Origin of the sequence: Salmonella enterica subsp. diarizonae (assembly GCF_008692785.1) — a bacterium.
GTDB lineage: Bacteria > Pseudomonadota > Gammaproteobacteria > Enterobacterales > Enterobacteriaceae > Salmonella > Salmonella diarizonae.
The window spans coordinates 1-50729 of record NZ_VXJV01000018.1; the positions used below are offsets into that span (position 1 = coordinate 1).

Genomic DNA, 50729 nt, shown 5'->3' on the forward strand with positions numbered 1-50729 from the left:
AGGGCCAATTTGCACACGGTTTATGCACCGCTCAGGCTATTTTCGAGAAGTTTAGCTACCTCATATGTCAATAGCCGGTGAATAACTAAGCCTTTGCATCAGCTTCACCTTGTTTCTCATCAGCAGCCCTTACGCAAAAAATTGCATCCCCCTGAACCCAGGAGGAACTGACAAGACCACTCTCAGCCAGTTCTGCACACGCATCTTTGGCCTGTTGTTTCCATTTCCAGCCCTGTTCCGTATCGGAGCCGCACATCATTTTGAAGGTTTCGAGTTTGAGCGGAAACGGCTCTTTATGTGAAGCCATATAATCGAATAAACGGCGGGTTATTGGGGACAGCTTCCGGTATTTTATCCAGATGAATTTTGTATAGTGATCACCTGCAAACAGATAAACCATTTGTGGTGAAAGTTCTACTTCACAAACGGCTTTCTTGGTGCCTCGCTCCACAACGTCAAACTCTTTGATTAAAGACAGCGATTTCAATCGGCCTAATCGTTCGGATGTAACAGCCATCGATGTCGCCTGCAGCCTGGAAAGGCATTCCTCAGCTTTCTTGTAATAGCGACCATTAACAGCCCAGCCTAAGTCCTTACACAACTGGTAAAACGAAAAGTAAATTTTCTCACCTAAAGGATAGTTTTTGGCGTACTCAAGTATTTGTTGCCATACCAGCTCATCATCTTCTGCGCGTAACTCAATACCGGTGTAGTTGATACTGACGTCTTTATTAACGTGATAAATAGCTTTGTTATCACAGGCTTCACGTTTTTTTCTCTTATTCCTTACAGTGAACAAAGCAGACCGCGCGTAATCATTCGGCATAGCCCGCATGTCATCATCCCAGGGAGCGAGATCAAAGAGCGAAAGCTGTGCCTGGCGTAATTCTTCATCTGATTTGTGTATAAGATCATCGCGATGAGTTTTCATCAGCGCTTCTTTAACAGAATCGATGGCGCTTTTGGCGGTGCGCTTCATAGCATCTCCCTTGGATGATTGTCGCCGTAAATTATGCCTGTAATCAAAAGGCCCATAGCGGGCCTTTCATTCTATCCCATGTTGCATCAGCAATCAGTTCTCATTACCTGCAGCAGCCGCAGCGTTTGCCGGGGGTTTGGTATTCAAATACTGAATGTTCTCTGCGATATAATCGATACCATAAACTTTCTGACCGTTTGATTCATATTGAGTATTACGCATTGTACCTTCAACAAAAACCTGTGATCCTTTCCCAAGGAACTTAGCAGCGTTTTCTGCAGCTTTGGCCCATACTTTGATACGGAAATAGTCGGTATATTCCTTGATTTCACCGCTCTCTTGTTCTTTATAGCTTCCATTTACGGCTATATCGAAAATCGCGATCGGTATGCTTTTTGCTGTATACCGTAACTCTGTGTCTTTTGTTAAATTTCCTATAAACTGAAAGCGATTTAAATTTTTCATATTAAAATCTCTATCTCTGTAGCCAAGAAGTTTTTAGTTTAGCTATACAATTTATTCTGGTCAACATTTTAGCCGCTAAAATTTGCATTGAGGCGAAAGCGTATCGTGTACAACCTAATTTTTTTTACTAATATCCTCAGATTGCTTGAAGAGCGAGACATGACAAAGCAGGAGCTTTCCCATAAAGCCGGAGTTTCCATCTCTTTTCTGTCTGACCTCACCAATGGCAAAGCCAACCCTTCTTTAAGAGTCATGGAGTCCATTGCCAACGCTCTTGATGTAGCCCTTCCTGTACTTCTTGAAACCACCGACCTTGACGAACATAGCCTGATGCTGATGGCTGACGGTAAGCCTGTAAAAAGCTTACCTCCTGGTTATGTAAGAGTGTCGGTAATCCTTTCTGAACAGCAAGCTTTTCAGGTACGCCAGTGGAGTGAGAAAACCCGCCAGAAGCTGGGACAGGAAGCCAAAACTATGCTGGATATGATGCAAGAAAAGAAAAAAAGTTAACGCCAGAAAAAGGAAATTCTGCAGGGACGCAGATTTTAGCAGCTAAAATCCCCTTATCCCCCTCCCATTATTCCTGTATCTGTGACCCTGATAATAATTTCGCTTTAATGTTGTATTAGCTCTTGCTTGCGATTTTATTTCGGTATATCGTTTGCCTTAATTCCTATTGTGACAACAGTGTAAAGAAAAGAGGATTTGATGGACGCTGTAGCTGTAGATTCCGTCGATTTAAGGGCGATAGAAAAACTCAGGAGAGATATGGGGTCGAGTCTGATGGAAGCGCTGGAAGATCCTGAGACGCTGGAAATCATGCTAAACCCGGATGGTAAGCTGTGGCGTGAAAAATTCGGAAAACCTATGTTTTGCATGGGTAAAGTCCCTGTACAACGTTCAAAAACAATCATTCAAACTATCGCTGGCTTTCACAAAAAGATTATCGATCACAATTCACCATATCTTGAATGTGAACTCCCCATAGATGGTTCCCGTTTTGCAGGGCAATTGCCACCGCTGGTTGCTGGACCCACCTTCGATATTCGTAAAAAAGCTTCTCGCATATTCCTTCTTGATGAATATGTAGACAAAGGCGTGATGACCATAGCACAAGCAGAATTTATTTGTCGCGCGATTGCCGCGCATAAAAATATTCTTGTCATTGGTGGTACTGGCTCAGGGAAAACAACGCTGCTAAACGCCATCATTGCAGAGATTGTTCGTCAGTTTCCAAACGAGCGGATCTGCATTATCGAAGATACAGGCGAACTGCAATGTGCCGCACAAAATTTTATTCAGTACCACACCACAGTTAACGTCACGATGACTGACATTCTTCGTCTGAGCCTGCGTATGCGCCCCGACCGTATTTTCGTCGGTGAAACACGCGGCCCGGAAGCTCTCGATATGCTTGACGCCTGGAATACCGGGCATGAGGGAGGTGCTGCGTCACTACATGCAAATAACACTCTTTCTGCTCTCACGCGACTGCGTTCACTTATTTCACGTAATCCTTTTGCCCCACGAGAAATTGAGCCGGTCATTGGCGAAGCGGTCGACGTGATAGTCCAGATTTCTAAAACTTCTGAGGGTCGCCGGATTAAAGAAATCCGCGAGATTCAGCTCTATGAGAACAGGGAATACGTTTCCCAACTCATTGACGCTTAACCATGGAGGACATCTCTACCACACACAGCAACGATATTCAGATCGTCGAGTTGGCTATAAAGCTCAACCTTATTCAAATCGTTCCAGTACAACCTTAGTAAGGGGTTATTTAATGAAAACAGGTCTTTCTCAATTCAACCTCAGCAAACACGCCTTTATTGTTTTTTTGGGTGCCATGCTGTTTTTCATCGCAGCTGAACCTGCTCTGGCGTCAAACACGACCGGCGGTGGCCTGCCGTTCGATGACTGGATGACTAACATTCGTACTTCTATTACAGGACCATTTGCATATACCGCTTCCATTGTCGGTCTGGTCGGCGCGGGCGCGATGCTGATTTTCGGCGGTGATATGAACGGGTTCCTTCGCACCCTGATTTTCATCGTTCTTGTTCTCAGCTTTCTGGTTGCCGCTCAAAACACATTGTCAGCAATAACAGGGCAGGGGGCGGAGCTGACGGCAATGCTGACCAGCGCTAAAACGGGGGGAGTGGCATAACCATGACATTACGCACGATCCCCATTCGTAGGGCGGCCTCAAGAACGAACCTATTCATGGGCGGGGACCGTGAATTGGTTATGTTTTCAATCCTGCTGGCAGCGGTTCTGATCTTTACGTCACAAGACTGGATCGCTGCCGGTGTAGGCATCGTGATTTGGGGAGGTGCTCTTCACCTGTTAAGAAAAATGGCTAAATCAGATCCGTTATTACGTCAAGTCTATCTGCGTAGCCTCAAATACAACCAGCCGTATTATGCGCCCCGCGCTACGCCGTTTCGCAAAAATACAGGAACCCAAGGCAAACGATATGAAAGGGTAAAAAAATGAATACCGTAATTCCTGTCTTAGTTGCGCTGATAGGGCTGATCCTGCTTGGCATGATGCTGGCATACTATCAGCGTATGGTGAAAGATTATCACCTTAAAAAACACCGCGCTAAAGACGAATCCTTAGCTGACCTTCTTAACTATGCCGCTGTTGTTGATGATGGCGTAATCGTATGTAAGAACGGTTCTTTCATGGCGTCATTTTTTTTTAAAGGCGCGGACAACGCGAGTGCGACAGATCAGGAAAGAGAGCTTGTCTCATTTCGAATAAATAAAGCGATTGGCAGACTCGGCAACGGATGGATGATGCACATTGATGTGATGCGTCATCCGGCTCCGTCATACAGTGACCGTAACGCTTCACACTTTCCTGATCGTATTTCCGCTGCCGTGGATGAAGAACGCCGTCGCCTGTTTGAAAAGCTGGGTCAGCTGTACGAAGGATGCTTTATCGTTACATTCACCTGGTTCCCGCCTTCGCTGGCCGAAAGCAAATTTACGGAACTGATGTTTGATGATGAACGTGAAGCCTCTACAGACAAAGCCACTACGCTGAGTCTGATCGAAAAATTTAAGTATGAAGTCAACATTATTCAGGCAAACCTTTCCCAGGCGGTTTCGATTGAGCGACTGAACGGCGTTAAAGTCGAGCAGGAAGATGGCTCAGTTGCAACGATGGATCAGCAACTGGAGTACCTGCAGTATTGCATTACCGGGCTTCAACATCCTTTACGTCTGCCAAACAACCCGATTTACCTGGACAGCCTTATTGGTGGTCAGGAGTTTATTCCTGGCATTACTCCACGTATTGGGAAAAACTTTATACAGGTTGTGGCTATCGAAGGCTACCCTACAGAATGTTATCCGGGCATTCTTACTAAACTGGCCGAACAACCGTGTGAATACCGCTGGTCAACGCGTTTTATTTTCCTCGATTCACACGAAGCAGTTTCCAGACTTACAGCATATCGCAGGAAGTGGAAGCAGAAAGTACGCGGCTTTATGTCTCAGTTGTTCAATACCAACAACGGATACGTTGATGAAGACGCATTATCCATGGTCCAGGACGCTTCTTCTGCTATTGCTGAAACGAACTCCGGCCTGATCAGCCAGGGTTATATAACCAGCGTCATTGTCCTGATGAATGAGGACCGCCAGAAGGTCGAAGATGCTGCAGAGTTTATGCGCATGGCTGTTAACAATGCAGGCTTCGTCGCGCGAATTGAAACCGTGAACACGGTGGATGCCTACTTTGGTTCCCTTCCGGGGCATGGTGTTGAAAACGTGCGGCGTCCGCTGGTTAACACCCTCAACCTTGCCGATCTGATGCCAACCAGCACTATCTGGCCTGGAGAAAATAAAGCCCCAAGCCCGATGTTCGAAGCAGGAGCCCCGCCCCTGACTCACTGTGTCACTGCCGGCAACACTCCATTCAGACTTAATCTACATGTCAGGGATCTCGGCCACGCTTTCATATTCGGGCCAACCCGTGCCGGTAAATCTACCCATCTGGCGTTAACCGCTATGCAGTGGCGTCGTTACGCTAATTCGCGGATTTTCACTTTCGACAAAGGCCTGTCGATGTTTGCAACCTGCAAGGCCGTAGGCGGGAAGCATTTCACTATTGCCGGTGATGATAACCAGTTGGCGTTTGCACCTCTATCACGACTGGATACTCCTACACGCCGTACCTGGGCGATGGAATGGATTGAAGCTATTCTGGTACTGAACGGCATTAAGGTTGATGCTCCTATACGAAACGCCATCGCTGACGCCATAAAGAGTATGGCTGAAACTCATTCCAAAACCCTGTCTGAATTTACAGTCACGATTCAAAATAATGTAGTTCGCGATGCGCTCAAACAATACACCATTGACGGCAACATGGGTCATCTGCTCGATGCCGAAGAAGATGGTCTTGATATTTCTGACTTCATGACGTTCGAGATTGAACACCTCATGAACATGGATCAGAAATACGTGCTGCCGGTACTGCTCTATCTCTTCCGGCGAATTGAAGAATCTCTGGATGGTAGTCCTACACTTATCATCCTCGATGAGGCCTGGCTCATGCTGGGGCATCCAGAATTCAGGGGCAAAATCCGCGACTGGCTAAAATCCATGGCTAAGAAAAACTGCTCTGTTCTTATGGCAACTCAGCAGATTAGTGATGCGGTCAATTCTGGCATTCTCGATGTCATTATTGAGTCAACTGCCTGCCGAATCTTCCTGCCAAACAGCAGCGCCCTGCAGGAAGAAGCCATGCCTCTGTATATCAATATGGGGCTTAATCGCCGTCAGATTGAAATCATCGCGTCTGCAGTACCAAAACGCGATTACTACTACGTATCGGAAGAAGGCCGCCGCCTGTATCAGCTCGCGCTGGGACCGCTCGCCCTGGCATTTGCGGGAGCTACTGATCCCGATTCAATCGCTGCTGTTAAACAACTGTCCGAAACATACGGTGATGGCTGGGTAGATGAATGGCTACGCACTAAGGGTCTGGACTTACATGATTATGAGTATGAGGTCGCTGCATGAAACTTTTTAACAGTAAAAAAACCCCTCAGCCTGACAGCCCTAATCCTTATCTCAATGCGCGTCGTTCGTGGAATATCCACATGGGTCATGTGCAACAGTTCGGGACGCTGGGGATATTCTTTGGTGTAGCAGGCTTATTAATTGGTCTTGCCGCTGTAGGCGGTATTACTTACATCGGAAGTCAGCCTAAATTTATACCGATGGTATATCAACAGGATAAAGCTGGTAACACCATCAGCCTGACACGAGCCGACAAACTCCCACCTGCAAAAATCGATGATTTCCGTACAGCGGCATGGAACTTCATTTCAAACATCAGAACTGTAACACCTGACAGTGAACTGCAGCGTAAAGCAGTGCTGCAGACATATGCTTATCTGTCCCCGGATGATCCGGCCACAATTAAAACGAATGAATACCTGAACGGTAATAAAGCGCGTAATCCGTTTAACCGAGCAAAAACTGAAATGGTCAGCACCGAACTCCTTTCGGCAATCCAGCAATCCCCTGATACATGGCAGATTGACTGGACGGAAACCACACGAAACCGTGATGGGACAATGAAAAATAACCCTGTGAAAATGCGTGCGCTGGTCACCGTTTATCAGAACACTGATCTAAACGCAAAAATAAAGGGAAACAACGATGTAATGAACCCACATCGTATTTTCATTAAAGATTATAACTGGTCAAAACAACTGTAAATCCGGGGCCGAAACATGAAGAAATCAATTATCTCAGCGTTAATTTTAAGTTTAAGTTTACCGCTTCTGGCTAATGCGACCCCAGGTAGTGATCCGCTGGCCGATCAGTATTTCTCCAAGAATGAACCTACACTCACACCGCAGGAGCGTGCCGCCATCAGCATCGGTCAGAAATGGCAGACCGGCAGTGATACCAGCAAGCCTTTCGCTGGCCCTGATGGTGCGATTAATTACGTCTATACCACCGGACAAACACAGATTGTCTGTGCTGTTCTGCAGGTCTGTGACATTGCACTGCAGCCTGGTGAGCTTGTTAATAATATCAACCAGGGCGATCCCCGCTTTACGGTCGAACCGTCAATCACTGGTTCCGGCGCTACACAACGTCTGCATTTAATTATCAAGCCGCTTGATGTGGGGCTGGATACTTCGCTGGTCGTAACCACAGATCGCCGTACATATCACTTCCGACTGAAATCAAGCCGGACACGTTTTATGCCTTATGTGTCGTTTACCTACCCGGAAGATGCCCAGGCGAAATGGGATTTTATTCGAACGCGTGAAGCCAAGCAGTTGCGCGACAACACGATTCCTCAGACAGGGGAATATCTTGGAAATCTGGACTTTAACTACAAAATCAGCGGTTCTGCCAGCTGGAAACCTGTTCGCGTATATAACGATGGAGTCAAAACCATCATCCAGTTCCCTAAAACGATTTCTTCTGGCGAGACACCGATTCTACTCGTTGTTCGTAAAGATGGCGGTCTGTTCTCTAAAGATGAAACACAGCAAGTCAACATGCGCACACAGGGAGACAGGACGATTGTCGATGGCCTCTTTGATAAAGCCTATCTGATCATCGGCGTTGGTTCGGGCCAGGAAAAAGTAACTATCACGCGGGGTTAATCATGCGAGTTTCTCAATTATCTGCAGCTTTCATGTTAACGGTCAGTCTGGTTTTAACAGGGTGTACTTCAACGAGTTATGGCAATTTCTCGAACGCATCAATGTTCGCAAGTACCAGCATGGCCGACAGCACAGTAACGCATCTGGCTTCACTCTATCCGGCAGGCAGCACAACATTTTCCATAAAACAACCGGCTACTGATCCATTTGGATCTGCTCTCGTCCAGCGTTTACGCTCACGTGGATTTGCGGTTAAGGAATACACAAAAAACCAGAAACCACAAAGTGTTATCACATCGGAACCAGGGATCTCTTTAGGGTATGTCGTTAACACCGTCGTTCCTAATCTGTTTCAGGTCACAACTTACGTTGGTAACGTGACTTTGAGTCGTGGTTTTGTCGTAGCTACAGACGGTAAAGCATATCCAGCTGGCCCATGGACTCGCGAGGAATAAAAAGGATGACAGACCAAGATAAGATGTCTCCCGACGCCTCTCCAGGCGTCGCCAGTAAAACAGGTGTACGCCGCGTAAATAAAAGACCTATGTATATTGCAATAAGCCTCGTGGCTGTATTCTGTCTGTTAGTGGCATACATTGCTAATAAACGAGCCAACCAGGGTACATCTGATACAGCCGAGGCTGCGGCACACCACGGAAGTAACCGGGACACCTCAGCGATGGCTATGGATGTATTAGGCAGCAGTAGTAATGGCCTGATCGATGCTCCTGCAACGGCAACGGCAACACCACCATCCCCTTCGCCACATAATGATAAAACCAAGCCATCTACAGACTATGCTTCTGTTCCCGTCGCGCCAGTAGTTGATCCAGATCAGCCACCTGTTCCGCAACGTCAGGAAACGTCACAAAAAAATGATCCAGAAGCCGATCAAATCCGTCGCAATAAAATGCGCGATTTTGTTGAGGCTGTTAAAGCCAGAACAGAAGTTAGCCTACCGAATCAGTTGGGGCGTTCAACCAGCACAACGGGGAATAGTACACCGCAAACCCGCGATGAAATGCTGCAGGAAATCGCTAACGTTCGTCGCCAGATAGATCAGAACAACACTGGCGATGCCACCACAAATTATGAAGCGCAGGTTCAAAGAATCCGGGCTTCCATGAACGGGGGCGATGATAGCGGGAGCGATACTGGTATGCAACTGGCGTCAGTGGGCGGTGTAGCAGTTTCACGTAATGACATAAATCAGTTCGGCAAGAAAGGACAGGGCGACAGGTGGTTACTGAATGAAAAAGTGTCAGCTCCACATAGCCCATATGAACTCCGCGCTGGTTGGGTCATTCCGGGCGTCATGATTAGCGGCATTAACTCTGACCTTCCGGGACAGATTGTTGGTCAGGTATCTCAGGATGTCTATGACACGGCAACGGGAAAATATCTTCTTATCCCTCACGGTACTCGCTTGATTGGTACTTATTCAAGTGATGTCGCTTATGGTCAGGAAGGTGTGATGATCGCCTGGCAACGTCTGGTATTCCCGGACGGGAAAGCTCTTGATTTAGGCTCAATGCCGGGCGCGGATATGGCTGGTTATTCTGGTTTCCGCGATCAGGTTAACAACCATTACTTCCGTATCTTTGGTAATGCACTGTTGTTATCTGGTATCACCGCGACAATTGCCTACTCTCAGGATCGCGACCAAAACAATAACAACTCAAATCAGGCTCCAAATATGAGCAGCGAAATGTCTGCCGCGTTGGGTCAGGTATTCGGTCAGGCAATCGCCCAGATAGTTCAGAAAAACCTGAATATCGCGCCTACGCTCGAAATTCGCCCTGGTTATCGATTCAATATTATGGTTACTAAAGATCTGGCATTCACTAAGCCTTATCAGTCATTTGATTACTAAGAGGACAAAACGATGAACACCCGTTTCGTTTTAGCCACTAAAAAAGCATTACTGGCTTCATTCATGGCGTCAATCATGATATTACCGGCGAAAGCCGGTATCCCTGTTATTGATGGAACTAACGTAATACAGACCACAATCAGTGCGCTGAACAATGTTCAGGCCGTTGCTAAACAAATCCAGCAATACCAGACACAACTCCAGCAATATGAAAACATGCTGCGGAATACCGTTGCGCCTGCTGCGTATATCTGGGACAAGGCTAATTCAACTATCAACAAATTGCTGCAAGCACAGGACACGCTGAATTACTACAAAAATCAGGCCGGGAGTCTGGATTCATATCTTAAACGTTATCAGGATATCAACTATTACCGTTCGTCTCCGTGCTTCAACAGCAACATTGAATGTACAACTGCGGAACTAAAAGCGCTGCACAACGCGGAAAAAGACAATTCAGAAGCGCGTAAAAAAGCTAATGATGCTGTTTTTAAAGCTATCGACCAACAACAGGAAACCCTGCAAACCGACGCCGATAATCTCAGGGATTTGCAAAGTCAGGCATCCGGTGCGAAAGGTCAGATGGAAGCCATTCAAGCCGCTAACCAATTTGCAAGCGCACAGGCAAACCAGCTATTGCAAATCCGCTCTCTCCTGGTAGCCCAGCAAAACGCTGCAACAACACTGGCGCAGGCTCAAGCCGATAAGGAAGCACAACAAGCGGCAGCATCAGAAGCTTTTCGAGCTGGTTCATACTCCCACGGCACAAATAAATCTTGGTAAGGAAATATAAATGAAAAATTTGAAAATTATTTCATCTATCGCTTTAATAATTATCTCTTTAATCCTTACTGGATGCGATCAAAAGCCTACAGCACAGCAAATTAACTGCAGTAAAGATGTAAAAGACATGTCCAAAGCTGAAGTAGAAAAATGCGGCAAGGGTGGTCATTTTTCTTCTGGTGAAAATAAAAAGTGGTGATGTGATGAAATTGAGCAAAGGATTCATTACACTAGTTTTACTCTTATTTATAGCCAGTTTCGCTGCAAATGCAGCAACTGGAACTAGTTTAGATGGTCACGGTTTATTAGATGATATATTAGGTCGATATAGTGCAGTGGCCTCAACGTGGAAGACTGTAATCACTCAGTATGCATCTTATCTCTTTTGGAGTTTAGTATTAATAAGTATGGTTTGGATGTTTGCTCAAATGGCCTTACAAGGAGATGGTAGTATATCCTCTGTACTTGCTGAAATGGTGCGCTTCTTTGTTACGGTTGGTTTTTTTTACTGGTTGCTTATAAATGGTCCTGCCATATCTATAGCAATTCAAGATAGCTTGAGACAACTTGCAGCTAACGCATCTGGGTTTGATAAAGGACTCTCTCCCTCAGATGTGGTAGACATTGGTTTTTACATAGCTGAAAGGATTGCTGATCAATCATCAGTATGGACTCCAGCAGATTCAACAGTTGGCTTAATCATGGCTTCAGTTATTTTGTGTGTATTAGCCTTAGTTGGCGTAAATATGCTTTTACTGTTAATTACTAGCTGGATACTAAGCTATGCAGGGATCATCATGCTTGGATTAGGTGGGGCAAGATGGACTTCTGATATGGCAATCAATTATTTTAAGACCGTATTAAATGTTGCACTTCAACTTTTTACAATGGTTTTGATAGTAGGAATTGGTAAGTCTTTTATTGATTCATATTATGAAGCAATGGGTAATGACGCTATTCAAATAAAAGATTTGTTCGTAATGTTAGTTAGTTCGATCATTCTTTTAGTATTAGTCAATAAAGTTCCTCAGATAATAGGCAATATTGCAGGTGGCGCATCAACTGGCGGTATCGGTGGTTTCGGTGCAGGTGCATTGATCGGTGCAGCTGCAGCAGCAGGTGCAGCAGCAGCAACAGCTGGCGCAGCTGCTGCTGCAGGAATGGCGAATGCTGCAGGTGGCGCATCGGCATTGAAAGCGGCGTTTGAATCAGCCCAAGCGGCCATGGCCGAAGAATCCGGTTCTCGTGGTAGCGGTAGTTCTGGCGGCGGATTTGGTGGCGGTGAAGATACCGGTTCTGTAGATACTTCTGGAGGACAGCCATCAGGCGGTTCCGGCGGCTCATCCGCAGGGGTCAGTTCCGGTAGTTCCAGCGGAGGAAGTCAGGGATTTGCAGCCTCTTTCTCACGGGCCGGACGTATGGCATCGCACATGACAAGCAGCCTGGCTGAGGGCATGGCGGCACGTAATGCTGCCAAACACGACTCAAAAATCAGTGCAGCTAAAGATATCATCGCACAGACCAGAGGTGGTCAGTTAGCCTCTCAAATCCGACAACAAACAGCTTCACGCCAGTCTGGTTCGTTAGTCTCAGATGAGACAACCATGCAGGGTGCTTTCGCCAGCAACAACAATGTTGATACTGGTACTACTGGTACTCAATTTGACGGTGACAGCCTCGGTGGAGGAAATCAAACCGAAAGTCAAAATAAAACTGATACCGGCTCAGTAGAGCAGGGGACACCGCAAGAAAATTCTAAGAGCGGTGATGAATTTGAGCAATTCAAAAACAAAACTAGTTTCTGAGGAGATCTAAAATGAAAAAATACGTTTCACTTTTATTAGTAATATTTTCCACCCTCTTCTTTACAACTACGGTAAAAGCGGCTGATCCATGCAAATCCGTATTATGCCTGTACGGAAAAGCCGTAGGACAAGGTGGAGGAGGTGAATGTAGTGGTGCGGAAAGAGATTTTTTCAATATTTTAAAAAAGAAAAAGGGTTCAATTAAATGGAATAAAACTTTTAATGCCAGAAAAAATTTTCTGAATCAATGTCCTGCCGCCGATCCTGCTACCATTTCTAAAATAATGAGTAAATTCGGGAGAATAAGAGGGTAGAGAGTACGGGAGCCAGACTATGCCTTATTCAGATATGCCACCAGTCCATGTTGAACGAGTGGTTTGCTCAATCACAGCAGCAATAAAATATCAGGTTCCGGCTAACATTATGTTAGCCATTGCTGAAAAAGAGGGAGGGAGCACAGGACTGGAGAATAAAAATCGTAACTCAAATGGCTCATATGATGTGGGCCGTATGCAGTTCAATACGCTCTATTTAAAGGACCTTAAAAAATACGGTATCACCGCTGAGGATGTGGCACAACCAGGCTGTTATTCATATGATTTAGCTGCGTGGCGTATACGTGGTCATATCAAAAATGATCGCGGAGACATATGGACCAAAGCGGCAAATTATCACTCCCGGACACCGTACTATAACGAGATATACCGACGTGATTTAATACGTAAAGCAGCAAAATGGCAAACCTGGATCGAAGCACGATTCAATACATTTGATGTAACCAAAATAACTAACACACCTCAACAGCCGCAATTAGCGGCTGCAAGGGTTACGCCAGAAGAAAAAGCAAAAAGCATTACGCAGGTTGCCAATCTTGCTCAGACCAGAGCAGACGCAACAAAACCGCCAAAAAATGACGGAGCAGCGGCAACCCCCTCTACACCGGATCAGCTTGTCGGATTTGCAGCTTCCGTCAAACGAATACCGGTTAAAAATGTGGCTAAGACTGACTACCAACAGTCCGCCCAGCAATTACCGCTTCACTATAACAAAGCCGCAGCTGACGCACTGGCGGCTGTTTACGGTAACATTAAACTGCGTTGATTTTAGCGGCTAAAATTATGGCTTTTAAAAATGTAGAACTTATTAAATGGCTCGCTCTTATCTTAATGACTGGCGACCATATTAATAAGTATTTGTTAAATGACACCATGCCAGTTCTTTATGATTCTGGACGTGTGGCAATGCCTCTTTTTTGCTTTGTTCTGGCGTACAACCTGGCAAGGCCAGATTCATTCATTAATGGGGTATACACAAAAGTTTCTCAGCGCCTGATGATATTTGGCCTTATAGCGACGCCAGCGTATATATTATTAGGCGGCGTAATTGATGGTTGGTGGCCTCTCAACATTCTTTTTACACTGCAGGCTGTAACAATTATTTGTTATTATATTGAATCAGGCGAACGCAAACATCAGTTTTTTTCGTTGATGATTTTTTTCGGTTATGGCGCTGTCGTCGAATTCTGGTGGCCTGCTGTCGCTATGGGGATTTGTATCTGGCTCTATTATAAGAAGGGAAGGGGAGAGTTTTTTCTCCTGGCGTTAACCAACTGCGCATTACTCACATTTATCAACCATAATTTTTATGCTCTGCTGGCAGTGCCGGTAATTGTTCTCGCCGGGAATATCCGTATGAAACTCCCCCGGTTAAAATGGTTTTTTTATGCCTTCTATCCCGCACACCTTTATCTGTTCCTGGCCTTACAGCGTTACCTGACTACAAAGGGCTATCTGTTTTTCACCTGAGAACGCCCGGACAGCTGGAGATTAACAAATCCCCCCCTGGAAACACCGGCATTAGTGATGCTGATAGCAGATACAAAAAAGCCCGACAGGAGATCGGGCTTTTTGTTTTGGCACTCTGGCCTAAATGGAGCATCCTACATTAGACGTTAAAATCTTACGTCTAATGAGCCACAAATGGAAATCGACGTTCAAGAGTATATAATACGTCCGTTTATTAATTTTGTACCTGAATCAACGCTTCAAGAATACGCTGTTTAACAATGTCGGGGCTATTTCCATGAGTTGTTATAATCACTTTCCTTCCCTGAATAAATGCTGATAAAGCAACCTTTAGTTCACCTGTGTTACGAACTTCATCATGGTAATATAAATCCGCTATAAAATTAGTTTCCTCAAGCATATGTTTGAGAGACTCCGCAAATGTACTTTTTCCAGAACATGTTTGCCCCCACACACAAGCCATTACCCCACCGGGAACCTTGAAATCATGCAGATAATCATCGGCATCAGGAGAAAGGTATTCACGCAGACCAAAATTTTGCGCTAAATGCAGCACCCTGTATGTAGGATTGAAAGTTGCCAACGCATCAAGTAAATCAGGCGGTAATGTTCTGAGACCATGTTTGAGCGCAAGGCGCAATATATCAGCCTCCTTCACTGGTTTGTTTGCTCTGCGCGTTACCTCTACGGCCATTTCTTCGATAATGGCCCATGAGTCATCATCAATGTGTTTTGTTGGCATAAATCACCTTTTTCTAAGAAATTAGATTTGGTTTTCTAACTTATTAGATTTTGTGTGTTTAATCAACAAATTTTAAAACTTCGGTAGAATCGCCAGTTTATTTGACAGAATGTGTCTCATTGAGCGCAATCCTGCTCTGATTAACACTCTTCATGGTATTCACGTTTAATTCTCTCCGGGTCTAGCAAGCGATTTTACTCCCCTTCGGCAAAACGCCCAGTTTGCCGAATCTGTCCCAGTGAGACGGTTGTCTTGCCTGCCTGTTTTATTAATGCTAATGTATGCATACATTAGCATTAAGTCAGGATTTCGAATGCAGCAGGATATAGCCGATTCGCTCCGGGAATCACTTGCGTATTTTCACCAGTATTGCCGCTATCCCGTCGAACGGCTGATTGCGGATTACCAGAAAGAAATCATAAACTACCGGGATGATACGTGGGAAGCACCACAACGCGCCGCCCGGTTAAGTGCTGCGGTTAAGAATTTCAAAACCTCGCAGATGATTGAGTTTATTTTCAGTCTGGCGAACGATACCGGTATCGACTTAACGCCACTGGTTGTTAAACGCCTGTGCGCCAGCCTTTTCCAGCGAAAAGGAAGCCAGGCAATCATTGTTGATATATTCGGTAAAAAACAGCGTGTTCATCGTAGTGCTGACAGCAATACAGACAGAATTAATGATATTGCCAGACGGTATCGCCTTTCGGCTACAAATTACTGGTCTAAAACATTATCAGATATCGCAAAAGCAAAAATTGGCTATCAGAAAGAAATCCGTGCGTTGAAAAAGAAAAAAAAGAAAGCAATACAGAACAATTAATGCTATTCCGATAAAGAATAACGTCATTTATACCCTGTCGTGACTGATATCAATATTTTGTCAGTCTCCTGTTGAGATGTCATGTCGAACAGGCTATTCTGAATATGACCACAAAGAGCCGCATAACCTTATACTTGAGCGGATCGGTTTTCTCCGGTTATGGGTGTATACCCGGAGAGGGCTTAAAACGGAATGGTAGGCGTGGAGCCTTGTCACTGGACGTAAACACTCACCCCGTCAAACTAAACCCCCCGAATGCCCCGGCTTTTGCCGGGGTTTTTCGTATCTGCCCCTTTCTGATCAGCTCGGATTCGGGTTTACCGTCGTTCTGCCGAACCGCCGTACTTATCGGCCCCGTTTCTGTGGATAACGCTGTATGTTGTACCGATCGCATCTGACGGACATACTATATGTTGTGCCGGGCGGGACGGCGTTCCGTTCAATCACAGGGGTGTGTTTGTGTCTGCCCCGTTCCGGCCATTCGGTAAAACTCCGTTAAGGGGGGGGTTAATCGTCCGCGATTTACGTCCAGCGGGGTTTTTACCCGCGCCCGGTTTTCCGGTTTACCTCTTCTTTTTTGTGTTTAGCCCATACCGTTTTTACCAGGCTGATGCTACATTCACACAGCTTCGCTGTTTCTGCGATACTCGTCTTTCCTGAACGATACTCAATGATGCGTTTATGGAGCCGTAGATCTGCAGTTCGCCCCTGATACCGGCCTTGACGTTTAGCCAACTCAATGCCCTCTTTCTGGCGTTTGCGACGGTTTTCATAATCATCCCTTGCCAGCTGCAGGGCAACTTTGAGTAACATATCCTGAACAGATTCCAGAACGACCTTAGCAACACCGGATTGAGCGTTAGCCAGTTCGGTAAGATCCACGATACCGGGAATGGCGAGTTTCGCGCCCCGCTCTTTTATCGAGTTTATTAACGCCAGCGCACTATCCAACGGTAGACGACTAATACGATCTATATGTTCTGCAATGACTACTTCGTCTGGTTGCAGGTCATTAATCATTCGTTGCAGTTCCGGGCGGTCAGCTCGTGCACCAGACGCCTTTTCTTTATAAACCCCGGCTACATAGAAGCCATTTTTCCTAGCACCTTTAATTATCTCATTTTGCCGGGTTAAATCCTGTTCGTCGGTACTAACTCTCAAGTACACGCGTGCTATTTTCATTTTTAACCTTTGTACAAAATGTTGTCATTACACGTTTTCTCTCATATTCAACCTCTATGTATATGTAATTATTATTTTTCCTCATTAAAGAGATCATCATACCTCTTATCTTTATTAAACTCAGTTAAAACCTCTGTTAGCCTTACTAAGGCGTCATACGCTTCTATATTAATTCCTAGCTGTCGTGATTCTTCTTCCTTCACATTTGCGATAAGGGTCGCCATTGTCGCTCCCGGAGGCAAAGCAGAAATTACATTTTTAAGCATTTCCCTTTTGGTGAAATCAACAGGACCATCGATCATGTTTATAAGTATATTCACAAGATAATCAATGCCATCTGGTTGATAACGAACATCTAAAGGATTTAAGGTATTGCTCTTGTCAGAATTAATTTTCATTTAGGTTTCCCCCTATTAATAAACAACCCCGCCGCGAGCAGCGGGGTATTTTAAAGCAAAGTGATTTGATGGTTTGAGTGCAAAGTTTTGTACTCTTTTCCTTGATTTTTTACATACCTGCCAATCATATTTTCATCACCATGCTTACCTACAGTGCTTGCGAAGTATCCATCAGTCCAGAATTCACCTCCCCACAATATCTTTTTCACTTCTGGACACCTTTTGAAGATTTCACGCGCCGTGATACTTTTTATCAGTGTAACTATTTTCGTGACGCTGTATGTAGGGACTTACTGAATAAGAAAATGGACATGATTACGATCGGTGCCAATTTCTAAAAATCTTATCTGGTAATTTCTTTCAAGTCCGGTACATACATCCTTTAAAACTGCTTCGACTTTTGAGTCAAAAACAGACCGCCGATATTTAGCTGGTAAAACAATATGATAAAGTAAAACTGTAACGTTGTGACTTTTATGAAGATATATACTTTTCACAATAACTAAACGTCTTCAAACAAGTATGAATACCTTCTTGAAATCTGCACTCTGGATATACCAGTTATTCTTGCCACCTCTGCTTTACTTACTTTTTTACCTATTCGCTTCAATGTGGCGATGGTTTCAGTAATCTTATTTTCACTCTCCGATGTGCGTAATTCGTGAACTCTGTAAGCAGCTGCCTGCCGCTTTGTCAGATTTTCATCTGTCGCTATTCGAATAACCGGTTCACAGGTGGGTAATGGTGAAATCCAGAGACATTCTGTACGCTTCGTTCTCGTTTTACTTGAACGGGCTGAAACCTCAATTTCCACCCGTTTCCATCCGGCCTGTTCAAGCGGACTGTAAACGTTATGCGCATAACCTGAAAGCACACACATCCCCTTGAGTTGTAGCATAACGTCAACCATCCGGGCATGATCGGCCAGAGTCATTTCATGTTCATAACCTCCGCTGACCCTTGTTTCTGGTACGTAAGGCGGATCGAGATAGAAGAGCGTCCCTGTACGATCATAACGGGACAGCACATCTTCCCAGGGTAAATTTTCAATCTGAGTTCGCCTGATGCGGTGAGTAACATCAATGAGCCTGTCCACTCCTGCGTGAAATTTACGGACGCTGGCGCTGTATCCAGCTGCCGGAGCATCTATGCAGTATGACCATTGTTTCCCGAAACCTCCGTGAGACTGTCTCTGAATAACTATCATGAGTCTGGCCAGTTCGATTTCATCTCGTTCTTCCTCAACAGAGGAACGTGCCAGCTGAAATTCTTCGCGACTGTAGGGCGTTAACTGTAACCGTCGCACAAGTTCTCGGGTCTTATCCTTGTCGGAAAGAACGCGAAATAACGATGCCATTTTTTTGTTCAGATCGTTATAGACTTCAACTTTTGACGGCCGCTTACCGAGTAATACAGCTCCAGAACCTCCAAAAACATCTACAAATGTCTGATGTTTAGGGAAATGAGCCACAATTTTTTTTACCAGTTGCGATTTGGAACCAAACCACGTTACTGGAGGCGAAACTACATCATGCTGCTGTAAGTTAGACATAATCTTGAACACAACCATATGATACACATTTACTGAAAATGTAGCATATGGTTGTTAGAGCAGGCAAACTTTATCGCCGCAAGCGGCGGGGAATTAGACCCAAAGTGATTAAGGCTTCACGGCCACCATTATCCTCTGGCATCGAATAGACTAGTACCACCAGGCTGCAAAGCGCAGATTGCCCTCGTACAGAACAGGTCCATGAGGAATACCAACAATGTATCTGGCTTTAGGTTTTCTATTTTCCACAAATCTTCTCCCCTTGCCGCGCAACTAGTTAACTAAGGTATACCCTAAAAACCCACTCGTTAAGTGTGTTGCTTTTTTACTGCAAACACAGTTTAAACTAGCTAGGACAATCTAATCAACTTAAAAAAGCCATTGATGTGATAAAAATAAAATGACAGCACTTTCAAATGTGATAGCATCATTCATTATTGAATCATTCAATGGGAGTGAAATGATGGAGTTAACACAGATTTCATTGAGAACGTCGCGAGAACAAGTCGAACGCATCAAAACCTATGCAAAAGCAAGTAACCTATCAGTTAACACTTTTCTGGTTAACCTGATAGAAAACTCACTAAACAATATTGCTAATGACGGATCACTGAGTGAACTTACACGACTTGTAGCTGAACCGGTCAAAACGCTTTCAAGGCTTCATCACAAAATTAGCGATCCTTGGAATACAAATGAACCTGCTGATCTGACTCCTGCTGAAATAGCTTTTTTGACAGATGCGGCCAAGAAGCAACTGGATAGCAAACATTTGGCTGGGCCTGATTACTTTGCAATCTGTGATCGAATTGATAATACCCTAATAGAAAGCAGTATTGACTATTATCAGGATCTGTTCGGCTTTGCACATCGCTTCTATATTCGTGATGAAGAATCCAGAAGGACGTTTGCAACTGAACACGCGCCGGTAGGTATCCAATCCGTCGATTATTGTTTTACGGTCGGGAACAAGACCTTTACGATTATTGTCCGTGGCAATGACAGTAATTCGTTCGATACACCGGAGGATAACCGCCCTCCTGTTCTGGCGCTTACCTGTGAAACTGCGCAATTTGATACCCGTCATGATTGGGATACTTTCATTGCATTAGTGAGGCTCATGAATGCAGTACATAATGGCGAAGAATCTAAATGCCACGCCGGTACACATACCCGCCTTGCCCGCCGAATGGATAGCGAAAAACCTTGGTCACTTTTCTTAGGTAGACTGCAGTTGTTGCTCAAAGAACATGAGCTGCAGGATATGGCTGCAGAGTTTAATAATCTTGTTAATGGTGATGCAGCCAACGTTATTAAACAAATGCGTTTACTTTACGGTGAGGGCTGATCATGACTGAGGAAAAATTTCAATTTATCAAAAATGCAATATTGACATCACTCAAGCGCTTAATATTTGTAGCCGTTGTCTATCTTTGTATTTCAAATTTTTCATATCCTGTAACCGAACTAGGAAGCCAGATTTTTTCTGGCGTTACTACAGCGTGTATTCTTGGTTTATTATTTGCTTTAATACATACCTACATGTACTCGCAGGCAAGCCTATTTCCTGTTACCGTTTGGGGAATAACTACAGTTATAATCATCGGTTTTATAGCAGGAAAATTTCTTGATCCTGCCATCGAAAACCCTATTGCAGCACTGGTCGTTATCATTTCCATTTTTGCTTTCTGGATAGTATACAGACTATCGTTACAAGGCTCACAACACACTTCATCGTCGATGGTAGTAGCATCAGGAACAGCTGTGTTTCGCGAGCAAGAACCTCTTGCTCGTAAGCCCACTGAACAAGATCGTAATACTATAGCTGCTCACGAAGCAGGACATGCAATGATTTATGCAGCATTGGGCAATATCCCCGATGATTTCCATGTCAGGATTAAAAAAGAGACAGACATCACTAATTCTTTAGGTTATGTTTCCGGTCTTCGGGACGAACACACTCTTAATTATAAAACTGAGACTGAGTGGTTTATGCTTGTTTTACTGGCAGGGAAAATGGGTGAAATAAACGCCAATAAAAACGAATCATTAGGTGCAATAAATGACATGAGTCAATGGCTAGATTTAGCCACTCAGTATCTTTCAAATCAGTATAAAGGGGTTTTCTATACATCTCCCTCTACTGATATTGAACTGACCAGCAATAAAGAAGAAATTCAGAAGCTAAAGTGCGAACAAAGCATTATGCTCGATGAATTTTTCACATTAAATGTTGATGTGCATAAAGAACTGACTGCGGAACTCCTTGATAAAGGTCTTTTAAAACGCGAGCAATTGCTTCCCTTCTTATTGAAAGTTAAATTCCCTGAAAATTTCCCATTATTGCCACATCTTGTAAGAGGTAATTCATGAAAATATTAGCTCTTATTTTTTATATTCTTCCTGTAGCTTCTTTTGCTTCAAGCGAAAATGTAGATCACGTTTTTATAAAGGCATTTCAGGCTGCAGTGGCTTCATCATTATGTACAGATGTAGCGAATATAACTAAAGATACCCAGCCTGAAAAAGAGCTTGAGCCTCTTATGAAAATGTGCGCAGAGAAGAGTGAACAGAGTCGTGCCATTCTTAATGCTTATACCAATGCTGAACACACTTAAACAGTGAGTAGAGCAGTGACATTAGTGGCTACGATTTTAGCCGCTAAAAGATTATTTTCAGGTTCCTGCTGGCGTCATCATCATCACTGCAATCATCCCTACTGCCACCGTTTGTGTTCATAAAGGCGTTCAACTGTCTCTATCGTTCTGCAGCGCCGAAACATATACAAAAACTCGGACCTTTTATCTGAATGACTCACTTAGTTAGTCCTTTTGCCTTGGCCTGTTCAGCTGCATCGGTAATATTTTTAATCATTTCGCTCATTACATCGGCGCTGAATAACGGGCCTGCTGGAGTCATTACGGCGGCATGATACAGCTTTAGCTGTGTACCCTTGCTGTATTGTTCACTCGCACTAATGTTGAAAACAGAATAAGAAACCTTTTCTGCCGTTGTACCACAAATTCTTTTATTCACATCAATAATACGACTGTCTTTATTTTCAGAAAGAGTCTGCATTAGCACGCCAGAGTAAATACATTTACTGTCCTGTGAGATTAAATTTATTTCTTTTGGCGTAACGTCATTTTTCTCAATCGGAGTATCAAGCGTTACCATTACAGGTATCTCGTCAGAGCTTCTTTTATTCCCGTTGTCACCGCCTTCACAACCCGCGCAGGGAATACCGGTAGCATAAGTCAAAGGGGAGAAAATCAATAATAATGCAGCAATATAGACCTTTTTCATTTTCAATCCTTAATAAATTCGCCATCGTTATTCAACACACATATATCAATCGATCCCTCCGGCTTCATTATGACACAAATATCCTTATCCAAGTGTACCGTAAAACCTTGACCTTCAGGGCGGAGAGCCAGAGCATCCTGGGTATACTGGCCCGCAGGCAGGGCCAGTGTAAAAACGTCTTACATCGCATGTCGAATGGTCCGTTTTTTCTCTTTTTCCTGAACGAGCTTTTTATCTTCGGTCTGAACCAGAGACCGTTGCTGTTTTTTATTCAACTGGTCAGCAATGACGGCTTTTAATTGCATAGCTACACCTTCCCGACCAAGAGAACTATTTACGGCCAGATCGTTGAAGTCGGTGTAACGATCCGCTCGGCGAAGGATATCAAGCTGCTTTTCCGATAGCTGTGCTGCCTGCAGCACCTCCACTTCAGTATCTGGGAGTGGTTTATCGCCGCTGGCATGAGCCTCCAGTTTACGCAGGGCTGACTGATGTGCCAGATACGCTGCCGGTTTAATCTGACTGAGTTCGTCTTTACCCGGCACTTCACCTTTAGCAAAAACAGGGAATACCGCCACACCGCCGACAGCTTTCGCTGTTTCCAGCGCTTTTTCTCGGCCAACGTTTACACTGGCCTTATCCTTCACCTTCATTTTGCATGACTGAGAAATATCATCATCACCGGCAATGATGATTGGCTTATCGGGATAGGCTTCTTTAAGTGCTTTAGCGACAGGTTCCAGATTACCTGAATCGAAGGCAGCGACCGTTGGCATATTAGTAGCCTCTGTGATGCTTCCTGCCGTTGCGTAACCCTCGGTCACAATCAACACAGGCGCTTCCTTAAGCGCGTCCAGTCCGCCGACAACATGGAAGCATCCCTCTTTACGGGCGTTCCTGGCAAAACGTTTCGTACCGTCCTCGTTGATATACTGCATTGTCCACTGCTTTCCCTGCACATCATAAGCAGGAATAAAGGTTTTCTGACCGTCCTTATCTGTAAACACGCCTTTATGCACCTGCAGCCCTTTTTTCTCCAGGTAAGCCGTCTGCTGCTGAGGCTCATTGAGTTTGGCGAGCTGCTTCTCCACACGCTTTGCAGAAGACTCATGGTCCTTTTGCTGCTGTGCCGCTTTTTCGGCCTGTTTTTCCGCAGCCTGCGCCCGCAGAAGCGCTTTTTCTTCGTCGGACTGCACATACCCCTTGGAAGACCAGCGTAACTCTTCTTTGGTACGATTGTTCTGCATAAAGCCTGCAGGATGACCGTCAGTGTGGATGATATAAAAACCGGACTTTTCCCCTTTCTTGTCACCCTCTACCGTAATTCGATGCTTTTTACCGTCCATAATTGGATGTTTCTGGCCCCGGTCAGTATCGGCATCGAGGATACACCCAATATCTTTCAGCGCGGTTTCTACTTCCTCCTGCAGTGTCATGGCAGGTGACTGCTCGATCACAATATTTTCAGGTTTCCACTTCGCCAGTTTTTCCATATCTGCCCCGGCTTCGGCGTACCAGGTTTTTTTCTCTTTGTCCCATTTCGCGCCAGCTGCTTTGGCTTCTGCACGGTCTTTGTAAGGGACGGCAAGATCCTGACGTTCGCCCGCATCCAGCGTTACTTCCTTCGCGAACACGACCTGTGATTTTTCTTCTACAACTACAGCTGGTTCACGGCTCCATCTTGCAAATTTATCCAGCGATACGCCTTTTGGTACAAACCAGGTCTGTTCGGTTCGATCCCATTTAGCCCCAAGCTCTTTAGCATCATTTCGCTCTTTATAGGGAACATTGATTGGGGTATTTTCCTGTGCAACCTTCAGGCTAAATTCCGGGAGAATACGCCTGCCTTCTTCAGTAAGGAAAACAGCCTCATTTCCGTCTGGCTCCGGCCCCAGCGCATCAAGAGCACTCTTCATTTCATCCGGGTTATCAGCGCGTTCCATCAGGCTTTCAACACGGTCCTGATACCATGCAGGTGCCTCGCCTGGAGGAATCACGTTAAACTCATTACCTACAATATCCAGAATACCTTGATTTTGTACTGAAATTTCAGTATCGAGGGTTCTACGGAAATTACTATTTTCGTCATCCAGATCAACCCGGCTGTTCTCTAATAGACGGTTATCATAAATATAACGGTTTTCACCTTCACTCATAATAGCCAGGGCTTTAATAGCGCTGTTAGTCTGCGTGATGATATTGACATTTTCATCCTGACTGGGATTTTCTACAACGCTATACTTCGGTTCAGGAAGTAAAGTTAATGCAAAATCAAGCTCACGATATGCGTTCTTAATCTTGTCCTGAGCCTCAGTCCAGTTCTGACTGAATGAAGACTGAAATTCACTATTACGCTTCCAGAAATCACTCTCCTGACTACTATTCAACGCATCAAAAAGGACATTACGTGACAGTGTAAGCTGGCGACGGTTCATGTTAGGAACATGCTTAGAAAGCCCGCTATCGAGGTTAGAAAGAATGAATTTCTCAGCGCGATACTGCCGCTGTTGCTCCTGTGTGATAGTCGTTTCAGATTTTGTGCTCATATCAGCCCCTGTAGCTGCTTTTGAGTTAGGCCACCAGTTTTTAGGAAACTTAACATCCTGCAGCAATTCACGGGGATCGCTGCCGACATTTTCTATCTGACTATGCACTTTTTTAGCCGCTAAATTCAGATTGTTATCCATACTGGCAAAAGCAGTTTTAAGAGCATTACTTTGCCAATCACTATCAGACGTAAACCCCGTTCCGGGTACACGCTCATCACCAATATAAGTCAACGCCTTTCCACGACCAACAACATCGCTGTGAACCGGCAGCGTATTACCATCACTATCTTCATAGTTGATACGAATGACCTGATCGCCTAATTCGCTTTGGCCCCAACTGTAGTACACAACGTAATCGGCTTCCTGTGCCGTATGTTCAAACGTATTGAAAGTATCACGGTACAGTTGAGCCGTTTCTTTATCCACAATTGCCGGGTTAGTGAGTCGGTTAATTTCGCTCATAACTTCAGAATGTTCACGGTTACGTTGTTCCTGTTCAAGCGTCACCGGCTTTTCCTGAATCCTCTGTTGTTCCAGACCAAGCACATAGCCCTGAATTTTCTCGGCGTCAGCCGCAGCACGGAAAATTTCCAGCGGATCATCCTGCAGGGCTTTAATCCAGGATTTAACATAGGCAACGTGTTGAGAAGGATCATGACCAATTCCCAGCTCATCGCCCATGATCATACTGGCAATTTCTGCACGTAGTTCCTCTTTGGCGTAACCTTCACTGCCAAAGGGATGAGCCAGGTCACGATCAAGGCGCGATGCGTGACCGGTCCAGTGGCCCAGCTCATGAAGTGCAGTGGCATAGTAACGGTCGGCACCGGGAAAGGAGGCCTGCTGCGGCAAGTGAATACTGTCTGTAGACATGCGATAAAAAGCGCGGTCTACCTGGTCATGAGAGATTTTCGCGCCAGAGGCTTCAAGAATGGATTCGGCACGTTCAATGCTGTTCCAGCTCTTATCCTGGCGAACGGCCATCGGTGGAAGACCGTCAATCTGCTCGGCATTGAACACAACGGCGTTAAATACCTTCGGACGCTCCAACTGGACGATTTCTTTTACCGGGTTATCATCTTTATCGAGCACTACTCTACCATCATCGTTGCGTTTGATACGTTCCTCAGTGAATTTCCAGTATTGGACCAGAGTACCTTTTTCGCCTTTCCTTACCTGCGCATCTGCAGCTGTCGCCTGCTTATAGGTCATCCAGCGCTGATCGCTGTAACCCTGTGACATAAGGTGAATGGCGTTAATACCCTTATAGCGTTTACCGGTGGTAGGGTTCATGGGAAGAGCCGCACCAGGAGCGCCGGGGTTCCATGGCTTCTGCCATGGCGCCGTACCCTCTTTGAGCTGGGCTATCAGGTTTTCAGCCACAATCTCATGAAATGGTTTTTTCGCTTTAGCTTCAGCCATGGTCGTTACTCCGCATCAAAAGCACTTTCGTATGCGTCACGCGCATTCAGTGCATCATCTTCGAACGCCCCCACAAGATCAGCTTCATCCGGGGAAAACTCGGCTACATATCCCGGTGTCATCAGATCGCGATATTTTTCCTGTATTGCATCGTTCATATCCGGGCGAGTTACTTCGTTAGTGTCAGTCATATACTGCCTCCATGATTAAGCACGTTTTACGGGGTTATAGTTCGGACTACCTTTAATATCCGGGTAAGACTCTTTACAGGTTGGATAGCCGCTGCAGGACCAGAAATAACCATTCTTTTTGGACAGGCGACGAATCAAACCTTTACCACATACCTTGCATTTGTACTTATCAGAAATCTGGACACCGCCAGCAACTTTAATTGCACCAGAATTAATTACCTTAATCTGATCGCGTACAAATTTTTCCTGATGTTTAACAAATGAATTAACGTCACGTTTGCCCTGTTCGATCTCAAGCAACATGCGTTCATTAATGGCCGTCATAACAGGGCTTTTTACCAGTTCAGGAAGAATGGCAATCAACCCTCTTCCCAGTCGGGTGCTGATAATGTCTTTCCCCTTATTCTCAATAAAACCCCGCTTTTTAAGTTCACTTACAATGGTAGCGCGAGTGGCTTCCGTACCGATTCCATCCCCCTCACGTAATAATTTTTTCTGCGCCGGATCATCGACAAATTTATGAATATTCACCATTGCGGTGTTCAACGTACCGTCATTGAAGCGACGTGGTGCTTTTGTTTTTGCATCCATACGTTTAGCCTGAACACACAACACACTGTCGCCGTTTTTCATAACGGGCAATTTCTGTTCTGCTTCTTTTTCATTATCGTCATCATCATCTTCATCTGCAGTGGTATAAACATCTTTCCAGCCATTTTTCGTAACAACTTTGCCACCTGCTATAAAGGTCTCACCTTTAATATCCAGTACAATCGTAGTCGCCTTAAATTCGTGAACCGGATAGAACTGTGCGATATAAGCCCTGACAATCAGATCATAAATATTGCGTTCTACAGGTGATAACCTGTTCACATCACCTTTATGCTGAGTGGGAATAATGCCGTGGTGCGCGGTAACTTTGGAATCATTAAATGTCTTTGACTTTATTTTTGTGTCAGCATTATCAATCAGCCCAGAAATGTCGGGATAGGTTTGACGCAGGGATTTAAATACTTCCGGCGCATCGGCATGTTGTGATTCCGGCAAATAAGAGCAATCAGATCGCGGATAACTGGTCAATTTATGCGTTTCATACAATGACTGACAGGTTGCCATTACTTGTTCGGCACTGTAACCGTAACTGCTGGAAGCCTGTGCGATCAGATCTGAAAAGGAGTATGACTTTGGTTGATTCTGTTTCTTCGGTTCCTGTTTGTATTCAACAACACTACCTTCGCTGTTGGTTAACTGGTTAACCAGCCTATCAGCTTCTTTGGTATCAACCAGGCGACCTTCTGAATCAAGACCAGCCTGATCTTCATGGGCTTTCCAGGCAGCAACAAAAGCACTGTCACCGTATTTAATAACGGCACGAATATTGTGATACGGAACAGGTTTAAAGTTTTCAATTTCAAGGTCGCGGGCAACAACAAGCGCCAGTGTCGGTGTCTGTACACGCCCGACCGTCAGCAGTACACGCGAACCACCACGCGCCGCTTTCAGTGTAAAGCCGCGTGAAAGGTTCATACCAACCAGCCAGTCAGCCCTACCACGCGCAAGAGCCGCCCGGCCAAAGTTAACATATTTGTCGTTACTCTCCAGTGCTTTCAGCGCCCTTGTGACACTAACGGTATCATTCGCATTACACCAGTAACGCAACACTGGCTTAGTACATCCCACGTCATCAAGAATTTCATCTACCAGTAACTGCCCCTCCCTGTCCGGGTCGCCAGCGTTAACGATAGTGTCGGCCCGTTCAATCAAATGCCGGATAGTTTTCAGCTGTTTCCCGGCATCTTCACGAGGATTAATGATCCATTTTTCCGGGATAATTGGCAGATCATCTTCGCGCCATATTTTTTTACCGTTTTCATTGCGCGGCACTTCATCTGGTGTATAAGCATCCGGTTCAGCCTGCTCGTACATATGACCAAAGCACCATGTTACATAGTCACTGCCACACTCAATGTAACCGTCTTTTTTATTTGTTGTGCCCAATACTGCAGCAATAGCTTTTGCAACATTGGGTTTTTCTGCAATAAAGACTCTCATTTTTACCTCATTGGAATCTATTATTTCACCATAATTTAATTAACAGGTTCAGTCGGAAAAGGTCGGGGGTAGTTACTAGATGGAAAAGGATTTTTTACCCCTGAAACATCAGCCAGTTCATTTAAGAACTTATCCTGGCTTTCAATCCATCCATGAATCCAGAAACACTTATCCATAAGTTCTGGAGCCTCTTTATAAAGTAAAGCCAGCAACTCACGGTTTTCATCAATTCGTTTGTGAATACCACGACAACTTTGAGAAATCACATGCTCCAATGCCTCTAATTTCTCCCGCTCTGCATTCTTATTAAATAAACTCATAACAAACTCCCCTATTATTCTTTACCAGGTAAAGACAGGTAAAATTGTGGAAATAATTTGCTTTCTTGTGACTGTACCAAAATATCGCCCATCAAAAGATGAAGGGCTGCGGTCTGTCATTAACAACAGTTCAGATTTACTCAGCGTATACACTTCACGAATAGCGGGCAGGTCACGCCCGCCTGGATCGACACTAAACGGCTTGCTGTACGGTAATAACTGTCCGTTGACGTAAACGCCGTCATCACGAAAAGCCACTTCATCACCTTTAGCCGCTAAAATCCGCTTCATCATTTCGCCATACCCTCCAGGGCAAAAGCCGCTGCCGATGTAACCGCGCTTTTGTGCCAGGGAAAAAATAACCTTTTCAGGCGGGCAGAAAATAACATAGTCGCCCTTTTCTGGCGCTTTCTGACTAATTTTGTACAAGCCAACAGGGATACTTTTCGTGGTATTGATACGCAACCCGGAGGCATAACCAAGACCACACACAACAGCACCAATAAGTGAGGCTGAAATGACGCCGATGGCAGCATACCGGGTTAATTTTCTCATATTGCAATTGCCTCATTACTGTCGCCATCATTCGCAGCAGCTGCGGCGCGAATACGATCGGTAGTTTTCGGCTCAGGTACAGAAGCGCGAAGCGAGAAAATCTCATCCTGGAAAAATAGCGGTTGTTTTCCATAGATGGCCGGGAAACCTGCCACATAGATCACCATATCGCCACGCTCGGTGATTAAACCTTCCGCATTCTTCTTAGGCCCAGGCATACGCAGACATTCGTCCACGGTCAGTAGTGGGCGCTGAACTTCCTGCATGGTTTTTGATACCCCGCCCAGCACCGCGCTGGCACGTTTCCCGCTGGTCGTGATTTGCTCTTTGATAACCGTTGTCTGACCGGTCAACTTAGAAAGGTGTTCTGCGGTTTCAGTACGGTTAGGTGGATATGCGTTCTGCACATGGCAGTTCGAGGTTATTGTTTCATCCGGTCCATAACCTGTTTCACGGCTACGTAGCTGATTAAGATCCTGACAGATGAGGTAGAACTTGATACCGTATCCGGCAAGGAAGGCCAGCGACTCCTGAATGATTTCGAGTTTACCCAGACTCGGGAACTCATCGATCATACCCAGCAGGCGATGCTTGTAGCTTTTTTTTGTCTGTACCCGTCGGGTTCCCTGAACAGAGAAACCAAATGCCTGTTTAAAGCGCTGCCAAAGCGTAAGGTTATTATCGACACGCTCAAACTCCAGTTTATCGGCCAGCAAGCGAACAATCATGTTCAGCATGATTCGAACCAGCGGGCGCAGACGGGCTTTGTCATTTGGCTGAGTGACAATGTAAAGCGAAACCGGATCGTCATGGTTCATCAGGTCTTTAATTTTGAAATGTGACTCACTGACGTTACGAGCCACAACCGGATCACGGAAAAGGGCAAGGTAAGATTTCGCGGTAGACAGTACAGAACCGGCTTCCTCTTCCGGTCGGTCCATCATGTCGCGACCAGCAGCACCCACGACTGGATGATTCTCGCCATTTACGTGGCCGTATTGCGTCATTTCCATCCACAGTTCCCCTGCCCCTCTTTCCGGGTCAGCCATGATGGAATCTACATACGGTAGTGTCGCTGGCGTACCTTCATTCTTGTGTTTGTAAAGCACATGGAGGATCACACCAACCAGCAATGCCTGAGACGTTTTCTGCCAGTGGTCATTCAGACCTTTACCGTCCGGGTCAACAATCAGCGTGGCAAGGTTCTGAACGTCACCCACTTCGTTTTCTGTACCCACCCGAATTTCATCGAGAGGATTCCATGCGACAGAACCATTAGCCGCTGCAGGCTCGAATTTAAGACAGATATTTTTGGCATATTCTTTTCGCCATCCCGCCGTCATCGCCCACAGTTCGCCTTTCAGGTCAGTCACCACCGTTGAATGTTTCCATGAAAGCAATGTGGGAACAACCAGACCAACACCTTTACCGGAACGGGTCGGGGCATAGGTAAGTACGTGCTCCGGGCCATTATGACGCAGATACTGCAACTGACCGTTTTTGTCTTCCCAGGCACCAACATACACCCCTTCATTATTACCCAGCAGGCCAGCCGCTTTAATATCCTGCTCGTCAGCCCATCGAGCAGAACCGTGAAGATATTCATTCGCTTTGGATGAGTTAGCTCTCATCATGCTTGTCAGAGCGGTCAGAACCAGACCACCGGCTGCAACCATAGTCCCCACACTGCCCGCCGCAAAAAACGCATCTGGTAAACGCTCATGCCATGCTGAATACCATTTGAAATAGGACCACGGCGCGTAAATGTGGTTGAAATTTGGTCCCAGCAGTTCCTGATAATTAAAGCTGTAAGCAAAATACTGTGTTGCAGCCTGGATGCCAGCTGCCAGTGAAGTAATCGCCATTGCAGGAACCAACTTCCCTTTCGCCGTTTTCTTTTTATTGCGAACCTGTGGCCCTACGGCATTATTAGGTTTTCTCATGGGCTTCCTCTTTTATATTCCTGTCATCAGGGGTGACGTCTGTCACTACGACTGAACCAGGTCATGAACGAGTGGGATCAGCGGCCCCCATGCCTTTAGGGGAATGAAACTTCACCGACTTCTTCCTTTCGTTGTCCTTACAGAACCGGAAGGGGTCAGCGTGACTGACTCCCCGACGTTAAGATTACGTAGTCTCCGGGCTGTGTAATCGCTGACGGGTATAACAACAATTTCATCATCCCGTTTAAGCAGTGCTAACATTTCAAGCCCACTTTTACGTTGGCCTGCATATTCAAACAGACCTTTATCTGTCGAATTATACACCCTGTGCTTCGGTATATCGAACCCTTTAAAGCGTTTTTCCTCACGTTCACTGATATATTTTTCAGCGCTACTCAGCGATTTCTTAACCTCAGCAGGCGTTGTTATTCCTCCTGCCCCAACCATATCCCGTCGCAGTTGATGAGAATGTTCGGCTGTTTTGTGCTCCAGCTGGTCAGAAACATTACCCTGCAGTAACACTTTACTTCCTCCGGCGATGCGAACCATACCGAGTTCGGACATTGCTCGCAGACGGTTTTTTGCTGTGGGCGGCGGCTGGCGTCCAGGTCGCGCAACGTTGGGCTGACTATGTCCTCGTTCGCCATTTGATTCGGCTGCTTGACATCTCCCTGCACGGGTGATGTCATCAGTCCTTCCTGGCTGGCCTCCTGCTGCAGTAACGCCATCGCCTGTGCCAGTTCGTCCTCGGCGCTGGCTGTTGCCATATCCGGTTCCGGCATCAGCGGAGGGACTTCTTCCTGAGAATCCTGGCTCATCTGCACCAGCAGCATTTCCAGCGCTGCTTCGTTCTCGTCCGGGGTCGCTTCGTTCTGTCCCGGTATTTCTTTGTCGTCTTTGCTCATTGTCTTTTTCCTCATTCATGCGGATGAAGTTTTCAATCCGATCTCTGGTTGCGTAAGGACCAACAAACCAGGATTTCTTTTCACTATCCCACATTGCCCCGGCTTTACGTGCCTTGCCTCTTTGCTCAAAGGGAATGTGGATGTATTCGCGTTCGCGAGCCGCTTTTTTAGTCAGAATTTGTCTCAGCTTTTCCAGTTCAGGATCGACAAATGACACGCTCAGCTCACGCGAAGCGGCTACAGCTACAATGCGTTTTTTAAATTCAAAACTGCCGTTAACAGTGAGTTTGTCTCCGTAACGGTGTTTAGCCATCAGCAGTGCTGCATGAAGACCGTCATCACCGGCATCGCGGGATACATCCAGACGTTTACCACCGTCACGGATAGCACTCTCTCCCACTCGGTAAATAATCGTCCCTTCCTTCGTGACACTATCCGGTTTCAGGCCGGGGATACGACCATCTTTTTTCACCTTATCGCCATGCAGGATGTTGGCCTCTTTACGGGCCTGCTGTGCATTCCGCTGGCGTAAAGTTTTCAGCGCTTCATCATCACCACCTGCGGCTTTAAACTGCAGCCAGTCAGCCCAGGTACGGCGTTTATGAATGTCATAGGCTGCCTGTCGGTCTTTTTTATAAATGGCATTTGCCCGTTTAAGTTTTTCCCCAAGAGCCTTACTTGCCAGACCATACAAATAGCGTTTATTCACGGCAGGACCTTTCAGTAACTTGATGGCTGATCGTTTCAATCGCCCTGTTCTTTTTGCGTTTTCAATCAGGCGATCACGTTTAACTTTTGCCAGACGCAGTGCTTCGTTACGTGCAGCTGTAAGCCGTTGCTGTTCGCCCTGGTAGCGCCCGTATAGTGCTGAGGTACTAGCTCCCTGAGAACCCAGCGGTTTACCTTCGTAGCGTTTACCACTATTAATCTGCATGACGGGAACATCCCCAAGGTTAACCTGTCGGTTTTCAAGCATTGGAGGGGGGCATTCTCCGGGTCGCTTAACGTGTATAGCTGGACCGAATCGCTGTTTAATAGCTTCCGGGGAAGGTCTGGAGGGTTTTGTATCGGGTATGGAAGGTTCAAACGAGCCTAATTTCTTCTCAAGCGCAGTGCGGGAAAGTGAGCGATCTACAGAGCTGGCCTTTACAGCCAGGCCATCGGGACCAGTGATAACGAATCCATTCCCTTTCTGGCGTAATTCAAGCCCATTCTGGCGCATTGCCTGATGTAACTCCTGCCAGTTAGCCACACTCTTTAGTTGACCTACGCACTCCCTCTTTATCCAGCCAAGTAAACTTTCCCTGCCAGAGTGCCTTTCCATATCAGCAGCATTATTTTCAGAGCGTGTTCGTGTCGCCTGGTGATTGTCCTGCTCAAGTCCAAACTCTTTTTCAAGCGCCAGGCACACTGATGATCTCGTTTTGTAATCGTTGTAGGGAGTATGAATGTTATGCGTTTCGGGATGGATTTTATTTATAGCTATATGAATATGAACATTGTCGGTATCGTAATGAACAGCACTTACGCGCTGATGATCTGCATATCCCATAGCCGCACAAATGCGCTCTTCTGCAGCGTCCAGAACCTCCTGTGACGGATTTTCTCCAGGACGGAAGGAAACAACCAGATGATAAGTCTTATCGCCCTCAGCGCGCGTATTGAGCCGCTGTGTTGCCTCAATATCATAACGAGCCGCATCAAGAATATTTTCCTGATGACAGTTCGTAACCTTGATAACGCCCACGCGCTCCTGTTTGTTTTGCGGGTCTTGCAGGTACTTGGCAAGTTCCACAAAACTACTTTTTTTAACGTTGCGCATTGGGATGTGACGCGAAATCAAGATACCCCCTGGATTTTAGCCGCTAAAATCTACTTGCTCAGTATCCTGTCCATAATGTCGCGCAGAGCGTTCTGCGTAGAGTCGATTTTTCCCAACAGAGTCTTAATCAGTGAGGGGGAAAAATTTTTGGTGCGCTCGTCATTGGACAACCACAATTTGAGCAAACCGCCAAGCCTTCCCTGATCACCATTGACGCGACTTAACTCTCTTACCTGCTCAATATCAACCATTGATTCAACTTCGTAACCCATGCCGACTTTACGCAAAAATGCTGCGGTACTCAGACCGGCTGCGTCTGCATTGCGCTTAATGATCGCTTCCTCTTCAGGAAGAACTGGCACACGAATGTGCTTGCCATGCTTACGTGTATTTTTCACTTGATCCGTCATTTGACCTCACTCGCGGCGGTAGCCGCGTAGCCTCGCAGAGCAGGACTCCCCTTGAGAATCGAAGATGCGAATAAGGGGAAAGTAAAGTTTGATAACCTGTTTACAGGTTAGCTAACTTTACATGTCCTGCCCGGCTTTCGCCGATGTTTACGCCAAGGAAAGTCTACACAAAGGAAACTGGAATGTCGTGTTTTTTTGTGTAAAAATGTGGATATAACGAAAAAACAACGTTACTATGCCGTATACACCGGAAAACCAACGTTTTCCGGGCGATTTACAACTGTTATCCTGCTTAAATACACACAGAAATACACAGAAATACCTTATAAATACATACGCAGGTTATCGGATGGGAAAAGATTATTTAGATGACCTACAGGAGTGGGTTAAGCAGAAAAAGGGACTAAATGGCAGAAGCCCGAATAGTGCCAGAGTGGTTTTTCTGGCTCTCCGTGATGATGTGAAATCAGCCATTGATGCCGGTTATTCAATGGTCACTATTTGGGAACACATGTACGAGACCGGACGGGTCACTACAACATACGAAACTTTTCGTCGCCACGTTAAACGCTATATACATGAAAGACAACCTACAGGTCACATTGCCGAAAGCATACCAGCACAGGCTGCAACAAAATCACAGAAAAAAACTACCGGCAGTCAACTACCAGTTTTCCGTTTTAATCCCGGAAAAAAGGGGAGGAATAATTAATGCCTATAGCAGATAAAAATAAACAACATACCGAAGCAAAAATGGTATCAGTACGTCACTTCGTTCACAGCGCTCAGCAGGGTAAAGGTGGTTGCGGTAAATCTGTCAGCACTGCCTTGTTGGGTATGTATAAAATTAGTAAAGGGGAAAGGCCACTCTGTATCGATACCGATCCGCTTAATCCGACTTTTTCGAATTATCAGAAACTGAACGTCCGCCAACTGGATATTATGGAAGGAGACGAGATTAATCAGCGCAAGCTGGATACCCTTATCCAGTGGATTGACGAATCCGGCGATACGGACATTATTATTGATAACGGAGCACCGTCTTTCATTCCGTTATCAAGCTATCTGATTAGCCAGCAAATCCCGTCCCTGCTTTACGAAATGGGTAAACAGCTAGTTATCCATATATCAATTGTCGGAGGTCAGGCACATGATTACACTGTGGAGGGGTTCAAGGCCATGGTGGAACAATACCCGTCAGAAACCCGCTTTGTTATCTGGCTTAATCCCTATTGGGGTCCAGTGGAATCCGATAAGGGTGTGCCATTCGAAAAATCAGAAGCCTATCTGACACATAAAGATAAGGTTGATGCCTTAATCCGATTGCCGACGCTCAAGAAAGAATTACACGGTCAGGATTTTGCTGACATGCTGGAGAATTACAAAACCTTTGATGAGGCGATTGAAGATAAATCATTGTCAATCATGGTTCGGCAGCGCCTGAAACAGGTTCGCTCCCTGATTTTCGAACAGCTTGATCTGGCAACGGTGATCTGATGGATGATAAGACGGAAGAACTCATTGCGCTCATTGCTAAAAAGCATGGTATAGCACTGGATGAAACCGATCCGATTATGGTCGTTCCTACCCTGCTTCGTTATTTGCTGGATGAAAGCCAGGAGAAACAGAGTGAAATTCTGGATGAATTTAAATCCGAGCTACAAAGCGCCCTGATGCAGTGGGATTTCAGCGCGAAGGATAAGGCTGACCGCATCCTCAACGCCACGCTAAAGGCTAATACGGAGGTTATGGAGCGGGTTTTGACGTCTGCTGCCACAGAAACCGCTGTTATAATCAGAAAAGAAGTTCAGGACGAGATCAGAAAATCGCGGTCGCACGTAGAAGGGGCGAGGAAACTCGCCATGATGAATATGGCGGCGGCGGTGATCACCTTAATGGCTGCTGCCGTCGCTTTCATTGCAACATTTTACAAGTGACTATTAGCCGCTAAGTTTTAGCGGCTAAAAAGTCCAAAGAGTGTGGTTAAATGCAAAACATGTCACTGATGGATCAAACACTGCGTAAAATGAGAAAATATGGTAGTCAATCCGTCCAGGTAACACAGTCTTTGGAAGCGTTTGGCCGCTGTAAACCCCGTCCTGCTTTCCAGGACTGGATCTATCGCTTGAAGAAAGGCGAACGCTTGCCGCGAGGCCATTACTTTGCAGGCAAAAAACCAGGTCGCCCATTACAGATCATTGACGAGTTTTTTCATTCCCTGTGAAATCCGCTTTTTCACGCCATTAGGCAAAACGCGCATAGCACCTTCATGCTTAATGCTAATGTACGCGTATATTAGCATTAAGCAATATACCGATCAAATGAACTGACCGGATATATAAGGGAGCCAGACAGTCTATTTAGTACTTTTTGTTCTCACCGCTGCAGGTTCATTTTTTCCGGCAAGCAAAGCTGTCAACTGGTCGTTCAGCGTTTTCAGCGCCCTGAGTTCACCTGTCATGACCGCCTTTGCTTCCCGCGCATCCGTTGCTTCTTTCAGCGCTGTTTGACGGGCTTTCAGTTCAGAATCCAGCCGTTTTTGCAGGTCGCTTTCGCTCCGGGTATGTTGCGCCTTAATCTCTTTAATTTCGCCTGTGTGCTGCTCTCTGGCACTCTGCAACTCTGCTGCATGGCGTGTAGTGGCTTCTGCCAGTTTATTCTCGACCGCATCGAGCCGCTTTTGCAGATCGCTTTCACTCCGGGCATGTTGCCCCTTAAGTTCCTTAATTTCCCCTGCGTGCAGCTCCCTGACGCACTGCAATTCTGTCGAATGGCGCGTAGTAGCCTCGACCAGTTTATTCTCGGCCGCATCAAGCCGTTTTTGCAGGTCTGCCTGTTGCTGCCGGTGTTGTTCAGCGGCCTCTTTTCCGGCCTTCTCTGATTCACCAAGCTGTTTCTCTGTCGCGGTCAGACGTTCCCGCAGTTGAGCCAGTTCGACGGCCTGAGCCTGCTCTTTCCCCCGACTGTCGTCCAGCGCCGCCAGTGTGGTGCTGTGTTCGTCCCGCAGGGTATCCAGTGTTTCTTCCAGATCGTCAACGGTCTGTGCGGCGTCGGCCAGCTCGCGCTCGGCCTGTGCGGTCTGTTCACCCGCCGCGCGGGTCACTTCGGCTACCCGCCGTTCGGCGGCTCTGACAGCCTTATCATTTAACTCGGTAGCTAACTGGCTGATACGTTCGGCCAGTGCTGACGATACGGCCTTAACTTCTTCGGCCACTTCAACGGGCAACTCGGCCACAGGCTCGGCGGTGACTTCTGTCTGTGATGAAACATATTCATCCCACACCTGCTTAAGCCGCCCCGGATTACCCCCGCCAACCCGGTTACGCAACGCAAAGCCGGTAATGTTCCGCCCATCAGCCTGAAGTGCCAGACCAGCCTCAATAATCTGTTGTGGTTCAAATGTAACAGGTCTCATGATATCGCCCCCAAATATGAACTGTACATTCATTATACACAAAACAAATAAAAAAACAAAACTAACTAACTAACTAACTAACTAACTAACTAACTAACTAACTAACTAACTAACTAACTAACTAACTATATGCGTGACGTTGTAACCACAACAATTTTAGCGGCTAAAATTTCACGGTTATTTGTTTAGCTAAAAAAAGACATTGCAATACATGAATTGATGATGTATATTTTTTTGACGGTCTGGTGAGGTTTAGGCAACCTCCCTGTAAGGCGGGAAAGCGGAATGCAGCCATATGTAGTCAGATCGTGAAGTTTGTTGTAGCGTGCCTTATCGCCAACCGGCCTGAACCCCGTTTATCGGGGTTCCGCTGTTTTTAGGGGGCAGGAATTGTTGCTGAAAAAAAATCCCCGCATGGCGGGGATTCTGTAGCTGATCAAGTTATTGTTCTTGTAAGGCTCAGACCATTACTCCTACCCAACGATGGTGCCTGTTCTTTTTGTAGCTTTTCTTTCTGCTCTTTCGCCTGTCGCCGCATCAGATTTTCATGCGCACGGTGTGCGGCCCGCATTTCATCCCAGCCTTCGGCCAGGTCTGGTTTTTCATACCGTACTTTTGCCGTCGCCAGTTCATGTATGCGTGGGCCATGCAATCCCATACCGCCATGGATTTCTTTGACCGCTTCGAGCCTGTTCTGCAGACGACTCAGTAATGACTGCTGCTGCTGTACCTGCGACTGCCATTTCGTTTTCTGTCCGGGTAGAGCCAGAAATCCAGGCTGGCGACTCATCATTTGCTGCAGGATCGCTTCCTGTTTGCCTATCAGCGACTCCAGGCGGTTTTCAAGGTTTTCTGCCTGTGTCTCTTTTTCCGCTACTGCCGCTTCTACCGCATCCTTATATTCCTGCCCGATGTTACCGGCGTCAGTTTGCGAATCCTGCAAATGGGATGGGTCATTGATCAGCTGCTGCTCGTCATGCAGCTGCTGTACCTGCTCCTGGATATTTACGGCTTCCGACTCTGCGAGAAGGTCAGGTTTAATATCAGACTGCTGACGAGGGGGGGAAGTATCCCGGACCGCGCCGGGATTTTTAAATGTGGTAGTTGGTTTCATCCGGGACTCCTACGCTATTCGCTATCTGGAGAACTTCCGGCCCTGCTTCTCTGTGGCTGCTGCTACCTGAGCTTTACCGGAAGTCTGGTCATACGAAATACTCTTTTCCGTACCTATTTCTGGCAGTTTATCGAAATATTGGCGGTCGTGCTTGAAAATCTGCTTACCGACCTGCTGATATACTGATTGTTTATCTGCGTGTAAAATCGGACCATTATAAGAATTAGTTTTATCCGGCTCCCTGGACAGATAAAGCGGGTAGATGCCTGGCTTTATACTGCCTGCTTTATCAACGTTGTCATTTTTCCATTTGCCTGCATCTCCACTTTGCAGCACGCGCTGGCCGTTCATGACAAGAACACGTTGTTTGCTCATGTCGGTGTTACTCCTGGTGTTATCGTCAATCGTTTGTGTCGGTGGGACAGGACTGACTGCTTTTTTTATAATGTCAGTCAGCATGGATGAATCTGCGTTGATAACGGCCACATCACGCGCAAGATACAGTTTTAGTCTTGCATCATCATCTGTTGCCACCATAGACCAGTTCAGGTTCATACCGGCGTTTAAGGCCAGGTCTGACATAAACTGTCTCAGTGTCCGGCTGTTCCCCTCTCTGAATGGATGCAAAGCATCAAACTCGCTGTAATAATGTCCGAGACGCTCTGCCATTTTTTCGGGGGCCATTCTGTGAAAGAATTGCTCTTTCTCCAACATTTGAAAAAGTTTACTTAACTCTGGTTCAATGTAGGCTGAATCAGCATATACCACCTGATTCCCCAACCGCTCTTTGACCATCATCCCGGTATTTTCCCGGAATTCTCCGGCCCAGGGATAAATGCCAGTAAAAATGCGTTTGTGAGTTTCCTTGAGGCGCTGTTCATCGAAGGGCCCAAGGATGGGACTTTCTTCCAGTTGTGACAAATTAAGCGCTACTGTGTCTCGCTCAAATGCTTCAAGCTGTTTTTTATCCCTGATATCAGCCGTATTGATAAGAACATCAGTACCCGGATAAAAATAAGGGTCTTTATTATCACTCATACCTGGTTTTGTTTTGCACGTTGAGCGTGATATTCGTATATCTCTGCTCTGCCCTGCTCGTAAGTAATATCACCGGCAATGATACGTTGTTTGATACCTTCATAGAGAGAAGTTCCGCTAGGGTCCATTCCTTCAAGCCGCAGACTTGCCTCAGCTTTTTCGAATCCTCCTGCCCTGACTGAACTTTTAGACATGGTTCCTCCGGTAACAATTTGTTTAGCTATATATTATAATATTTTAGCGGCTAAAATCATGCAATACTGCAAAATTATCAAAAAAATCCCGCCATCGCGGGATTTTTAGCAAGTAGTGATAATCATTATCCTTCCATAAGGCAAATAATTTTCACATTTTCGAGATTTAATTCTTCTTCCACCCCCGTTGAATCAAATTTAATCCAGGCCAATCCCTCTTCGCTTGGACGTTTAGTGAGGATCAAACGCCCCTGCTCCCCCATGTACTCCACGATGACAATTGCCTTTTTAAATTTATCAGGGTCCGTTTCCTTTTCTGGCGTCTTACGGACCTTATCTGTTACATCGTTATTATCATGACCATCAGTTTCTTCCTCATCAGCATCTGCATCTGCACGACCGTTAAAAGCGTCAATGGTGTCAGGATCGCGCTTACTGGATTCTTTTTCATCAAGAAACTCACGGAAAACCTTAACCGCACTACGGGTAATATCTTCACCTTCATTTTCTTCAAGTAGCTTTTGAACTTCTTCCTGATCTTGCTTATACGCCGTAACCAGTTCATTAACTACTGTAACATCACGGATTAGACCACTATTAAAAGCATCCGCAATACAATCAGGTAGATCCAGTAACGCGGCGTGCTGAGTAACAAACGCTGGCGACTTGCCAAGCGTTTTAGCTATCTGAGATTTCGATACACCTGCCGCCAGTTTACGGCCAATGTGTACGGCGATTTCACGCGCGGTCAGATCATTACGCTGGATATTTTCAATAACCTGATCATCGTCAGAATAATCATTATCAATAAATGCCGGGATCTGCTTTTTACCTGCAGCTTTACTTCCACGCCAGCGGCGCTCACCATGATTTATAACATAGCGTCCTGGTTTGTCTGGATTCTCACGCACAGATATCGGCATTTTCACACCACGCGCTTTAATGGTTCCGGCCAGTTCGTTAATGGATTCATCTGAGAATCCTGGATTATCCTGCTGGCGCGGCTGATTTGGGTCTGGATCGATTGCATCTACATTCAGCATCAGTGGTTTCCCATCAGCTCCTGCAGACGCATCAAGAAAGTCTGAGAGATCACCAACGGTATCAAGGCCAAGGCCGGAAGAATTTTTTTTAGTCATTATGCAATCTCCATCTTAGTAAAAACATGATCGGCCAGTGCTCTCATTTCCTGGCTGGCTTTACGTGCTGCTGTCTTCTTTATTTTCCAGACAGGGACATGTGAAGCCAGTGCATCAGCAATGCTGCTTCGCAACCCGACAGACACAGGAACCATTAACGTAGGGTAGGCCGTCTGCAGCTCCTGCAGGTGGTTTACATGGCGAGGATTGCGGCCATCTACCTTACTTGGAACCATACCAATAAATTCCAGCTTGCTGTTCATTTTGCGTTTCACCTGGGTGAAGGTGGTAAGCATCTTTTTAATACCCTGAATTGAGTACACCTCAAGCTCAATAGGGCATACCACAAAATCAGCGCTCGCCAGCGCAACGATAAGCGCATTGTTAACCGTAGGCGCTGTATCAATCAGGCAGACGTCAAAGCCACTGTCGGCCAACTGCTGCAGGTTATGGCGGAACTGCTTCACCATTGCCGGCAGATTTAGTTTTTCTACGTTTGCCAGTTGAATATCCGACTCAATGAGAGAAATACCGCTCTCAGGCATTTGGGTAAAGCGAGTTGGCTCGATCTCGCCCCACATTTCATTCGCTTTAATGCCGGACGAGAACTGTTTCAGAGTAAAAGAGGCGTTGCCCTGGGTATCCATATCGATTACAGCAACCCGCTTGCCTCGTTCTGAAAAATCAAATGCCAGATGAACCAGGGTGGAAGTCTTGCCAACTCCCCCTTTTTGATTTGCTGTAACCAATACTTTCATAGCCATCGCTATTCTTCCTGTTTACGTTTTGCCTCGTCAGCCCACTTTTTAACAATGAAAGCCTGCCGTTCCGGTAACACGACTTCAACACGTACAAAACCGTCAGGTACTTCTTGTTTATAGGCATCCCACACTCGGTTAACCGCCTGCGAAACAGCCCCGCGAGAAATATCCAGTGTTTCAACAAAATACTTCTGCGGCTTCCCGTCAACCAGTACACCGTAAGCTATATCAAGCGTTTGCTTGCCAACATTCAGGCTTCGGGTAACTCTTGCAAAAACCTCTTCTGTCAGGCGTTTTTTTTCACTTTTTTCATCGCCACTTTTGGCTATTTGCGGGTCATTACTATTAAACGTCATCATAAATTCACTTCCAGATTCAACGTCTTTGACTCAATGACACCACAAACATAGTTTAGCTAAACTATGTTTATTGGTCAATCATTTTAGCCGCTAAAATTCATTTTTTCGTGGATATAACGAAAATAAGGGTGACCATTTTTTTCTGTGAAACACTCTCGATGAAAATCACATTAAAAATTTCAAAAGTGCTTTCCTGATGCTCCTATAATCTCATTGTTTAGCTAAATTAAATTTAGCTAAACAATAATATCAGTGCAAGAACTTTAAAGTGGGGTTGTAGGGTTCGACGCTCAACGGAGCGAAAACTCACGTTAGGCGTGAAAGGTTGTCTGAAAAATCGATTTATGGACAGCTGTGTCCGTTAAATGCCATTTAGCGATTAAAAACACTCTGTTTTGAGCGCGTTTTTCACTGTCCACAATGTTTTGATTTATCGGACAAAAAGTCCTTAACGTGTGAAACCGTTCCGTTGAGCGTCAACCCCCTAATGGGAGCGAAGCTACAAAATGCGACATCTGACTCTGATTAAGTTGCCCCCCTGGAAATGTAAATTATCCCCCACTAAATTCCTTATGTAACACTACGGCCAGTGCCGATGGATTTTCCCAGGACATTGAGTGTCCAGCTTCTGGTAGGTGTAACGGCTCGCAATCGAAACTTCACCGACTCGCAATAATCCCGTTTTTCGGCTCGGATTAAGTGCAAATGAAAAATGCTTCCGGCTCACATTAAGTGATAATCGGCTCGCAATCAGCCAGACGGACTCGCAATCCATTTTGACTGACTCACAATAACTGCAAATGAGAAAAATGTCTCATTTGGCTCTAGAGGTCGAATGTTGGTTGTCTCGTAAATCTGGTTCAAATCCTTATGAGGCGGCGTTACTGTCTCATCGGCCTGTCTGTTTTGGGTAGACCCGAATTAGACATGTGGCGCGTGTACTGGCGCAAATTTCGTTTTCACTTAGCGTGAGCCCAGAAATTTTGATTGCGAGCCAGCGGCGATAAATGCGAGTCCATTTGCAGTTATTGTGAGTCCGTGCCCGATTTCAGTTGCAGTTAATGTGAGCCAAAATTTGCGCTGATTGCGAGTCCGACTGTTTTCGATTGCGAGCCGTTACAGGTAGGGGTCAGTTTGGATATAGAAAATTATTGTACGGTAAGCCTGTTTTTTGAACAGGCTTACCTGTAGCAATAGGGTGTACTCCCGCGCTATACGCCGTTTCCCGGAGATTTTATCTAATCGGATAACCTAAATGCGATACTGAATACGCGATAATTTAAAAGCGATAGCCACTGCCACTAAATCAATACCTTACGCGTTGGAATGGTTAAATAATGCGCTAAAGGTACATTAATTTCCGATCTCCAAACTCACCCCTAATTGTTGTATTGCAGGTTAAAAAGGTGAAAGGTTAGAATGTTTACAGTTGACTAATTCATTTTTAGCCAACGGAGTGTTTATTAACTAATATGGGATTAATCAATATGTTAGATGGCGATGATTTATCAAGACAGTTAGCTTTTGATGCTGGCTGTATAGTTGCTTATGATGTTAAAGATGGTATGGAGATTTCGTCTTTTGGTCATGAATGTGATGATAGCTACGATTTAATTCATGACGATGAAGTTTTTAAGTTTGTTAGTCGTTCTTTGTTTGAACGTTATTCTTCTTATGAAAATGAAGATGATGAGCCTCTTTATCGTCCTTTAAGGGAAACTCTTTCTGAAGATGAGCTATCGTCTGCATTTAATGAATTTATGATGAATCTTGTTTTTTTCAGATTAAATAAAAACATTCCGGTTGATAATCTTGAGGTTATACGTTCTATTCTTCGTGAAAACTGTTATTTCCCGCCTGAATATGTATTTATTAAGGGTCAGATAGTCGATGACTTTTAATATTGAAAAAGGCCTGGCTAAATGCCGGGCTTAAAAACACACTGTTTTGAGCGCGTTTTTCACTTTCCACAATGTTATGATTTATCGGACAAACGAAAAACCTCATCAATCAAGGCCTACAAGGTTTAAATCTTCTTGTTCCTGGATAACCTTAAGGTTCATTCTGATGCTGTTATTTAAATCTACGCAATTGGCGTGAGTGAGTTTAACTTCCTTTATGATGTCGCCTGCTGCACGCGTTTGCCCGTGTATCTCCTGTAGAATAGCGCACGCCGTCAATATACCTTTTTCATAATTTGTTAACTTTTTCATATATTTATCGCTCCCATTACCGCCATTTTTAAATCGGCTTTAATAATCAAAAATTGCTTAACGTGAGTTTTCGCTCCTTTGAGCGTCGCCCCCCCCTTAACGGCGTAATTTCTTTTTTTTTGTTCGGGCTTGTTCAATTTCCTGACTTGCCACTTTCTTGAACCAGGCTGGCAGATCAGATGAAAGTCGTTTTGTCTTTTCTCTATCTGTAGAAAGCAACAATCGCCGTCTGTTGTAGCTGTTATCAAATACCCACACCCGGTCAGCGACAGCCATTGCTTTAGGTAAATTGGCAACAGAACGCTCATATCGCCTGAAAATATCCTGAATCGGCACATTGTGACCACCAAGACTTACACGTTGGTTAACACGCGCTACCGACATACCCACATCTTTTATCCCCACATAGATTAGGTTAATTTTGTAGCCTGCAGCTGCCGCCTGCTGCATCATTTTAACTTCCCCCATTCCTGTGAGAGTCGTCTCTACAGCGAAAGTGCGACTGTTTTTGAGGTTTTCTGTTCTCAGCAAGAGCGCCTGCTCTCCTGCCTTTCGATTACTTATACCCTGCTCACGAGCAATATCATCAGGATTTATAACCTCTATTTTCCCCATCATATGACGCTTAACTAAGGTAGATTTACCAGCTCCATTAGGTCCGGCAATAACCCACAACTGAGGACGCATCAGGCTTTAACCTCAACTACTTTTTCGGTGCCAGTCATAAAGCTAACCAGCTCCTTGCGACCATCGGGATATTCTTTAATAACACACCCTTCTGGCGTATTTCGTTCAGCGTAATAAATGGGTACGCCACTCAGGAGATTAGCGCGGGCCTCTTCACCTGCATCATATTCAAGTTGTCTATCAAAAACGGTAAAGAACCGAGCCTCGTCAGATGCAGTCATTTCGGCCAGATGAGATAAATCCATATTCATGATTATGCCCCTGTAATATATTCTCTTGGTAATTTTCATTCATTATACCATCGCAAAACCACGGCATTCTACGGCGCTTTAGGTTTCCAGGTAGCTATGATGTAAGTCAGTACAGCCAGAATAAGAAAACTAAGCACGAACGGCCACGCTGCAGAAAATGCGCCTTGATCCCATTTAAAGAGCATTTTGAAAAACTGCACAATAACATTCGCAATCAGAAGGAATCGAACAGGAATCCAGAGGATAACCAATACCATGTACACCGCCGCAATAATACCATGAACAATATTACGCAGCGTGTTATCTGAGGCTTGACCCACTGTATTTTTGACTGGCTGCACCTGCTTCTGTTTATGACTCTCATTCCGGGGAAATTTAACTACGTTGGTCATACTGGCCTCCTGCTGGATGGATACACTGAAACCGGTTGGTTATTGTCCTTGATGAGGATAGCGCTAATGTTGGTCTTGAGTGAGCTAAAGCCAAAAACGCTATGTTTGAGCATGGTAAGACTGTAGCCGCTGCGCCTGCAGTGGGTATGGATAAGTGTATTTTTCATCGGAGTTCTCCGGTAGCTGACCTGAGATGTTTACCCGGCCGTCACAAATATTATAGGACATTTTGTCCTGTTCTGCAATTTTAGCGGCTAAATTTCTTTTCACACCTTCCAGATTTTACCCAGTCCTGCATATTCAACCAGGATGGCCCATGCTGAAAAAGGAATGGGTGTATCGCCACCAATCCAGCGCCTGACAGTTCGACTGTCTTTCAGGCCAGTCAGTGTGGCTACTTTACTTCCTGTTAACGCTGCTATCTGCATTAAAGTACGAATTTCTTCTGGCGTCGGACAAACCCATCCCGCACCAAAGGGTAAAAAACATTCTGACCTGATTGAGACAGGGTAGGGTTTAGTTTGCATTCACGATTCACCTGTTTTGTTGTCTTCCAGTAATTTCAGTTGATCAACATTATAAAAAGTACGAACACAAGCAGGGTCAAAATCAACTACCTGTGTTCCGCGACGGTTGATTCGATAACGGATAGGCTTATCTTCATGCGCCTCCACGCATCCTGAATCGTATATCGTAACGATTTTTACAATAGTGCCAATATTTTTAGCAAACACCGGATGATGTACACTCACTATTTCACAGCGAGCACCAACGTAAAATTCCTTATAGCGCTGAACCGTAATCATCCGATCCTTGTATTCTTTCGGTCGTTCCTTTGCCAGCTGCTTACGCCGTTCGCTTTCGGCCCGCATAGCCTCTCTTTCAGCCTCCCGTTCTCGCTGTATAATAGCTGTAATACGTTCCTGGGCTGCTACAGACCATTTCCGGGCGATAAATGCTTTAGAGGCGGGTAATAACGCCTCTACCCGAACAAAGCCGTCAGGGAGCGTTAGAGGCGTTCTGTCAGGAGGCGGCGAAATTGATTTTAACCAATCAGGCAAAGGCTCAGATGCCAGCCTGTCACGGGAATCAGCAGCGATAAAAGCAGGTTTCTTTCTGGCGTCAATCAGGCTTTGAAATACACGGGATACGTGTGCATCAACGGTTTCTCCAGGTCTGACATCTGAAAGCTGTACGAAATGCGAACGATACCCTGTTTCGGATATAAAGGGTGCGCCTAAATCAACGGCATGAAATGAGGTGGAAAGATAACCCATCATACATCCGGCTTCGACCTTTACCTTTGCTCGCATACCACTGAAACTTTCAATGATAAAATCACCGTGCTGGCCCCACATAGGAACGCTACCGTCATCAGCACGGCAATATTCACTGATAACATGAGCCGCTTCATGTTCACCGGCATTACACCCAAAGAAGGTTTTACCGTTCATTTTCCAGATACAGGCTTCAAACCGGTACACAGCATCATGACGCTGTTGCGGATCTCCGGTCATACAGGCTTTATTCAAATCAATTAGCGCTGAGTACGCCGCGTCCAGAATGCGATGGTCGTCCGGCAGCTGCTGCGCAATGGCTTCCATTTGCTGATCGCGAGAGTCATCGCCAGGATAATGTTTTGACATATTAAACCCCTGAAAAATCCCCTGCAGAGCAGGGGATAAAGACTCACTTAATCGATGGCCGCACGGAACTGCGCATATTCTTGATGCCCGCTGGCGTAATCAAATAACTGATGATAATAAGCACAGCATCTTTCTGAAAATGGCAGATTAGAATTAGCAAGCTGGGCCAGCACAAAACTGGTTGCCACCATACCTGCAGCTTCTGCGCTTAACAAACCGTCAAAGTAATTACCCTGAACAGAAATACGGTAATGCTCACGGCTGTTTGGGTCCATAAAATAACCACCATTTGAAAGCTCATAAAAATCCCACTCACCACCATCGTAATGGGCTTCAATTTTATCCAGCGCATTACTTAAATATTGGCTTTTATTTTCAGGACTTAATTTACGCATCCAGTTATAAGTGTGGTTTTCCACTAAATGCCAGTATTGGCCGAAAAATTTCGGCATAAACATCAGGCGTTCTTCATAATCTGTAAGTTTACGAGCAGTAACGATAACTTCATCATTCATCGGAATTCTCCGGTAGTTGACCTGAGTGACTTACCCGGCCTTCACAAACATTATAGGACATTTTGTCCTATAATGTGAAGTGTTTTATTCTATTTTCCCACAAATTCAGAATACAGCATCCAGCCAAAGACAATGATACATGCAATATCAAAAAATAGAGAGCAGTATAAATAAACACCTTCTGCTTTAATAATTTTTGTGAAGTGTGAATTAAACAAATCAGCACTTATATTCTCTTTGAGATCTTTATTCATTTTCTTGGCGTCAATCATTGCGTGAATAGACTTTATTAAATTGTGACAACTTGCAAGTAATGAAAAAGTAAACACAAACAGATATAAATCCTTTTTGGTTCCCACCTCAAGCAGATAGTAAATAAATGATGCAATGATCAAAACAAAGAAAACGGCAGATACTATTGACTGGATAATGCAACGTTTTCTATCCCATTTTATAAAACTTAAAAATGGTTCCTTCTTCCAGACTTCTTCTTCATTGTCACCATTTCCAGGTAGATCATACTTACCATCTAAAACTTTCTTTAAAAACTGACTACGCTTGATTAAATTCATCATTACCGCAAAAGTTATATACGACAAACCAGCAACAACCATTGCAAAATAAAATTGCGGGAATGTAGAAAATACCGTTTCAAAATGCGCATTATCATTCATATAAGTTCCTTCTTATTTTCCAAAACTACCCAACACTTCGCACCATCATACTCGTTACCGCCTTCGGTAATAAAAATATGCTCACTGGAATCAACAGCGATTGCTACAGGTCTTTCATGTTGAGGATCACGCAGGCAGTTTTTCCAGCCGTAAACCGCATCATTCCAGATAAGCACAATGCCGCTATCAGCATGTTCCGGGTTCTGTAATCGCCAGCTCCGGGCTATTTCTACGTAATTGATCATCAACCTGCCTCCGCGAGCAGATCCTGAATAGGGCGGAAATGGTTATTCGCTATAATATTTCGGCTCTCCCAACGGTCATGAGCGGCCTGCAGGTTAATCCAGAAATCTTCATCAGTCTGGAACAATACGGCCAGCTGTGAGGCTTCTGCTACGCTGATACGGCGGCTATTATTGATTATCTGGCCGATAACTTTCCGGGACACCCCCATTACCAGCGCCAGCTCAGCCTGGGTGATGTTCAGCGGCTTTAAAAACTCTTCTGACAGCATTTCGCCTACAGTGGTTGGTTCTGCGGTGATCGTATCCATATTCCCCCCCTAGCGGTACTTATGTGGATCGAGATAAATGTCGTAAGCATGGCCATCGCGCCAGCGAAAGATTAGACGCCACTGAATGCTCACCCGAATGCTTGACCATCCAGCGAGATTACCCTGCAAGCGTTCATAATTGTTACCGGGCGGCGAGAACAATGACTTTTCACTGCTGGCAGCGGCCAGAAGAGACAGCTTACGGCGAAGCGGCTTTTCAATGATGGCCGGTATCTGTGCGCTCCGTGTCCCATGCACGTAGAACGTTGCAAGCTCACCGTTCTGGCCGTCCTTAAAGCTACCAATCATTCCAGCGCTCCATCATATTATTGAGTGTTCATTATATCATCAAATACGACCAATGCAACCAAAATGGAACATGAAGATACCGATTTGGCACATTTGGGAATGATCCAATCGCGCATAACGATCCTAAGACGATCGCTTTAAAGCCCTTCTTTCTGGCGTAAACCCTTGCTGTCTTATAGCGGCTCAGAATTTCGATGTGTGCCTGGTATTTTTAGCGAGTATCTATAACCGGCAAAGGTACTTTGCCGAGAGCGAAGCGGCCTAAGCTCGCGAAGCGAGTGAGTCATTTTGGGGTGAAGACCGCTTGCGGTCGAGGGGCTTGCCCCTGGGGGGATGGGAGGCCGCTTGCGGCCGGGTGGGATTGAGAAGGGGGGTTTCCCCCCTTCGGGGGCGTTTATGGTTAAAAAAAGGGTTATATAAAGGGTTAAAAAAAGAGGTTATAGGTTAAAAGAGGGGTTAGAGGGTCAAAAAATAGGTTTTATGGTATTGATTTTAAAGATTTTTTTTTAAGTCGGTCTACCTCAAATGTCAATAATTCCTACCTCAAATGTCAATGATCCCTACCTCAAATATCAAAAAAACCTACTTCAAATGTCAATAGTTTCTACCTCAAATGTCATGATTTTCTACCTCAAGTGTCAATAGAAAATTGAGATAATCACAGACTTATCCACAGATATTGTGAATAAAACTAACAGTTTATTTAGCTAAACACCGAATGGTTTAAAAAATGTTCATCTAAACTGCTAATTTTCAGGATCATCGGAAGTGATCTACTTCAAGTGTCAATACGCCCTACCTCAAGTGTCAACACAGGGCCAATTTGCACACGGTTTATGCACCGCTCAGGCTATTTTCGAGAAGTTTAGCTACCTCATATGTCAATAGCCGGTGAATAACTAAGCCTTTGCATCAGCTTCACCTTGTTTCTCATCAGCAGC

General features: G+C 45.4%; 58 protein-coding genes and 1 pseudogene. 24 read left to right on the top strand and 35 right to left on the bottom strand.

All coding sequences use genetic code 11. The features are described from left to right. Positions 1-85: 85 nt before the first annotated feature. Both trfA and F4V72_RS23270 read right to left on the bottom strand, forming a co-directional pair. Entirely contained in the window at positions 86-979 is an 894-nt protein-coding gene (gene trfA / locus F4V72_RS23265; protein WP_136057842.1) for a plasmid replication initiator TrfA, read from the bottom strand. Between the two features lie 93 nt (positions 980-1072). Further along, the gene (locus tag F4V72_RS23270) at positions 1073-1444 is read right to left on the bottom strand and encodes a single-stranded DNA-binding protein (RefSeq protein ID WP_136057841.1); all 372 of its coding nucleotides are present in this window, start codon (positions 1442-1444) and stop codon (positions 1073-1075) included. A gap of 105 nt (positions 1445-1549) precedes the next feature. Between F4V72_RS23270 and F4V72_RS23275 the strand changes: the two genes are divergently transcribed. From F4V72_RS23275 to F4V72_RS23345, 15 genes are all read left to right on the top strand, one after another. After that, positions 1550-1954 carry a transcriptional regulator gene (locus tag F4V72_RS23275; RefSeq protein ID WP_136057840.1) on the top strand — a complete coding sequence of 135 codons (405 nt, stop codon included), beginning with the start codon at positions 1550-1552 and terminating at the stop codon, positions 1952-1954. Positions 1955-2152: 198 nt separating this feature from the next. Further along, a complete protein-coding gene (gene trbB, locus F4V72_RS23280) occupies positions 2153-3115 on the top strand; it encodes a P-type conjugative transfer ATPase TrbB (protein WP_136057839.1) in 963 nt (320 codons plus the stop codon). Positions 3116-3227: 112 nt separating this feature from the next. Next, positions 3228-3611, top strand: a complete 384-nt coding sequence (locus F4V72_RS23285) for a TrbC/VirB2 family protein (protein ID WP_136057838.1) — start codon at positions 3228-3230, stop codon at positions 3609-3611. Between the two features lie 2 nt (positions 3612-3613). Further along, complete coding sequence (locus tag F4V72_RS23290; RefSeq protein WP_136057837.1) at positions 3614-3940, top strand: conjugal transfer protein TrbD; 327 nt, start codon at positions 3614-3616, stop codon at positions 3938-3940. After that, positions 3937-6480 (top strand): VirB4 family type IV secretion/conjugal transfer ATPase, encoded by a 2544-nt coding sequence (locus tag F4V72_RS23295; protein WP_136057836.1) that lies wholly within the window; start codon positions 3937-3939, stop codon positions 6478-6480. The genes F4V72_RS23290 and F4V72_RS23295 overlap by 4 nt, the downstream gene beginning before the upstream one ends. Then, positions 6477-7184: a VirB8/TrbF family protein gene (locus F4V72_RS23300; protein WP_136057835.1), complete on the top strand. Its 708-nt coding sequence runs from the start codon at positions 6477-6479 to the stop codon at positions 7182-7184. The genes F4V72_RS23295 and F4V72_RS23300 overlap by 4 nt, the downstream gene beginning before the upstream one ends. 15 nt (positions 7185-7199) lie before the next feature. Beyond that, complete coding sequence (gene trbG / locus F4V72_RS23305) at positions 7200-8090, top strand: P-type conjugative transfer protein TrbG (RefSeq protein ID WP_136057834.1); 891 nt, start codon at positions 7200-7202, stop codon at positions 8088-8090. A 2-nt stretch (positions 8091-8092) separates the two neighbouring features. Beyond that, on the top strand, positions 8093-8545 hold the full coding sequence (locus F4V72_RS23310) for a conjugal transfer protein TrbH (RefSeq protein ID WP_136057833.1): 453 nt from the start codon (positions 8093-8095) through the stop codon (positions 8543-8545). Between the two features lie 5 nt (positions 8546-8550). Further along, complete coding sequence (locus tag F4V72_RS23315; RefSeq protein WP_136057832.1) at positions 8551-9963, top strand: TrbI/VirB10 family protein; 1413 nt, start codon at positions 8551-8553, stop codon at positions 9961-9963. A gap of 12 nt (positions 9964-9975) precedes the next feature. Then, positions 9976-10746: a P-type conjugative transfer protein TrbJ gene (trbJ, locus tag F4V72_RS23320; protein WP_136057831.1), complete on the top strand. Its 771-nt coding sequence runs from the start codon at positions 9976-9978 to the stop codon at positions 10744-10746. A gap of 10 nt (positions 10747-10756) precedes the next feature. Beyond that, complete coding sequence (gene trbK, locus F4V72_RS23325; protein ID WP_136057830.1) at positions 10757-10945, top strand: entry exclusion lipoprotein TrbK; 189 nt, start codon at positions 10757-10759, stop codon at positions 10943-10945. Between the two features lie 4 nt (positions 10946-10949). Further along, positions 10950-12551, top strand: a complete 1602-nt coding sequence (trbL, locus tag F4V72_RS23330; protein WP_136057870.1) for a P-type conjugative transfer protein TrbL — start codon at positions 10950-10952, stop codon at positions 12549-12551. 11 nt (positions 12552-12562) lie between these two features. Then, positions 12563-12865, top strand: coding sequence for a TrbM/KikA/MpfK family conjugal transfer protein (locus F4V72_RS23335; protein WP_136057829.1), 303 nt, complete (start codon positions 12563-12565; stop codon positions 12863-12865). Positions 12866-12884: 19 nt separating this feature from the next. Then, positions 12885-13652, top strand: a complete 768-nt coding sequence (locus F4V72_RS23340; RefSeq protein ID WP_136057828.1) for a conjugal transfer protein — start codon at positions 12885-12887, stop codon at positions 13650-13652. A gap of 17 nt (positions 13653-13669) precedes the next feature. Then, positions 13670-14356: a TraX family protein gene (locus F4V72_RS23345; protein WP_136057827.1), complete on the top strand. Its 687-nt coding sequence runs from the start codon at positions 13670-13672 to the stop codon at positions 14354-14356. 214 nt (positions 14357-14570) lie between these two features. Here the strand turns inward: F4V72_RS23345 and F4V72_RS23350 are convergent, their stop codons facing one another. After that, a complete protein-coding gene (locus F4V72_RS23350; RefSeq protein ID WP_136057826.1) occupies positions 14571-15098 on the bottom strand; it encodes a hypothetical protein in 528 nt (175 codons plus the stop codon). Between the two features lie 313 nt (positions 15099-15411). Between F4V72_RS23350 and F4V72_RS23355 the strand changes: the two genes are divergently transcribed. Further along, positions 15412-15921, top strand: a complete 510-nt coding sequence (locus F4V72_RS23355; protein WP_136057825.1) for a hypothetical protein — start codon at positions 15412-15414, stop codon at positions 15919-15921. A 540-nt stretch (positions 15922-16461) separates the two neighbouring features. On the opposite strand, the gene F4V72_RS23360 is transcribed toward F4V72_RS23355, so the two are convergent. The 4 genes and pseudogenes from F4V72_RS23360 to F4V72_RS23375 all read right to left on the bottom strand — a co-directional run bounded on the left by F4V72_RS23360 (position 16462) and on the right by F4V72_RS23375 (position 19071). Then, positions 16462-17103, bottom strand: coding sequence for a recombinase family protein (locus tag F4V72_RS23360; RefSeq protein WP_136057824.1), 642 nt, complete (start codon positions 17101-17103; stop codon positions 16462-16464). A 71-nt stretch (positions 17104-17174) separates the two neighbouring features. Continuing rightward, positions 17175-17501: a hypothetical protein gene (locus F4V72_RS23365; protein ID WP_136057823.1), complete on the bottom strand. Its 327-nt coding sequence runs from the start codon at positions 17499-17501 to the stop codon at positions 17175-17177. 50 nt (positions 17502-17551) lie between these two features. Then, positions 17552-17998, bottom strand: a pseudogene (gene tnpA, locus F4V72_RS23370) (IS200/IS605 family transposase). Between the two features lie 5 nt (positions 17999-18003). After that, the gene (locus F4V72_RS23375) at positions 18004-19071 is read right to left on the bottom strand and encodes a DNA adenine methylase (RefSeq protein ID WP_232081703.1); all 1068 of its coding nucleotides are present in this window, start codon (positions 19069-19071) and stop codon (positions 18004-18006) included. A 442-nt stretch (positions 19072-19513) separates the two neighbouring features. On the opposite strand from F4V72_RS23375, the gene F4V72_RS23380 reads away from it, so the two are divergent. From F4V72_RS23380 to F4V72_RS23390, 3 genes are read left to right on the top strand one after another with little or no spacing between them, the layout of a single operon-like run. After that, positions 19514-20401, top strand: coding sequence for a hypothetical protein (locus F4V72_RS23380; protein ID WP_232081702.1), 888 nt, complete (start codon positions 19514-19516; stop codon positions 20399-20401). Positions 20402-20403: 2 nt separating this feature from the next. After that, a complete protein-coding gene (locus tag F4V72_RS23385; RefSeq protein WP_136057822.1) occupies positions 20404-21426 on the top strand; it encodes a hypothetical protein in 1023 nt (340 codons plus the stop codon). Further along, complete coding sequence (locus tag F4V72_RS23390; RefSeq protein ID WP_136057821.1) at positions 21423-21671, top strand: hypothetical protein; 249 nt, start codon at positions 21423-21425, stop codon at positions 21669-21671. Before F4V72_RS23385 ends, F4V72_RS23390 begins: the two co-directional genes overlap by 4 nt. Before the next feature lie 196 nt (positions 21672-21867). Here F4V72_RS23390 and F4V72_RS23395 read toward each other — a convergent pair whose 3' ends face one another. From F4V72_RS23395 to traJ, 9 genes are all read right to left on the bottom strand, one after another. Next, entirely contained in the window at positions 21868-22359 is a 492-nt protein-coding gene (locus tag F4V72_RS23395; protein WP_136057820.1) for a hypothetical protein, read from the bottom strand. A 179-nt stretch (positions 22360-22538) separates the two neighbouring features. Next, the gene (locus F4V72_RS23400; RefSeq protein ID WP_150342511.1) at positions 22539-26330 is read right to left on the bottom strand and encodes a zincin-like metallopeptidase domain-containing protein; all 3792 of its coding nucleotides are present in this window, start codon (positions 26328-26330) and stop codon (positions 22539-22541) included. Between the two features lie 5 nt (positions 26331-26335). Further along, positions 26336-26521: a conjugal transfer protein TraD gene (locus F4V72_RS23405; RefSeq protein ID WP_150342512.1), complete on the bottom strand. Its 186-nt coding sequence runs from the start codon at positions 26519-26521 to the stop codon at positions 26336-26338. A 15-nt stretch (positions 26522-26536) separates the two neighbouring features. Further along, positions 26537-28573: a DNA topoisomerase 3 gene (locus F4V72_RS23410; protein WP_136057867.1), complete on the bottom strand. Its 2037-nt coding sequence runs from the start codon at positions 28571-28573 to the stop codon at positions 26537-26539. Between the two features lie 35 nt (positions 28574-28608). After that, on the bottom strand, positions 28609-28893 hold the full coding sequence (locus F4V72_RS23415) for a hypothetical protein (protein WP_136057866.1): 285 nt from the start codon (positions 28891-28893) through the stop codon (positions 28609-28611). A 21-nt stretch (positions 28894-28914) separates the two neighbouring features. Then, on the bottom strand, positions 28915-29448 hold the full coding sequence (gene traF, locus F4V72_RS23420) for a conjugative transfer signal peptidase TraF (RefSeq protein ID WP_136057865.1): 534 nt from the start codon (positions 29446-29448) through the stop codon (positions 28915-28917). Next, a complete protein-coding gene (locus F4V72_RS23425) occupies positions 29445-31391 on the bottom strand; it encodes a type IV secretory system conjugative DNA transfer family protein (RefSeq protein ID WP_136057864.1) in 1947 nt (648 codons plus the stop codon). Before F4V72_RS23425 ends, traF begins: the two co-directional genes overlap by 4 nt. Before the next feature lie 111 nt (positions 31392-31502). Then, positions 31503-34139 (bottom strand): TraI/MobA(P) family conjugative relaxase, encoded by a 2637-nt coding sequence (gene traI / locus F4V72_RS23430; RefSeq protein WP_150342513.1) that lies wholly within the window; start codon positions 34137-34139, stop codon positions 31503-31505. A gap of 29 nt (positions 34140-34168) precedes the next feature. Continuing rightward, positions 34169-34528 (bottom strand): conjugal transfer transcriptional regulator TraJ, encoded by a 360-nt coding sequence (traJ, locus tag F4V72_RS23435; protein WP_136057863.1) that lies wholly within the window; start codon positions 34526-34528, stop codon positions 34169-34171. 349 nt (positions 34529-34877) lie between these two features. Here traJ and F4V72_RS23440 point away from each other — a divergent pair, with 349 nt between their 5' ends. From F4V72_RS23440 to F4V72_RS23455, 4 genes are read left to right on the top strand one after another with little or no spacing between them, the layout of a single operon-like run. Continuing rightward, positions 34878-35240, top strand: coding sequence for a TraK family protein (locus F4V72_RS23440; protein WP_136057862.1), 363 nt, complete (start codon positions 34878-34880; stop codon positions 35238-35240). Beyond that, positions 35240-36025: a conjugal transfer protein TraL gene (locus F4V72_RS23445; protein ID WP_136057861.1), complete on the top strand. Its 786-nt coding sequence runs from the start codon at positions 35240-35242 to the stop codon at positions 36023-36025. Before F4V72_RS23440 ends, F4V72_RS23445 begins: the two co-directional genes overlap by 1 nt. Beyond that, positions 36025-36465 carry a conjugal transfer protein TraM gene (locus F4V72_RS23450; protein ID WP_136057860.1) on the top strand — a complete coding sequence of 147 codons (441 nt, stop codon included), beginning with the start codon at positions 36025-36027 and terminating at the stop codon, positions 36463-36465. Before F4V72_RS23445 ends, F4V72_RS23450 begins: the two co-directional genes overlap by 1 nt. A 50-nt stretch (positions 36466-36515) precedes the next feature. Then, the gene (locus tag F4V72_RS23455; RefSeq protein ID WP_136057859.1) at positions 36516-36752 is read left to right on the top strand and encodes a hypothetical protein; all 237 of its coding nucleotides are present in this window, start codon (positions 36516-36518) and stop codon (positions 36750-36752) included. A 132-nt stretch (positions 36753-36884) separates the two neighbouring features. Here the strand turns inward: F4V72_RS23455 and F4V72_RS23460 are convergent, their stop codons facing one another. The 7 genes from F4V72_RS23460 to F4V72_RS23490 form a co-directional block, all read right to left on the bottom strand. Further along, entirely contained in the window at positions 36885-37943 is a 1059-nt protein-coding gene (locus F4V72_RS23460) for a DNA-binding protein (protein WP_136057858.1), read from the bottom strand. Positions 37944-38379: 436 nt separating this feature from the next. Continuing rightward, positions 38380-39057, bottom strand: a complete 678-nt coding sequence (locus tag F4V72_RS23465; protein ID WP_136057857.1) for an IncP plasmid survival protein KfrC family protein — start codon at positions 39055-39057, stop codon at positions 38380-38382. Between the two features lie 21 nt (positions 39058-39078). Continuing rightward, positions 39079-40095: a KfrB domain-containing protein gene (locus F4V72_RS23470; RefSeq protein ID WP_136057856.1), complete on the bottom strand. Its 1017-nt coding sequence runs from the start codon at positions 40093-40095 to the stop codon at positions 39079-39081. Next, positions 40092-40289 (bottom strand): antitoxin VbhA family protein, encoded by a 198-nt coding sequence (locus F4V72_RS23475; protein ID WP_136057855.1) that lies wholly within the window; start codon positions 40287-40289, stop codon positions 40092-40094. The genes F4V72_RS23470 and F4V72_RS23475 overlap by 4 nt, the downstream gene beginning before the upstream one ends. A gap of 125 nt (positions 40290-40414) precedes the next feature. After that, entirely contained in the window at positions 40415-41428 is a 1014-nt protein-coding gene (locus F4V72_RS23480) for a ParB/RepB/Spo0J family partition protein (protein WP_136057854.1), read from the bottom strand. Continuing rightward, positions 41428-42192 (bottom strand): ParA family protein, encoded by a 765-nt coding sequence (locus F4V72_RS23485; protein WP_232081701.1) that lies wholly within the window; start codon positions 42190-42192, stop codon positions 41428-41430. Before F4V72_RS23485 ends, F4V72_RS23480 begins: the two co-directional genes overlap by 1 nt. A 2-nt stretch (positions 42193-42194) precedes the next feature. Beyond that, a complete protein-coding gene (locus tag F4V72_RS23490) occupies positions 42195-42548 on the bottom strand; it encodes a TrfB-related DNA-binding protein (protein WP_136057853.1) in 354 nt (117 codons plus the stop codon). Positions 42549-44035: 1487 nt separating this feature from the next. On the opposite strand from F4V72_RS23490, the gene F4V72_RS23500 reads away from it, so the two are divergent. After that, positions 44036-44449, top strand: a complete 414-nt coding sequence (locus F4V72_RS23500; RefSeq protein WP_136057852.1) for a hypothetical protein — start codon at positions 44036-44038, stop codon at positions 44447-44449. Positions 44450-44554: 105 nt separating this feature from the next. On the opposite strand, the gene F4V72_RS23505 is transcribed toward F4V72_RS23500, so the two are convergent. From F4V72_RS23505 to F4V72_RS23560, 12 genes are all read right to left on the bottom strand, one after another. Next, complete coding sequence (locus tag F4V72_RS23505) at positions 44555-44761, bottom strand: hypothetical protein (protein ID WP_136057851.1); 207 nt, start codon at positions 44759-44761, stop codon at positions 44555-44557. Between the two features lie 96 nt (positions 44762-44857). Next, entirely contained in the window at positions 44858-45448 is a 591-nt protein-coding gene (locus F4V72_RS23510; RefSeq protein WP_136057850.1) for a zeta toxin family protein, read from the bottom strand. Beyond that, on the bottom strand, positions 45448-45693 hold the full coding sequence (locus tag F4V72_RS23515) for a hypothetical protein (protein WP_136057871.1): 246 nt from the start codon (positions 45691-45693) through the stop codon (positions 45448-45450). Before F4V72_RS23515 ends, F4V72_RS23510 begins: the two co-directional genes overlap by 1 nt. Before the next feature lie 74 nt (positions 45694-45767). Continuing rightward, a complete protein-coding gene (kleE, locus tag F4V72_RS23520) occupies positions 45768-46091 on the bottom strand; it encodes a KleE stable inheritance protein (RefSeq protein ID WP_136057849.1) in 324 nt (107 codons plus the stop codon). Next, positions 46088-46258, bottom strand: a complete 171-nt coding sequence (locus F4V72_RS23525) for a DUF2688 domain-containing protein (RefSeq protein ID WP_136057848.1) — start codon at positions 46256-46258, stop codon at positions 46088-46090. Before F4V72_RS23525 ends, kleE begins: the two co-directional genes overlap by 4 nt. Before the next feature lie 99 nt (positions 46259-46357). After that, on the bottom strand, positions 46358-46618 hold the full coding sequence (locus tag F4V72_RS23530) for a transcriptional regulator (protein WP_136057847.1): 261 nt from the start codon (positions 46616-46618) through the stop codon (positions 46358-46360). Next, entirely contained in the window at positions 46619-47737 is a 1119-nt protein-coding gene (locus F4V72_RS23535; protein ID WP_136057846.1) for a protein klcB, read from the bottom strand. It abuts the gene before it with no gap. 47 nt (positions 47738-47784) lie between these two features. Continuing rightward, positions 47785-48252, bottom strand: coding sequence for an antirestriction protein (locus F4V72_RS23540; protein WP_136057845.1), 468 nt, complete (start codon positions 48250-48252; stop codon positions 47785-47787). Between the two features lie 89 nt (positions 48253-48341). Then, positions 48342-48926, bottom strand: a complete 585-nt coding sequence (locus F4V72_RS23545) for a hypothetical protein (protein ID WP_136057844.1) — start codon at positions 48924-48926, stop codon at positions 48342-48344. After that, positions 48923-49171 (bottom strand): antirestriction protein ArdR, encoded by a 249-nt coding sequence (locus F4V72_RS23550; protein WP_136057843.1) that lies wholly within the window; start codon positions 49169-49171, stop codon positions 48923-48925. Before F4V72_RS23550 ends, F4V72_RS23545 begins: the two co-directional genes overlap by 4 nt. Next, complete coding sequence (locus F4V72_RS23555) at positions 49171-49479, bottom strand: HigA family addiction module antitoxin (RefSeq protein ID WP_003019666.1); 309 nt, start codon at positions 49477-49479, stop codon at positions 49171-49173. The genes F4V72_RS23550 and F4V72_RS23555 overlap by 1 nt, the downstream gene beginning before the upstream one ends. Before the next feature lie 9 nt (positions 49480-49488). Beyond that, positions 49489-49788, bottom strand: a complete 300-nt coding sequence (locus tag F4V72_RS23560; protein ID WP_003019663.1) for a type II toxin-antitoxin system RelE/ParE family toxin — start codon at positions 49786-49788, stop codon at positions 49489-49491. Between the last annotated feature and the right edge of the window lie 941 nt (positions 49789-50729).

Excerpts from the sequence above, each read along its gene's own strand:
- trfA (WP_136057842.1), bottom strand. The coding sequence starts at position 979 with ATGAAGCGCACCGCCAAAAGCGCCATCGATTCTGTTAAAGAAGCGCTG.
- F4V72_RS23270 (WP_136057841.1), bottom strand. The coding sequence starts at position 1,444 with ATGAAAAATTTAAATCGCTTTCAGTTTATAGGAAATTTAACAAAAGAC.
- trbB (WP_136057839.1), top strand. The coding sequence starts at position 2,153 with ATGGACGCTGTAGCTGTAGATTCCGTCGATTTAAGGGCGATAGAAAAA.
- F4V72_RS23285 (WP_136057838.1), top strand. The coding sequence starts at position 3,228 with ATGAAAACAGGTCTTTCTCAATTCAACCTCAGCAAACACGCCTTTATT.
- F4V72_RS23290 (WP_136057837.1), top strand. The coding sequence starts at position 3,614 with ATGACATTACGCACGATCCCCATTCGTAGGGCGGCCTCAAGAACGAAC.
- F4V72_RS23295 (WP_136057836.1), top strand. The coding sequence starts at position 3,937 with ATGAATACCGTAATTCCTGTCTTAGTTGCGCTGATAGGGCTGATCCTG.
- F4V72_RS23300 (WP_136057835.1), top strand. The coding sequence starts at position 6,477 with ATGAAACTTTTTAACAGTAAAAAAACCCCTCAGCCTGACAGCCCTAAT.
- trbG (WP_136057834.1), top strand. The coding sequence starts at position 7,200 with ATGAAGAAATCAATTATCTCAGCGTTAATTTTAAGTTTAAGTTTACCG.
- F4V72_RS23310 (WP_136057833.1), top strand. The coding sequence starts at position 8,093 with ATGCGAGTTTCTCAATTATCTGCAGCTTTCATGTTAACGGTCAGTCTG.
- F4V72_RS23315 (WP_136057832.1), top strand. The coding sequence starts at position 8,551 with ATGACAGACCAAGATAAGATGTCTCCCGACGCCTCTCCAGGCGTCGCC.
- trbJ (WP_136057831.1), top strand. The coding sequence starts at position 9,976 with ATGAACACCCGTTTCGTTTTAGCCACTAAAAAAGCATTACTGGCTTCA.
- trbK (WP_136057830.1), top strand. The coding sequence starts at position 10,757 with ATGAAAAATTTGAAAATTATTTCATCTATCGCTTTAATAATTATCTCT.
- trbL (WP_136057870.1), top strand. The coding sequence starts at position 10,950 with ATGAAATTGAGCAAAGGATTCATTACACTAGTTTTACTCTTATTTATA.
- F4V72_RS23335 (WP_136057829.1), top strand. The coding sequence starts at position 12,563 with ATGAAAAAATACGTTTCACTTTTATTAGTAATATTTTCCACCCTCTTC.
- F4V72_RS23340 (WP_136057828.1), top strand. The coding sequence starts at position 12,885 with ATGCCTTATTCAGATATGCCACCAGTCCATGTTGAACGAGTGGTTTGC.
- F4V72_RS23345 (WP_136057827.1), top strand. The coding sequence starts at position 13,670 with ATGGCTTTTAAAAATGTAGAACTTATTAAATGGCTCGCTCTTATCTTA.
- F4V72_RS23350 (WP_136057826.1), bottom strand. The coding sequence starts at position 15,098 with ATGCCAACAAAACACATTGATGATGACTCATGGGCCATTATCGAAGAA.
- F4V72_RS23355 (WP_136057825.1), top strand. The coding sequence starts at position 15,412 with ATGCAGCAGGATATAGCCGATTCGCTCCGGGAATCACTTGCGTATTTT.
- F4V72_RS23360 (WP_136057824.1), bottom strand. The coding sequence starts at position 17,103 with ATGAAAATAGCACGCGTGTACTTGAGAGTTAGTACCGACGAACAGGAT.
- F4V72_RS23365 (WP_136057823.1), bottom strand. The coding sequence starts at position 17,501 with ATGAAAATTAATTCTGACAAGAGCAATACCTTAAATCCTTTAGATGTT.
- F4V72_RS23375 (WP_232081703.1), bottom strand. The coding sequence starts at position 19,071 with ATGGTTGTGTTCAAGATTATGTCTAACTTACAGCAGCATGATGTAGTT.
- F4V72_RS23380 (WP_232081702.1), top strand. The coding sequence starts at position 19,514 with ATGATGGAGTTAACACAGATTTCATTGAGAACGTCGCGAGAACAAGTC.
- F4V72_RS23385 (WP_136057822.1), top strand. The coding sequence starts at position 20,404 with ATGACTGAGGAAAAATTTCAATTTATCAAAAATGCAATATTGACATCA.
- F4V72_RS23390 (WP_136057821.1), top strand. The coding sequence starts at position 21,423 with ATGAAAATATTAGCTCTTATTTTTTATATTCTTCCTGTAGCTTCTTTT.
- F4V72_RS23395 (WP_136057820.1), bottom strand. The coding sequence starts at position 22,359 with ATGAAAAAGGTCTATATTGCTGCATTATTATTGATTTTCTCCCCTTTG.
- F4V72_RS23400 (WP_150342511.1), bottom strand. The coding sequence starts at position 26,330 with ATGGCTGAAGCTAAAGCGAAAAAACCATTTCATGAGATTGTGGCTGAA.
- F4V72_RS23405 (WP_150342512.1), bottom strand. The coding sequence starts at position 26,521 with ATGACTGACACTAACGAAGTAACTCGCCCGGATATGAACGATGCAATA.
- F4V72_RS23410 (WP_136057867.1), bottom strand. The coding sequence starts at position 28,573 with ATGAGAGTCTTTATTGCAGAAAAACCCAATGTTGCAAAAGCTATTGCT.
- F4V72_RS23415 (WP_136057866.1), bottom strand. The coding sequence starts at position 28,893 with ATGAGTTTATTTAATAAGAATGCAGAGCGGGAGAAATTAGAGGCATTG.
- traF (WP_136057865.1), bottom strand. The coding sequence starts at position 29,448 with ATGAGAAAATTAACCCGGTATGCTGCCATCGGCGTCATTTCAGCCTCA.
- F4V72_RS23425 (WP_136057864.1), bottom strand. The coding sequence starts at position 31,391 with ATGAGAAAACCTAATAATGCCGTAGGGCCACAGGTTCGCAATAAAAAG.
- traJ (WP_136057863.1), bottom strand. The coding sequence starts at position 34,528 with ATGACGGATCAAGTGAAAAATACACGTAAGCATGGCAAGCACATTCGT.
- F4V72_RS23440 (WP_136057862.1), top strand. The coding sequence starts at position 34,878 with ATGGGAAAAGATTATTTAGATGACCTACAGGAGTGGGTTAAGCAGAAA.
- F4V72_RS23445 (WP_136057861.1), top strand. The coding sequence starts at position 35,240 with ATGCCTATAGCAGATAAAAATAAACAACATACCGAAGCAAAAATGGTA.
- F4V72_RS23450 (WP_136057860.1), top strand. The coding sequence starts at position 36,025 with ATGGATGATAAGACGGAAGAACTCATTGCGCTCATTGCTAAAAAGCAT.
- F4V72_RS23455 (WP_136057859.1), top strand. The coding sequence starts at position 36,516 with ATGCAAAACATGTCACTGATGGATCAAACACTGCGTAAAATGAGAAAA.
- F4V72_RS23460 (WP_136057858.1), bottom strand. The coding sequence starts at position 37,943 with ATGAGACCTGTTACATTTGAACCACAACAGATTATTGAGGCTGGTCTG.
- F4V72_RS23465 (WP_136057857.1), bottom strand. The coding sequence starts at position 39,057 with ATGAAACCAACTACCACATTTAAAAATCCCGGCGCGGTCCGGGATACT.
- F4V72_RS23470 (WP_136057856.1), bottom strand. The coding sequence starts at position 40,095 with ATGAGTGATAATAAAGACCCTTATTTTTATCCGGGTACTGATGTTCTT.
- F4V72_RS23475 (WP_136057855.1), bottom strand. The coding sequence starts at position 40,289 with ATGTCTAAAAGTTCAGTCAGGGCAGGAGGATTCGAAAAAGCTGAGGCA.
- F4V72_RS23480 (WP_136057854.1), bottom strand. The coding sequence starts at position 41,428 with ATGACTAAAAAAAATTCTTCCGGCCTTGGCCTTGATACCGTTGGTGAT.
- F4V72_RS23485 (WP_232081701.1), bottom strand. The coding sequence starts at position 42,192 with ATGGCTATGAAAGTATTGGTTACAGCAAATCAAAAAGGGGGAGTTGGC.
- F4V72_RS23490 (WP_136057853.1), bottom strand. The coding sequence starts at position 42,548 with ATGATGACGTTTAATAGTAATGACCCGCAAATAGCCAAAAGTGGCGAT.
- F4V72_RS23500 (WP_136057852.1), top strand. The coding sequence starts at position 44,036 with ATGTTAGATGGCGATGATTTATCAAGACAGTTAGCTTTTGATGCTGGC.
- F4V72_RS23505 (WP_136057851.1), bottom strand. The coding sequence starts at position 44,761 with ATGAAAAAGTTAACAAATTATGAAAAAGGTATATTGACGGCGTGCGCT.
- F4V72_RS23510 (WP_136057850.1), bottom strand. The coding sequence starts at position 45,448 with ATGCGTCCTCAGTTGTGGGTTATTGCCGGACCTAATGGAGCTGGTAAA.
- F4V72_RS23515 (WP_136057871.1), bottom strand. The coding sequence starts at position 45,693 with ATGGATTTATCTCATCTGGCCGAAATGACTGCATCTGACGAGGCTCGG.
- kleE (WP_136057849.1), bottom strand. The coding sequence starts at position 46,091 with ATGACCAACGTAGTTAAATTTCCCCGGAATGAGAGTCATAAACAGAAG.
- F4V72_RS23525 (WP_136057848.1), bottom strand. The coding sequence starts at position 46,258 with ATGAAAAATACACTTATCCATACCCACTGCAGGCGCAGCGGCTACAGT.
- F4V72_RS23530 (WP_136057847.1), bottom strand. The coding sequence starts at position 46,618 with ATGCAAACTAAACCCTACCCTGTCTCAATCAGGTCAGAATGTTTTTTA.
- F4V72_RS23535 (WP_136057846.1), bottom strand. The coding sequence starts at position 47,737 with ATGTCAAAACATTATCCTGGCGATGACTCTCGCGATCAGCAAATGGAA.
- F4V72_RS23540 (WP_136057845.1), bottom strand. The coding sequence starts at position 48,252 with ATGAATGATGAAGTTATCGTTACTGCTCGTAAACTTACAGATTATGAA.
- F4V72_RS23545 (WP_136057844.1), bottom strand. The coding sequence starts at position 48,926 with ATGAATGATAATGCGCATTTTGAAACGGTATTTTCTACATTCCCGCAA.
- F4V72_RS23550 (WP_136057843.1), bottom strand. The coding sequence starts at position 49,171 with ATGATCAATTACGTAGAAATAGCCCGGAGCTGGCGATTACAGAACCCG.
- F4V72_RS23555 (WP_003019666.1), bottom strand. The coding sequence starts at position 49,479 with ATGGATACGATCACCGCAGAACCAACCACTGTAGGCGAAATGCTGTCA.
- F4V72_RS23560 (WP_003019663.1), bottom strand. The coding sequence starts at position 49,788 with ATGATTGGTAGCTTTAAGGACGGCCAGAACGGTGAGCTTGCAACGTTC.